39 protein-coding genes and 1 rRNA gene are annotated in these 46,121 nt (G+C 56.4%); 8 read left to right on the plus strand and 32 right to left on the minus strand.

The window, feature by feature from the left end; all coding sequences use genetic code 11:
• The 3 genes from ACTG3T_RS02440 to ilvY all read right to left on the minus strand — a co-directional run.
• Positions 1–978, minus strand: a 16S ribosomal RNA gene (locus ACTG3T_RS02440); the annotation flags it as partial.
• 364 nt (positions 979–1,342) lie between these two features.
• Positions 1,343–2,266 (minus strand): CDP-diacylglycerol--serine O-phosphatidyltransferase, encoded by a 924-nt coding sequence (gene pssA / locus ACTG3T_RS02445; protein ID WP_439100677.1) that lies wholly within the window; start codon positions 2,264–2,266, stop codon positions 1,343–1,345.
• Positions 2,267–2,302: 36 nt separating this feature from the next.
• Positions 2,303–3,205 (minus strand): HTH-type transcriptional activator IlvY, encoded by a 903-nt coding sequence (ilvY, locus tag ACTG3T_RS02450; RefSeq protein ID WP_439100678.1) that lies wholly within the window; start codon positions 3,203–3,205, stop codon positions 2,303–2,305.
• A gap of 100 nt (positions 3,206–3,305) precedes the next feature.
• On the opposite strand from ilvY, the gene ilvC reads away from it, so the two are divergent.
• Entirely contained in the window at positions 3,306–4,778 is a 1,473-nt protein-coding gene (ilvC, locus tag ACTG3T_RS02455) for a ketol-acid reductoisomerase (protein ID WP_439100679.1), read from the plus strand.
• 34 nt (positions 4,779–4,812) lie between these two features.
• On the opposite strand, the gene ilvN is transcribed toward ilvC, so the two are convergent.
• Together ilvN and ACTG3T_RS02465 are read right to left on the minus strand one after the other, a co-directional pair.
• The gene (ilvN, locus tag ACTG3T_RS02460; RefSeq protein WP_439100680.1) at positions 4,813–5,304 is read right to left on the minus strand and encodes an acetolactate synthase small subunit; all 492 of its coding nucleotides are present in this window, start codon (positions 5,302–5,304) and stop codon (positions 4,813–4,815) included.
• 1 nt (position 5,305) lies between these two features.
• Entirely contained in the window at positions 5,306–7,045 is a 1,740-nt protein-coding gene (locus ACTG3T_RS02465) for an acetolactate synthase 3 large subunit (RefSeq protein WP_439100713.1), read from the minus strand.
• Positions 7,046–7,554: 509 nt separating this feature from the next.
• On the opposite strand from ACTG3T_RS02465, the gene ACTG3T_RS02470 reads away from it, so the two are divergent.
• Positions 7,555–8,097 (plus strand): DUF4124 domain-containing protein, encoded by a 543-nt coding sequence (locus ACTG3T_RS02470; protein WP_439100681.1) that lies wholly within the window; start codon positions 7,555–7,557, stop codon positions 8,095–8,097.
• A 65-nt stretch (positions 8,098–8,162) separates the two neighbouring features.
• On the opposite strand, the gene clpB is transcribed toward ACTG3T_RS02470, so the two are convergent.
• From clpB to rluD, 3 genes are all read right to left on the minus strand, one after another.
• A complete protein-coding gene (gene clpB / locus ACTG3T_RS02475; protein ID WP_439100682.1) occupies positions 8,163–10,739 on the minus strand; it encodes an ATP-dependent chaperone ClpB in 2,577 nt (858 codons plus the stop codon).
• Between the two features lie 115 nt (positions 10,740–10,854).
• Positions 10,855–11,604, minus strand: coding sequence for a peptidoglycan editing factor PgeF (gene pgeF, locus ACTG3T_RS02480; protein WP_439100683.1), 750 nt, complete (start codon positions 11,602–11,604; stop codon positions 10,855–10,857).
• Positions 11,601–12,572, minus strand: coding sequence for a 23S rRNA pseudouridine(1911/1915/1917) synthase RluD (gene rluD / locus ACTG3T_RS02485; RefSeq protein WP_439100714.1), 972 nt, complete (start codon positions 12,570–12,572; stop codon positions 11,601–11,603). Before rluD ends, pgeF begins: the two co-directional genes overlap by 4 nt.
• Before the next feature lie 88 nt (positions 12,573–12,660).
• Between rluD and ACTG3T_RS02490 the strand changes: the two genes are divergently transcribed.
• On the plus strand, positions 12,661–13,572 hold the full coding sequence (locus ACTG3T_RS02490; protein WP_439100684.1) for an outer membrane protein assembly factor BamD: 912 nt from the start codon (positions 12,661–12,663) through the stop codon (positions 13,570–13,572).
• Positions 13,573–13,578: 6 nt separating this feature from the next.
• On the opposite strand, the gene ACTG3T_RS02495 is transcribed toward ACTG3T_RS02490, so the two are convergent.
• Positions 13,579–15,201, minus strand: a complete 1,623-nt coding sequence (locus tag ACTG3T_RS02495) for an NAD+ synthase (RefSeq protein WP_439100685.1) — start codon at positions 15,199–15,201, stop codon at positions 13,579–13,581.
• 132 nt (positions 15,202–15,333) lie between these two features.
• Here ACTG3T_RS02495 and ACTG3T_RS02500 point away from each other — a divergent pair, with 132 nt between their 5' ends.
• From ACTG3T_RS02500 to ACTG3T_RS02510, 3 genes are all read left to right on the plus strand, one after another.
• Positions 15,334–16,953, plus strand: a complete 1,620-nt coding sequence (locus ACTG3T_RS02500; protein WP_439100686.1) for a sensor histidine kinase — start codon at positions 15,334–15,336, stop codon at positions 16,951–16,953.
• Between the two features lie 6 nt (positions 16,954–16,959).
• Positions 16,960–18,333 (plus strand): sigma-54-dependent transcriptional regulator, encoded by a 1,374-nt coding sequence (locus ACTG3T_RS02505; protein ID WP_439100687.1) that lies wholly within the window; start codon positions 16,960–16,962, stop codon positions 18,331–18,333.
• Between the two features lie 79 nt (positions 18,334–18,412).
• Positions 18,413–19,009, plus strand: a complete 597-nt coding sequence (locus tag ACTG3T_RS02510) for a GspH/FimT family pseudopilin (protein WP_439100715.1) — start codon at positions 18,413–18,415, stop codon at positions 19,007–19,009.
• Between the two features lie 43 nt (positions 19,010–19,052).
• Here the strand turns inward: ACTG3T_RS02510 and ACTG3T_RS02515 are convergent, their stop codons facing one another.
• From ACTG3T_RS02515 to ACTG3T_RS02605, 19 genes are all read right to left on the minus strand, one after another.
• Positions 19,053–19,373: a hypothetical protein gene (locus tag ACTG3T_RS02515; RefSeq protein WP_439100688.1), complete on the minus strand. Its 321-nt coding sequence runs from the start codon at positions 19,371–19,373 to the stop codon at positions 19,053–19,055.
• Positions 19,374–19,413: 40 nt separating this feature from the next.
• The gene (locus ACTG3T_RS02520) at positions 19,414–19,881 is read right to left on the minus strand and encodes a type IV pilin protein (RefSeq protein ID WP_439100689.1); all 468 of its coding nucleotides are present in this window, start codon (positions 19,879–19,881) and stop codon (positions 19,414–19,416) included.
• A complete protein-coding gene (locus tag ACTG3T_RS02525) occupies positions 19,881–24,656 on the minus strand; it encodes a PilC/PilY family type IV pilus protein (protein ID WP_439100690.1) in 4,776 nt (1,591 codons plus the stop codon). The genes ACTG3T_RS02520 and ACTG3T_RS02525 overlap by 1 nt, the downstream gene beginning before the upstream one ends.
• 24 nt (positions 24,657–24,680) lie before the next feature.
• A complete protein-coding gene (locus ACTG3T_RS02530) occupies positions 24,681–25,169 on the minus strand; it encodes a PilX N-terminal domain-containing pilus assembly protein (RefSeq protein ID WP_439100691.1) in 489 nt (162 codons plus the stop codon).
• A 4-nt stretch (positions 25,170–25,173) separates the two neighbouring features.
• Positions 25,174–26,385: a PilW family protein gene (locus ACTG3T_RS02535; RefSeq protein ID WP_439100692.1), complete on the minus strand. Its 1,212-nt coding sequence runs from the start codon at positions 26,383–26,385 to the stop codon at positions 25,174–25,176.
• A complete protein-coding gene (gene pilV, locus ACTG3T_RS02540; protein WP_439100693.1) occupies positions 26,382–26,960 on the minus strand; it encodes a type IV pilus modification protein PilV in 579 nt (192 codons plus the stop codon). The genes ACTG3T_RS02535 and pilV overlap by 4 nt, the downstream gene beginning before the upstream one ends.
• Positions 26,957–27,631 (minus strand): GspH/FimT family pseudopilin, encoded by a 675-nt coding sequence (locus ACTG3T_RS02545; protein WP_439100694.1) that lies wholly within the window; start codon positions 27,629–27,631, stop codon positions 26,957–26,959. Before ACTG3T_RS02545 ends, pilV begins: the two co-directional genes overlap by 4 nt.
• Before the next feature lie 115 nt (positions 27,632–27,746).
• Positions 27,747–28,694: a 4-hydroxy-3-methylbut-2-enyl diphosphate reductase gene (gene ispH, locus ACTG3T_RS02550; protein ID WP_439100695.1), complete on the minus strand. Its 948-nt coding sequence runs from the start codon at positions 28,692–28,694 to the stop codon at positions 27,747–27,749.
• Positions 28,694–29,164, minus strand: coding sequence for an FKBP-type peptidyl-prolyl cis-trans isomerase (locus ACTG3T_RS02555; protein ID WP_439100696.1), 471 nt, complete (start codon positions 29,162–29,164; stop codon positions 28,694–28,696). Before ACTG3T_RS02555 ends, ispH begins: the two co-directional genes overlap by 1 nt.
• Positions 29,165–29,677, minus strand: coding sequence for a signal peptidase II (gene lspA, locus ACTG3T_RS02560; RefSeq protein ID WP_439100697.1), 513 nt, complete (start codon positions 29,675–29,677; stop codon positions 29,165–29,167).
• Positions 29,670–32,474 (minus strand): isoleucine--tRNA ligase, encoded by a 2,805-nt coding sequence (gene ileS / locus ACTG3T_RS02565; protein WP_439100698.1) that lies wholly within the window; start codon positions 32,472–32,474, stop codon positions 29,670–29,672. The genes lspA and ileS overlap by 8 nt, the downstream gene beginning before the upstream one ends.
• Entirely contained in the window at positions 32,471–33,424 is a 954-nt protein-coding gene (gene ribF / locus ACTG3T_RS02570) for a bifunctional riboflavin kinase/FAD synthetase (RefSeq protein WP_439100699.1), read from the minus strand. The genes ileS and ribF overlap by 4 nt, the downstream gene beginning before the upstream one ends.
• A gap of 58 nt (positions 33,425–33,482) precedes the next feature.
• Positions 33,483–35,093: a murein biosynthesis integral membrane protein MurJ gene (murJ, locus tag ACTG3T_RS02575; protein ID WP_439100700.1), complete on the minus strand. Its 1,611-nt coding sequence runs from the start codon at positions 35,091–35,093 to the stop codon at positions 33,483–33,485.
• Positions 35,090–35,740, minus strand: a complete 651-nt coding sequence (locus ACTG3T_RS02580; protein WP_439100701.1) for an NUDIX domain-containing protein — start codon at positions 35,738–35,740, stop codon at positions 35,090–35,092. The genes murJ and ACTG3T_RS02580 overlap by 4 nt, the downstream gene beginning before the upstream one ends.
• Complete coding sequence (locus ACTG3T_RS02585) at positions 35,737–36,753, minus strand: aspartate carbamoyltransferase (protein WP_439100702.1); 1,017 nt, start codon at positions 36,751–36,753, stop codon at positions 35,737–35,739. Before ACTG3T_RS02585 ends, ACTG3T_RS02580 begins: the two co-directional genes overlap by 4 nt.
• A gap of 64 nt (positions 36,754–36,817) precedes the next feature.
• On the minus strand, positions 36,818–38,266 hold the full coding sequence (gene sbcB, locus ACTG3T_RS02590; RefSeq protein ID WP_439100703.1) for an exodeoxyribonuclease I: 1,449 nt from the start codon (positions 38,264–38,266) through the stop codon (positions 36,818–36,820).
• On the minus strand, positions 38,253–39,776 hold the full coding sequence (locus tag ACTG3T_RS02595; protein WP_439100704.1) for a fumarate hydratase: 1,524 nt from the start codon (positions 39,774–39,776) through the stop codon (positions 38,253–38,255). The genes sbcB and ACTG3T_RS02595 overlap by 14 nt, the downstream gene beginning before the upstream one ends.
• 29 nt (positions 39,777–39,805) lie before the next feature.
• Positions 39,806–40,567: a hypothetical protein gene (locus ACTG3T_RS02600; RefSeq protein WP_439100705.1), complete on the minus strand. Its 762-nt coding sequence runs from the start codon at positions 40,565–40,567 to the stop codon at positions 39,806–39,808.
• A gap of 110 nt (positions 40,568–40,677) precedes the next feature.
• Complete coding sequence (locus ACTG3T_RS02605; RefSeq protein ID WP_439100706.1) at positions 40,678–41,301, minus strand: urate hydroxylase PuuD; 624 nt, start codon at positions 41,299–41,301, stop codon at positions 40,678–40,680.
• Between the two features lie 199 nt (positions 41,302–41,500).
• On the opposite strand from ACTG3T_RS02605, the gene sodB reads away from it, so the two are divergent.
• Entirely contained in the window at positions 41,501–42,079 is a 579-nt protein-coding gene (sodB, locus tag ACTG3T_RS02610; RefSeq protein WP_439100707.1) for a superoxide dismutase [Fe], read from the plus strand.
• A gap of 338 nt (positions 42,080–42,417) precedes the next feature.
• Here sodB and groL read toward each other — a convergent pair whose 3' ends face one another.
• The 3 genes from groL to ACTG3T_RS02625 all read right to left on the minus strand — a co-directional run bounded on the left by groL (position 42,418) and on the right by ACTG3T_RS02625 (position 45,062).
• Entirely contained in the window at positions 42,418–44,067 is a 1,650-nt protein-coding gene (groL, locus tag ACTG3T_RS02615) for a chaperonin GroEL (protein WP_439100708.1), read from the minus strand.
• Between the two features lie 67 nt (positions 44,068–44,134).
• Positions 44,135–44,425 carry a co-chaperone GroES gene (locus ACTG3T_RS02620; protein ID WP_439100709.1) on the minus strand — a complete coding sequence of 97 codons (291 nt, stop codon included), beginning with the start codon at positions 44,423–44,425 and terminating at the stop codon, positions 44,135–44,137.
• A 220-nt stretch (positions 44,426–44,645) separates the two neighbouring features.
• Positions 44,646–45,062 (minus strand): FxsA family protein, encoded by a 417-nt coding sequence (locus tag ACTG3T_RS02625; protein ID WP_439100710.1) that lies wholly within the window; start codon positions 45,060–45,062, stop codon positions 44,646–44,648.
• A gap of 44 nt (positions 45,063–45,106) precedes the next feature.
• Here ACTG3T_RS02625 and ACTG3T_RS02630 point away from each other — a divergent pair, with 44 nt between their 5' ends.
• Complete coding sequence (locus ACTG3T_RS02630; RefSeq protein WP_439100711.1) at positions 45,107–45,451, plus strand: MGMT family protein; 345 nt, start codon at positions 45,107–45,109, stop codon at positions 45,449–45,451.
• Here ACTG3T_RS02630 and ACTG3T_RS02635 read toward each other — a convergent pair.
• Positions 45,439–46,121, minus strand: a 683-nt coding sequence (locus ACTG3T_RS02635; protein ID WP_439100712.1) for an MFS transporter, incomplete at its 5' end; no start/stop codon positions are given. The genes ACTG3T_RS02630 and ACTG3T_RS02635 overlap by 13 nt on opposite strands.

The following is a 46,121-nucleotide window of genomic DNA, read 5'->3' on the forward strand; positions in this document are numbered from 1 at the left end:
CTGGTAAGGTTCTTCGCGTTGCATCGAATTAAACCACATGCTCCACCGCTTGTGCGGGCCCCCGTCAATTCATTTGAGTTTTAACCTTGCGGCCGTACTCCCCAGGCGGTCTACTTAGTGCGTTAGCTGCGCCACTAAGGACTCAAGTTCCCCAACGGCTAGTAGACATCGTTTACGGCGTGGACTACCAGGGTATCTAATCCTGTTCGCTCCCCACGCTTTCGCACCTCAGCGTCAGTATTGGGCCAGGCAGTCGCCTTCGCCACGGGTGTTCCTCCACATATCTACGCATTTCACCGCTACACGTGGAATTCTACCTCCCTCTCTCGCACTCTAGTCGACCAGTATCGGATGCAGTTCCCAGGTTGAGCCCGGGGCTTTCACATCCGACTTAACAAACCGCCTACGCGCGCTTTACGCCCAGTAATTCCGATTAACGCTCGCACCCTCCGTATTACCGCGGCTGCTGGCACGGAGTTAGCCGGTGCTTCTTCTAAAGGTAATGTCACAGCTAAGCAGTATTAGTACTTAACCTTTCTTCCCAATTGAAAGTGCTTTACAACCCGAAGGCCTTCTTCACACACGCGGCATGGCTGCGTCAGGCTGTCGCCCATTGCGCAATATTCCCCACTGCTGCCTCCCGTAGGAGTCCGGGCCGTGTCTCAGTCCCGGTGTGGCTGATCATCCTCTCAGACCAGCTATGGATCGTCGCCTTGGTGGGCCTTTACCCCACCAACTAGCTAATCCAACGCAGGCTCCTCCAATAGCGCGAGGTCCGAAGATCCCCCGCTTTCTCCCTTAGGACGTATGCGGTATTAGCTCGAGTTTCCCCGAGTTGTCCCCCACTACTGGATAGATTCCTACGCGTTACTCACCCGTCCGCCGCTCTACTCATACCGAAGTACTTTCGCGCTCGACTTGCATGTGTTAGGCCTGCCGCCAGCGTTCAATCTGAGCCATGATCAAACTCTTCAGTTTAATCTTTTACCTCCATCTCTCGATAGGAGGGTTGGTTTTCACAGTTACCCGCGCTCACCAACAAATCTCGGCTCAGACACAATTCGAAATCAAAAATTACTGCGCCACTAAATCTCCAAAGAGATCCAATGACTTTGAATTGATGAGTCACTTGTTGTGTCTGAATAGTCGTTAAACAACTATCCCAACAAGTGCCCACACTTCTGTCTTCATCTACTTGTTAAATACCCACTAAATCGCTTGGAGTTAGTGTTTTCCGACAACCCTCAGGCTGGCGGAGGCGCGCATTATACGCATGCAAGGAGGTCGCACAAGCCTTTTTATTAAAAAAGTTTTAAGCGCGCCGGGAGGCGCTGAAAAACCGCTATTTTTGCCAGCGGCGAAGCTGCTCAACAGGCCCGGATAGCGCGTAGGTGAGTGATGCCAGAAGTAGAATCTTCGCAGGGTCCACAGTGACCAGTCCAAACACGAGGACTACAGCCAGAATAGCCACGAAAGGCACCCGCCCATGGAGGTCAAACCCCTTGAAGCTGTGGTAAGGCACGTTGACCACCATCAATATCGCTACCGTAGTGGTTAATACAGCGACCAGCACTGCCAGCTCCCCAGGCAGCGCGCCACCCACCCAACCCTGGTCCTGGGAGACCCAGACTGTGCAGGCCATGATGCAGGCCGCCGCTGGACTCGCCAGCCCCATAAAGAAATTAGGGTCGCCCACGCCTACCTGGGTATTGAAACGCGCCAAACGCAAAGCAGCGCAGGCCACATAAACAAAGGCAGCACTCCAACCGACTTTACCTAAATCTCCTAAAGCCCAGCTAAACATCACTAACGCAGGCGCAACACCGAAGGACACCATGTCTGCGAGACTGTCGTACTCGGCGCCGAACTTGCTGCTGGTGTTAGTCAGGCGGGCAACGCGGCCGTCCAGCCCATCGAACACCAGCGCAAACAAAATAGCGATAGGCGCAGTCTCGTAATCCCCTCGCATGGCCGCAACCACAGCGTAAAAACCGCAGAACAGCGCACCAGTGGTGAAAAGATTGGGTAAGAGATACACGCCCCGACGCTTGACGGTACGTCCGTTTTCGGAGACTTCTTCCTCGTGATCTTCAATGAGATTTTCGATGGAACTGGCGGCCTCACCGAGACTCTCCGGCAACAGGCTCGCGGGACCCGCAGCCCCTTTACCGTTATAGACCTCCTCCCCGGACACTGGCTCACCTTGACCGGCCTCATTCGAGGCAGGGACATCGGCAATCTTATTTTTTGAATCTTGATCAGCCACAAGCTCATCCCGTTGTTGTCTTACGATTCTATCAGATTAGTCCTCCAGCCCCTGAGCGACTTTCCACAGCCCTTGTATCACTGGGTCCATCAGGCGCGGTTGCCGGGCGCACAAACCGATCTCAAACTCCGGCAGCTCGTGGCCCAGGTCCATAACGTGCAGATTTTCTTCCAGGCCGCTTGCATCCACCACCAGGCGAGGCAGTACAGCAACGCCCAGCCCCAGGGAGACCATAGCGACAATTGCTTCGTGGCCTGCCACCCGGGCATAGACCGCTGGCTGCCCTGAAAAACGCCCTCGCAGCCATTGGTCAATAAGTTCCTTGCTTACGCCCCTTGCAGGTAACACCCAGGGCACATCTCGAAGGAGGTTCCAAAGTGCTTTCCCCCTTTGCCCGTGCAGGGAGTCGCGCAACGCGCAATCCACGAGAGGCATGCAAAGACACATTGGCGTGCTTGCGAGAGGAGCGAAGGCAAAGTTCTCACTGAGACCTTCCGGTCGGGCGACCACTGCAACATCAGAGCTGCCCCGTCGCACCCGTTCAAATCCGTCGGCCTGATCACCGGTTTGCAACAAGATCTGTACGCGCGGGAACGCCTCCCGATAAGCCGCCAGTAACGGTGATAGGAGCCGATGCGTTGCTGTCACCGAGCAGAAAATCCGCAGCTCGCCTTGCAAACTCCCGTCATCGCCCAGGAACTCTTGCAAGGAACGCCAATCAGAGAGCATACGCTCAGCCACCACCTGCAGCCGCCGGGCGGCGCTGGTTGCCGTCATGCCGCGGCGGTTTCGGTCAAACAGACCTTCGCCAAGCTCCTCCTCCAAACGCTGAATACACCGGCTCACCGCTGACACGCTAAGGTGCTGCTCGGATGCCGTCCGGGTAAAACTGAGGCTGCTGTTGACCGACAGGAATATTTGCAGGGATTTTAGATCCATAAGTAGCGTTTATCGCAAAACAGTTTTCATTATATAGCGTTTTACGCAATTTGCTTATTCCCTTAGACTTGCGCGCTTTCTATCACCAAGGATCCTCATCATGGGACAAAACTACTTCAACACCCTTCCTTTACGCCTCCAACTGGAGCAGCTGGGCAAATGCCGCTTTATGGACGCCAGTGAGTTCGCGGATGGGGTCGAAAAACTGAAGGGCAAGAAACTGGTCATCGTCGGCTGCGGCGCTCAGGGGCTCAATCAGGGACTCAATCTCCGCGATAGCGGACTGGATGTAAGCTACGCGCTACGGGAATCGGCGATTAATGAAAAACGCCCTTCCTGGCAAAACGCCACGGATAACGGTTTCACCGTGGGCACCTATGAAAACCTCATACCCACAGCAGACGTCGTGCTCAACCTAACCCCCGACAAGCAGCACAGCTCCGTGGTCTCAGCGGTCATGCCCATGATGAAGCAAGGCGCCTGCCTTTCTTACTCTCACGGTTTCAACATCGTTGAAGAAGGCATGCAGATCCGGGATGACCTGACGGTGATTATGGTGGCACCCAAGTGCCCGGGCACCGAAGTTCGCGAAGAATACAAGCGCGGCTTTGGCGTTCCCACATTGATTGCAGTGCACACCGAGAATGATCCGAACGGTGACGGCATGGAAATCGCAAAAGCTTATGCCGTGGGTACCGGCGGTCACCGCGCGGGGGTTTTGCAAAGCTCATTTATTGCTGAGGTGAAGTCAGACCTCATGGGAGAGCAAACCATCCTCTGCGGCATGCTCCAGACCGGCTCCATACTATGCTTCGATAAAATGGTGGAGAAAGGCCTCGATGCCAGCTATGCCTCCAAGCTCATCCAATACGGCTGGGAGACGGTGACCGAAGGCCTCAAACACGGCGGCATCACCAATATGATGGACCGCTTGAGCAATCCCGCGAAACTACGCGCCTTTTATTTGGCTGAGGAGCTCAAGAAGATTATGCGCTCGCTTTACGAGAAGCATCAGGACGACATCATGACGGGCGAGTTCTCTCGCACCATGATGGAAGACTGGGCCAACGACGATGCGAACCTTCTCAAATGGCGCGCGGCGACGGCCGAAACCGCTTTTGAAAAATCCGAGGGCACCAGTCAGGAGATCGGCGAGCAGGAGTTCTACGACCACGGCATCCTTATGGTCGCCATGGTCAAGGCGGGTGTTGAGCTAGCCTTTGAAACCATGGTGGCAGCGGGGATCATCGACGAATCGGCGTATTACGAGTCTCTTCACGAGACCCCGCTCATTGCAAACACCATTGCTCGCAAAAAGCTCTACGAGATGAACGTGGTTATCTCAGACACCGCCGAGTACGGCTGCTATCTGTTTGACCATGCCTGCCGGCCACTGCTGGCGGACTTTATGAAGGACATTGAAACCGACGTCATCGGCAACGGTCTCGGTGACGACAACACCGTGGACAACCAGGAACTCATCCGCGTCAACGAAGCAATCCGCTCCCACCCTGTAGAAACCGTTGGCACGATGCTTCGCGGCCACATGACCGCGATGAAGAGCATCCTGTAAAGATGCTTAGAAAAGCTGACAAAGTGCTGCGACCCTAGGGTCGCAGCACTTTCTCCCCCCGGGAAATACCCGCAACCCCCGAACGCACAACCTCCAGAATATCGGCCTCCGGAATCGCAGAGACAAAGGAATCAAGCTTGTCGGTGGTGCCTGCCAGTTGGATCGTATAAACCCGCGGCCCTACATCCACGATCTGACCCCGGAAAATGTCCGTAGTTCGCTTGATCTCCTCGCGCTGCGTGGAGTCCGCCCGCACTTTGATCAGCATCAAATCCCGCTCCACGTGAGCACCCTCGGTAAGGTCCACCAGCTTCACCACATCCACAAGACGATTGAGGTGCTTGGTGATCTGCTCGATGTGACGGTCGTCGCCAAAGGTTGTGAGTGTCAAGCGCGACAGCGTCGCATCTTCGGTCGCGGCCACATTCAGTGTTTCGATGTTGTAACCCCGCTGAGAAAAAAGCCCCACCACCCGCGACAATGCCCCGGGTTCGTTTTCCATCAATATAGAAATAATGCGACGCATGTCAGCTCCTCTCGTTCTTGCTAAGCCACATGTCCTTCATGGAGCCATTGGGCGCCACATGCATCGGATACACGTGTTCCATGGGATCCACATACACATCCAGGAATACGAGACGATCCTTAAGCGCAAAGGCTTCCGCCATCTTCTCGTCCAGCTCGTCCTTATCGCGCACGGTTATTCCCACATGACCGTAGGACTCCGTTAACTTCATGAAATCGGGCAGGGAATCCTCGTAGGTACTCATGGCATAGCGCCCTTCGTACTGCATGTCCTGCCACTGCTTGACCATGCCCAGGTAGTTGTTGCGCAAATTGATAATCTTCACCGGCGTGTTGTACTGCAGACAGGTGGAGAGTTCCTGGATGTTCATCTGAATGCTGCCTTCGCCGGTGACACAGGCCACGTCGTCTTCGGGAAACGCCAGCTTCACACCCATGGCCGAGGGCAACCCAAAGCCCATGGTTCCCAGTCCTCCCGAATTTATCCAGCGCCTAGGCTTGTTAAAGCGGTAATACTGCGCCGCAAACATCTGATGCTGCCCCACATCTGAGGTCACAAAAGCATCGCCCTCCGTTATGCGGTACAGACTCTGGATAACCTCCTGGGGTTTGATGTAGTCGCTTTCACCAAAACGCCTGCCGGTCCACAAACCATGGCTGGCACGCCATTCTTCGATCTGCGACCACCAGGAGTCCAGGGATACAGGCTCAAGCTGCGAGTCCTCGTTGTTCTGCGTACTGCGAATCGCCTCGATCAAATCTGTGAGTACCGCGCGCACAGGCCCTACGATGGGAATGTCTGCGGTCACAGTCTTGGAGATAGCGGCGGGATCCACATCGATATGGATAATCTTGGCACCGGGACAGAACTTGCTCACCGTGTTGGTCACCCGGTCATCGAAGCGCGCGCCTACCGCCAAAATCACGTCCGCGTGATGCATTGCCATATTGGCTTCATACAGTCCGTGCATACCCAACATACCCAGGAACTGGCGATCAGAGCCCGGATAGGCACCTAATCCCATGAGGGTGTTAGTCACCGGGAAATTCAGATGCTGCGCCAGCTCCGTGAGCAGATCACTGCCCTCACCGAGGATAACGCCGCCACCGGAGTAGATAACCGGGCGCTTTGCCGACAATAGGAGCTTTGCCGCCTTACGTATTTGTCCGCTGTGTCCGCGCACGGCGGGAGAATAGGAACGCAGCTTGACGCTCTCGGGATACTCGTAGGGAAAGCGTTCGTCGGGACGGGTAATGTCCTTGGGAATATCAATGACCACCGGACCGGGGCGTCCACTACCCGCAATATGGAATGCCTTCTTGATGACGCCCGGCAGCTGGCTCGCGTGACGTACCTGAAAGCTGTGCTTCACGATAGGCCGGGAAATGCCCAGCATATCGGTTTCCTGGAAAGCATCCTCGCCAATGAGATGACTTTGCACCTGACCCGACAGCACCACCATGGGTATAGAATCCATGTAAGCGGTCGCGATACCGGTCACCGCATTGGTTGCGCCCGGACCTGAGGTCACCAGCACCACGCCCGGCTTGCCCGTGGCTCGCGCATAGCCATCAGCGGCATGGGTAGCCGCCTGCTCATGACGGACCAGCACGTGAGGTACGCTCGCTGCTTTAAACAGGGCATCGTAAATGTGAAGCACTGCTCCACCCGGATACCCGAAAATAAACTCGACGCCCTCATCTTCCAGCGCCCGTGCAATCATCTCGCCACCGGAGAGCATCTCAACACTCTCCTGGGGGCTGGTGGGTACTTCTAACTCTGCGTTCACAATTGTGACTCCCGCTCGCGCCTGCGCTTACCCTCGCCGACGACAAACAGTTTTTCGCACCCCTCAAAGAGTGGGCACGCCTATGCCGCCGACACATCCGGTCAACCGCACAAAAACAGAGGGAGAACAAGCACGAAGAAACCCCGTGTCGCTGTCGCCCTGCGCGGTAACGCAGTGTGGACTGCCGAACTTCACGCAATAGGTCGCAAAGCACAGCCGACGGGACATAATCACAGCCGATTCGGATAATCGCACCGAAAAGGGGGCCAGGGGCGGAGGGTACTCCGCGTTGCCGTTACCATAATTACGACGGCGCAAGTTTGGTGAGGGTAGGGACCGATGTCAACGGTAGCAATTACAACTTTTTGTACTATCACAGCGTGCACTATTGATCCCACGAGTGAATTGCACCCGGGGACCTGCTTGGGTATGGTTCCCATGACAACAAAGCGGAGTGTCCCGTGAACAATCCAGAACCATACATAGCCGTCTCTTCGGACTGTTCGGACAATGCCACCTTGTTTAGGGGGCTCATGGCTGCATCTAGGGGGCTGATGGCTGCGCTCATCTGCGCTCTTTCCATGACACTCATCGTGCCCGAAGCTTCGTCAGCCGACACCTACTATCGCTGGAAAGATGAGCAGGGAAAACTCGTGGTCAGTGACCGCCCCCCTGCCTCGGAACAAATTGAATACGAAGTCGTTTCTCAACGCTCCTCGCTAATACGCCGTGTTAAGCCTGGCGAGGGGGCTGTACCTAAAGAGGTTACCCCCAGACCTGGCAATGAGTTCACCCAGGTCGACCCCAGGCAGGAAGAGATTGAGGTTGTGACCAAAAACCCCGAGAGCTGCGCCCGCGCCAAAGCCAATCTCGAAACCCTGAACACAGCCGCAAGAATCCGTATCCGGGATAAAGCAACTGGCGAACTGCGATTTATCTCCGAAGAAGAGAAAGAAACTCAGCGGCAGAAGGCGCGGGACACTATCAGAGTGCACTGCGCCTAAAGCTTCTCAGGCACGCAACGGTTCCCAAACGCCGCTTAAGGCGCTGACTGAGCCAAGGCGCCCCCCTACGCTGTACTGAACCTCGGTCCCGCGTCATCCCAATCGGCGGTGATCCGCTGTCCCGGGGAAAAATCACCGGCAAGAAGTTTCTGGGCCAACGGGTTCTCCAGCTGTTGCTGGATAGCCCGCTTAAGGGGCCGCGCCCCGTATACCGGATCGAAACCACCTTCTACCAACTGATCCATAAAGGCGTCCGTGATGTCGAGCTCCATCTCTCGCTCGGCAAGCCGCGCTCGCAGGCCCGCCAACTGGATCGTGGCAATACCTCGAATCTGCTCCTGCAGCAGCGGATGGAAAACCACGGTTTCGTCCACGCGGTTGATGAACTCCGGACGAAAGTGCTGCGATACAACACCCATCACCGCAGACTTCATCGCATCGTAGTTTTCATCGCCGGCAAGCTCCTGAATCAAATCTGAACCCAGGTTTGATGTCATCACAATCACTGTATTGCGAAAGTCCACCGTCCTGCCCTGACCATCCGTAAGACGCCCGTCATCGAGCACCTGAAGAAGGATGTTAAAAACATCAGGGTGAGCCTTCTCAACCTCATCCAGCAGTAGCAGCGAATAAGGCCGGCGGCGCACTGCCTCGGTGAGATACCCCCCTTCTTCGTAGCCCACATATCCCGGAGGCGCGCCAATGAGCCTGGCGACGGAGTGTTTCTCCATGAACTCAGACATGTCGATGCGCACCATCGCCTGCTCACTGTCAAAGAGAAAATCCGCCAAGGCCTTGCACAGCTCGGTCTTACCCACCCCAGTGGGCCCTAAAAACAGGAAAGACCCATTGGGACGATTGGGATCTGAAAGCCCCGCACGCGAGCGTCTCACCGCATTGGCAACGGCCACTACGGCCTCATCCTGCCCCACAACGCGGTCATGAAGTGCGTCTTCCATACGCAGGAGCTTGTCACGATCGCCCTCAAGCATTTTGGAGATCGGGATCCCGGTCCACCGGGAAACCACTTCGGCCACTTCTTCGTCGGTCACCTTATTGCGCAGCAGCGTTCGCTCCACGTTCTCCGCCGCCTGCGCCTGGGCAAGCTGTTTCTCCAGCTCGGGCAATTTGCCGTATTGCAGTTCTGACATACGGGTGAGATCCCCCGCACGTCGGGCGGTCTCGAGATCAAGCTTTAACTGCTCAATATCGCTTTTTACCGAGGCGGCTCCCTGCAAGGAGGCTTTCTCTGCCTTCCAGATCTCCTCAAGATCCGCGAACTCTTTCTCAATTGCCGTGATCTGCTCATCGAGGAGCGCCAGCTGCTTGGTCGCTGACTCATCTTCATCTTTACGAACCGCTTCGCGCTCGATCTTCAGCTGAATCAACCGTCGTTCCAGACGATCGAGAGCCTCGGGCTTGGAGTCGATTTCCATACGGATACGGCTTGCCGCCTCATCAACAAGGTCAATGGCCTTGTCGGGGAGCTGTCGATCAGTGATGTAGCGCTGAGAGAGCTGAGCAGCGGCAATGATCGCCGAATCGGTAATATCTACGCCGTGGTGCACCTCGTAGCGCTCTTTCAGGCCCCGCAGAATCGCAATAGTGTCCTCTTCGCTGGGCTCATCCACCAACACCTTCTGAAAACGACGCTCTAGCGCCGCATCTTTCTCCACATATTGGCGATACTCATTGAGGGTTGTGGCTCCCACACAGTGAAGCTCTCCTCTGGCCAACGCAGGCTTAAGCATGTTGCCCGCGTCCATGGAGCCCTCGGCCTTACCGGCACCGACCATGGTATGAATTTCATCGATAAAGAGGATCACCCGGCCTTCTTCCTTGGACAGCTCGTTGAGCAATGCCTTCAAACGCTCCTCAAACTCGCCGCGGAATTTCGTCCCGGCCAGCAATGCGCCGAGATCCAGAGAGAGAATACGCTTGTCCCGCAGGCCCTCGGGCACCTCGCCGTTAATGACGCGCTGAGCAAGCCCCTCGATAATCGCGGTTTTACCGACACCCGGCTCACCGATAAGCACCGGATTATTCTTGGTACGACGCTGAAGCACTTGCACGGTACGCCGAATCTCATCGTCTCTGCCAATCACCGGATCAAGCTTGCCGTCCCGGGCGCGCTCGGTAAGATCAATGGTGTATTTTTCGAGCGCCTGACGTGTCTCTTCGGCATCCGCACTGTCCACCGATGCGCCGCCGCGGACCGCTTCCACCGCAGCATCGAGACCGTCTTTAGTGACGCCACTGTCGGTGAGTACCTTTGCTAAAGCTCCCCCGGCCTCGAGCAGAGCCTGAAGCACCAGTTCACTGGAGATAAAGCTATCGCCACCCTGTTGAGCCTTTTTATCGCTAAGGTTCAGTACCTTGCTCAAATTTGGCGATACGTGAACCTCGCCCGTGGAGTTTTTCACCACGGGCATCCCGTCGATAAGCGATCGAAGCGCCTGCTGCAGCGCATCAATGTTTGCGCCCGCGCGTTGCAACAACGGTCTCGCTGAACCATCCTGTTGATTGATCAATGTCTGCAACAGGTGCGCCGAGTCAATCTGGTTGTGATCCCGACCCACCGCCAGGGACTGGGCATCCGCCAGGGCGTTTTGCAGGGAATTCGTTAATTTATCCATTCTCATAACTGTTTACCTCCACAGCAATTCAAGGATCACCGTGGGCCAACACAGCGTTCACCGTGATCTCCTATACCCCCATAGATATTGGGGTTTAAGGGCTGATTTCAAGGGCTAGCAATCAGTACTCGCGAAGGATAAGACAGGCCATGCGACCGGTTATGTCATCTCTACGGTAGGAAAAAAATCGGCCGGCATCGCCTGCAGTACAGAGGCCAATGCCCTCCACCTTGCGCAGACCCAGGCCATCCAGCCGCAAGGTCGCGAGGGCGCTCAAGTCGGCGAGATAGTGACCGGCGCGCGTCGGGGAAGCACGAAAACAGGCAGCGCAGCCATCGCTGTCGTCCTGCCTTAGAAAGGTCGATCGCACTTCTGCACCCACTTCAAAAGCCTCCCGGCCAATTGCGGGGCCCAGCCAGGCACAGAGTTCCCGGGGAGCGACATTAAGGGCCGACACTGCTGACTCAAGAACTCCCGCAGCCAGTCCCCGCCATCCGGCATGCACCGCGGCGACGACGGTGCCAGAGAGATTACTCAGGAGCACAGGCAGGCAATCGGCCACCATGACGGCGCAGGCAACGCGGGCATCGCCGGTCCAGGAGGCATCGGCACGAGCGGGCGTCTGCAGACTGTCACAGGCCTGTACCACCTGAGTGCCGTGTACCTGCTCCAACCAGGCAATTTCTGTCGCTGCCGGTAGCTGCGCCAAAAGGTCCGCACGATTTTTCTTCACCGCCCCCAAGTCATCCCCGACGTGCAACCCCAGATTAAATCCGTGAAAAGGTGCCTCGCTATGCCCCCCGGTGCGCGTGGTGTAGAAGATGCGAACATTGCCAGGCCAGCCCCGGGGGCTGACTTTCACGACACTCATGGCAACCCCGGAGCCTGACTACCCTGCCCCGGGTTCTCTTCCGCCAGCACCTTAAGTAACTCCTGAAGATCGTCAGCGAGGGGCGATTCAAAACTGCAGTGGTCGCCGGAGCCGGGATGCACAAAACTCAAGCGTTGCGCATGCAGTGCCTGACGGCGAAAGCCACGCAGGGCCGCCGTCAGCCTCTCGCTGGCACCCCGTGGTAGCTGCAAACGCCCACCGTAAACAGGGTCTCCCAATAGGGGATAGCCGCGGTGGGCCATATGCACCCGTATCTGATGGGTCCGCCCGGTCTCGAGCTGCACCTCCAGCGCGGTGTACTGGGCAAAACGCTGAGCAATACGGTAGTGGGTTACGGCGGGCTTACCCCCGTTCGCGACCACCGCCATGCGAGTTCGCTGTCGGGGGTGGCGGCCAATAGCTGCTTCTACGCGGCCTCCTCCGCTGGGCACACCGCGAACAATAGCGAAGTACTCCCGCTGCACATCCTTCTTTTGCAACTGGGCGACGAGGCTGCGATGGGCATTTAAAGTTCCAGCGACCACCAACAGACCACTGGTTTCCTTATCCAGGCGATGCACGATGCCCCCCCGGGGAATAGCCTCAAGATCCGGACGGTGATTCAACAGGGCATTGACCAGCGTGCCGTGGTGATTACCTGCCCCCGGATGCACCACGAGGCCCGCTGGTTTGTCGATAACCAGAAGCTCCTCATCCTCGTAGACAATCTCCAGCGGCAGCGCTTCCGCCGTCCAGGACACCTCGCTCTCCAGCTCGGCGTTTAGGCTGAGCACCTCGCCGCCACGGATGGCGTCGCGCGGACGCCCCCTACTGCCATCCAGAAGAAGCTCACCGCTGCGAATCCAGCTCTGCAGCCGGGCGCGGGAAAATTCGGGAAACAACTGCGCCGCAGCCTGATCCAGGCGTACTCCTACCAGGTCCTCTCCGGCAATTGCACTCCGCGTAATCTGACGCGCTTCTATGGACGGTTCTATGGTTTATGGACTCCCCTGGCTGTGCTTAAATAGCGCCCCTCTTCATTTCATCGATTTTAGCATGAGCCTTATTAGCAACCGCGACTCTCGGGCCCGACAATGGCCCATCCTTGCCAGCTTCCTTTCCGCGCTTTTATTGCTCGGGGGTTGCGCGAGCAACGACGACGAGGAATTCTCCGCCGACAGCGGAGAACAGCAGATATATGATGAAGCCCAGCGCTATCTGAACGCACGGAATTTTGATCTCTCCATTCGAGCCCTACAGGCTCTGGAGTCCCGCTATCCCTTTGGAAAATATGCGGAGCAGGCACAGTTGGAGCTCATTTACGCGCACTACGGAGCCTATTCACCGGAAGCAGCCATTGAGGCAGCCGATCGCTTTATCCGCCTCCACCCCCAGCATCCGAATGTCGACTATGCCTACTATATGAAGGGCCTGGCGACCGCTACTGCCAGCCAGGATTTTCTATCTCGCTTTACACCGACGGACCAAACCCTCCGCGACACCAGCTTTGCCAAAGAGGCTTTTGCGGAGTTTTCCCAACTTGTCACCCGGTTCCCCAACAGTCCCTATGCTGCAGATGCGAAGTCGCGGATGGTTTACCTGCGGAACCTGCTGGCGCGCAACGAAATACATGTGGCAAATTATTACTTCCGTCGAGGCGCCTACATGGCGGCGGCAAATCGCGGTCGCTATGTTGTGGAGAATTTCCAACGCACCCCGGCCGTGGGCGACGGTCTCGCCGTAATGGCCCAGGGCTACCTACTGCTTGGTATGGACGATCTTGCTCAAAATGCCATTGACACCTTGGTCTTGAATTTTCCGGACCACCCCGCGTTAAACAAAGATGGCGAGTTCGATACGGTCTACACTCAAGATGGTCTGCAGCGCTCACTGATTAACAAGATGAGCTTTGGTCTGTTTGACCCGCCAAAGCCGCCTCAGTTCGACAGCCGCAAAGGCATCAGCTAAACAACTTCACTCCCCCATACGCCAGGCAGAGGTAATGGGGTAACGGCGATCCCGCCCGAATCCTCTCTGGGTAATGCGCACGCCGACAGGCGCCTGACGGCGTTTGTACTCATTCAGATCCACCAGCCTGACGGCACGCTCTACGTCCGCCCGGGCAATACCCTCCGCGATAATCGCCTCCGCACTGAAATCCTGCTCAACGTATAGCTCCAGGATCCTGTCCAGCACATCGTAGGGAGGCAGACTGTCTTCATCTTTCTGGTCGGGAGCAAGTTCTGCCGAGGGTGGTCGCTCGATAACCCGCTCGGGAATGCACGGGCCCAGGCTATTCCTGTAGCGACAGAGGGCGTAAACCAGCGTCTTGGGCACATCCTTCAAAACATCAAAGCCCCCTGCCATATCGCCATAGAGCGTGGAGTAACCGACAGCCAACTCACTTTTGTTGCCCGTGGTCAGCACCAGAGAACGCTTTTTATTGGAAATGGACATGAGGAGGACTCCACGGCAGCGGGCCTGCAGGTTCTCCTCGGTGGTGTCAGCGTCCAGGCCCGCAAACTCATCCTTAAGGGCAGCCAGAAAGCTTTCGTAAATCGGCTCTATGGATATCACGCTATGACGCACACCCAGGGTCGCACTCTGCTCCGCCGCGTCGCTAATGCTGATATCCGAGGTATAGCGAAAAGGCATCATTACTGCCTCAACCCGCTCCGCGCCCAGAGCATCCACAGCCACCGCCAGGGTGAGGGCCGAATCAACGCCCCCGGAGAGCCCGAGCACTACGCCGGGGAAACCATTTTTATTGACGTAATCGCGCATACCCAGGACCAGCGCCTGCCAAACCGCAGCCAGCTCGTCGAGAGGCCTGGTAATCACTCCCTCTCGAAAACTCGGGCTTGACGCATCTGCTGTGAATTCGCACCAGTTCAAGGCTGTTTCAAAGCGAGAGCTCTGCGCCGCGAGCTTACCTTGGCTAGTCATGGCGAAAGACCCCCCATCAAAGACCAGTTCGTCCTGCCCTCCGACCTGATTCACATACACGGCAGCCAATCCATTATCCCGACAGCGCGTAGCGAGGAGGTCGAGCCTCTGCTGCTGCTTGCCCTTGTGAAAGGGAGACGCATTCAGATTGATGAGCAGTTCCGCTCCGGCGGACGCCGCTGCCGCACTGGGTCCCGGCACCCAGATGTCCTCACAGATACTCAGGCCGACCTGGGTTCCCTGAATCTCAAGAACGCAGGGCTCGCTGCCCGCGGTGAAATAGCGTTTCTCGTCAAACACCTGGTAATTGGGCAGCTCATTCTTCCAATACTCAGTCTTGAGCTCTCCGCCGTTAAAAACCCCTGCGCAGTTGTAAAGCAGGCCTGCACGGCGAACGGGATATCCCAAAATCACCCACGCCTCGGCAGGCAACTCGCGGCAGAGGCGTTCAATGGCATAATTTACCCGCTTGCAAAGAGCCGGCCTGAGCAAAAGATCTTCCGGTGGATAGCCCGACAGCGTTAGCTCGGGAAACACTATCACCGGCGACGCCTGTTGCGTGCAGGCTTGCTGGGCGACCTCAACAACCTTATCGGTATTGCCCGTAAAGTCACCCACCTGGGTGTTTATCTGGGCCATCAATATATGCATAGAAACTTTCCAACTTTCCGATGGTGCTATTGTCAGCGATCGCAGACGAGCTGACCAGACGGCACGACAGAGTGCGTTGCGCTGCTAGAATGCAGGTTCGCAGCCATTCAGTGGAACTTTGAGTAAAAGACCGTGAGCAATCCCGCTATTTTAGTGCCTCCGGGGACCGTAGGGACTGAGCAGAATCAGCTGTTGTTCCGCATCTACCTGATTTATCGCACGGTGCTGTCGGTGGTTTTCCTGGTTCTCATTACTCTGCCCGCCACGCGGCAGCTGGTGGGCGCACACAATCCCGCGTTATATACGGCTGTGAGCAGCATTTTTCTGTTCAGCAACGTTGCACTGCTCGGTGTGGTGGCCGCTCGCTGGCAGAGCTCCAACGCCCGACTGGTGCTGCTGTTCTGCGTGGACATTGTTTGTATCACCTTACTGAGCGATGCCTCGGGAGGTATGAGCAGCGGCCTGCCCCTGCTGCTGGCCATCACCGTCGCCTCCAGCGCCGTACTCATCAGCAACCGCACAGTCGCGACACTGGTCGCCGCGCTGACCGTGCTGGCGGTGCTTGGAGACACCTTGCGACTCATGTCGACCACCAACACGGGGATCAAGGCTCTTTTCCCCGCAGGACTTCTTGGACTCCTATTTTTTATCGTATCGGGCATCGTGCAACTCGTCGCGCTGCGCCTTGGCCGGGTAGAGGCACTGGCCAGAGAGCGCGCCAGTGACATCTATCGGCTTCAGCGACTCAACGAACAAATCGTGCAGAATATGCAGACGGGCATCCTTCTGGTGGACTCCCTGAACCGCGCCCGAGTCCTCAATGCCGCAGCGGGCAGGCTGTTAGACCCCAGCAGACCCATCGCTTTGGAGCAGGGACGGGCTCTGACCGACTACAGTGGCGCTCTCTCTGAGCGCATTGAAAAATTCCGTCGCAGTGGCGAGCAGATTGGGTCGCCCTTTGCGGCCCAGGGTGACGGCGCCGAGATTGTCGCGCGATTCCACAGCCTCGAAGGGGGAGAGGAACATCAGATTCTCGTCTTTCTTGAGGACTATCGACCCGTTGCGGCCTATGCGCAGTCACTGAAGCTATCGTCCCTGGGGCGCCTCGCCGCCAGCATAGCCCACGAGATTCGCAATCCATTGGGTGCCATCAGCCATGCCTCACAGCTCTTGGATGAGTCCCCTGGTCTGGCTGACGATGACCGACGCATGGTGGATATGGTGCTCACCAACAGTCAACGGGTGAATGATATTGTTGAAAGTGTCATGCAGATCTCCCGTCGAGAACCGCCCAAGCTAGAGATGCTAAAGCTTGTAGATTGGCTGGAGTGGTACGACGAACGCTATCGCAGCGCCAGGGATAACCCTGGGAGTCTCAACATAGAATACGTGGACCCCAGTGCCCGTGTGCTAATAGATCCGGAACATCTCGAACGGGTGCTGGACAACCTAGTGAACAACGCCATGCGCCACAGTGAATTGGCCACTAAAAACTGCTCCGCCGAGTTGAGAGTGCGCGTTGATCGAAGTAAACGAGAATGCGTGATTGACGTGTACGATGATGGGCAGGGAGTCGCTGAAGCCGATGTGCCCCGACTCTTTGAACCCTTTTTTACCCGCAGTCCGGGTGGGAGCGGGCTTGGGCTTTACCTCTGCCGTGAGCTTTGCGAGCTGAATCAAGCGAGAATCGCTTATTTGCCGACCAGCGACGGACGGAGTCGTTTTCAAATCACCATTGAGCATCAGGAGTAAACGCGTGTGAGCAGTCATGAAGCCGTCCGGGTACTCATCGTTGATGATGAGCCGGATATCCGTGAGCTACTGGAGATAACCTTGGGTCGTATGGGACTGGATACCGTCAGCGCCGCGACATTGGACGAGGCCTACACACTGCTGGATGATGCTGCCCCCCTGCAATTGTGCCTCACGGACATGCGCTTGCCGGATGGCAACGGAATCGATTTGGTAGAACACATACAAGCCACTCAGCCTTCCCTACCCGTCGCAATGATCACGGCACACGGCAATGTAGACAGCGCTATCAGGGCACTCAAGGCTGGGGCATTTGATTTCATCAGCAAACCCGTAGCCTTGGAAAAACTTCGCGCCCTGATTAGCGCTGCGCTAGAGCTGGACCCCATCGGTGGAAGCGTTCGCGTTGGCAATAGCGACGAACTCATCGGGGACACCCCCGCCATGGATAAGCTACGCCAGCAAATCGAGAAACTCGCGCGAAGTCAGGCCCCCGTGCATGTTAGAGGCGAGTCCGGAAGCGGAAAAGAAGTCGTTGCACGAAACATTCACGGCCGGGGACCGCGAGCCGCGGGGCCCTTTGTTGCCGTGAACTGTGGAGCGATACCCGCAGAGCTCATAGAAAGCGAACTGTTTGGCCACCTTAAGGGAAGCTTTACCGGAGCGAGTCGCGACAAGCTAGGACTTTTCCAGGCAGCCGAAGGCGGCACACTGTTTCTTGATGAAGTCGCCGACTTACCGCTTGTGATGCAAGTGAAACTACTGCGCGCGATTCAGGAAAAACGGGTCCGCCCTGTGGGTGCAAACGAGGAGATAGAGACCGATGTTCGGCTGTTGTCAGCAACACACAAGAGCCTGGCAACAGAGGTAGCCGCTGGTCGCTTCCGGGAGGATCTGTTCTTTCGGGTGAACGTGATTGAATTGGAAGTTCCTAGCCTTCGGGAACGTAAAGACGACATCGCGATGCTTGCACAGGCTCTTATTGAGCGTATTGCAGATGCTCATCAGAGCGGCATCCCAAGAATCAGCGACGCAGCCCTTTTAGTAATGAAGGACTACAGGTTCCCCGGTAACGTGCGCGAACTCGAAAACATGCTCGAGCGCGCATTTGCATTGTGTGAAAACGGCGTCATCGATGTGGAGGACCTTCAGATTAGAAGCATCGCAACGCCTGTTGCTGCTCAGGAACCCATTACCCATAACAGTCAACTGAGCGCCGTAGCTGGAGATCTGAACGCCTATTTGGCAGATATTGAGCGCGAGGTGCTTAGCGAAGCACTGGACAAGCACCGCTGGAATCGAACAGAAACGGCCAAAGCTCTTGGACTGAGCTTTAGAAGCTTGCGGTATCGAATGAAGAAGCTAGCTCTAGAAGATTGAATTAAACCACTGCTGATCTGGGCAATAACGCTTACTCAGGGTGACAATCAAGGCCTCTTACCTAGTCCAAGGGTTCATGATGAGAGGCAATACTCAAAACAGGACACGGCTCTGTCACCGCCCGCACTATGGTTTTACGTTGATCGAACTGCTCATAATCACAACAATACTGTCCATAACTCTGGGACTAACTGCTGCACCCTTAGCAAAGCGGATCGACGAACTGCGCAGCGCCTCAGCTATGCGGCACTTGGCGTCACTGTTCTCCCTGGCTCGCCAAGAAGCGTTGCTAAGACAGGAGGCTATTACGGTATGTGCTTTAAATACGGCTAAACGCTGCCATCGGCAATGGACAGACAGTCACTCAATCGCGGTGTTTATCGACAGCAACAATAATCGTCGATTAGATGTGAACGATCAGCTTATTCGAGCGATTCAGTGGCCGCTGACTGGCGCAGAGCTGTCTTGGCGCGCCTCCCTAGCGAGAAACCACCTTAGGTTTGAACCGAACGGTGGCACCTGGCAAAACGGAACACTGTACTACTGCCCCAAAAGTCGCGACGCCCGTCAAGCAAGAGCCTTGGTGATCAGCCACAGCGGGCGCAACTACCTGCCCTCAGACAGCAATGGCGACGGTATTCGAGAGGATCGACAAGGGCGCAACCTCCGGTGTTAACACTGAATAGGGTCGTGTTTAACTGCCTGCGCCACAAACAGCGCTAATCGTCTTGATTGTCTTTTTGGGTACGCAGCCACTTACCATCTTCACGCACATACACATACCACAGCTGGCGATAAAGCCTCCCAGACACACGGTAAACCCGAAAATCATCTTGCAGGTAGCTGACAGCACTATTGAAGAATACATCTGGCCCCTGCGCTTGGGCTGCGGCCAATACCAGCGCGGGTATACCAGCGAGACTGTGTGTCCGTTGCTCGTCCTGGGATGCCTCTGAATCGTCAACTTGTGCATGAACGGGCCCGATTAGCAGCACGCAAACAGTAAAAGAAAGCAAAACCAATTTATAAGCTGTTTTCATGTAAACCTCTACCTCGACAATACCTGTCGCATCGTCAACATCACTGATCCCACGTAAATTCACTAGTCGCTATCGCACCATTGTTGTTCTTATCCCACGCGCGCCTGCCCAGAGAATCGAGCTGCAACAAACCGTCACCATCCTGCCTAGCCCCTGCTATTGGGACAGCTTGGATAGTGAATCTGGCGTCATCTGCAAAATCAATCCTTAGATTGTAGGCGGGATTATTACCATCAATAGGCGATTGGCTGGGAAACACCGATGGATCCGGCGACCCTGTGTCACCACCACCTGCCGCCGCGGCCTCATAACTATAATTCTGCGTGAATCTACGCTCCATTGCCTGCGCAAAGCCTAAGAGCGCAGCCTGAGCGTCTGCACGATTAGAGCGAACAATGGAGCGCTGATAGCTGGGTAGCGCAACAGTTACCAAGATACCCAGAATCACAACTACGATCATCAACTCAATCAGCGTAAAACCCGACTGACGGTTGGACGGCAACTTCATCATTGCTCCTTCAGCCAATAGGTTGTGACCGAATCGTTGCACCAATCATCAATAGGGCCATCCTCCGCGTTAAGCTTGATGACAACGCTATTACCATTCGGGCAAACACTTTCATCGGGCTGATTGGGGTCATCGGGGTCGTTGGAATCCTCCGGATCGTTGGGGTCTGGCACATACGGCGGCGGAACAATAATCGTTGCCTGATCAACAATACTTGGTGTGAGAAGTGGGCGCGGCTCTGTGCGAACAGCATCTTCGAGCCTCACTGAATAAGCCCGGGAGGTGCCTGCTGCGGGACGGCACCAGACGTTGGAGTTCCCCGGCGTATAAGTAGTAAAAATCACTCTCCCGTTAGCAATCAAGGGGGATGACAAAGCTTTTTCCCCAGGAAGCGAAAAGTCAAAGAACCAACCCTGAGACTCGTTCAGCAACTTTTGCTGAGTTTCCAGAGTAGTCCCCGTGGCCGTCGATAGTAAGTTCGCAGTTGCGTCATAGAGATCTGTAGTCACCAACGCAGTGTATACAGACGGCGCAGAAAACACCGCTCGCTGGCGAACTAAATACATACGGTTCGTCGCCAAGGTAGACAAGGGCGAAGGCCTAAATCCCGAACCTATAGCAACAACCAGCTCAGGACCATCAGGACCACGCACAATAGCAACACTGGGTGATGAGAAAAAACGACGGTTGCTTGCTATATCGTTACCTCCCCCGGCCACCCCTAAGTCAGCAATAACCCCACCGGTCACAAGATTCGCAAGCGTTTGACCGTTGGCGATATCGAAACGCCAGAGTTGACCGCCGGTATCCGCGCCAAACCACATATCCGCAAGACCATCTTGATTAATATCGACCACCGACATGGTACTGGGAAAGGAATAATTCATGGCTGAATAGGACTCGGTCCAAGGCTGCGCGCCGGTCTTGCCACCCGACCAAAGTAAGCGACCCGTCAGCGCGTCCACCATATACATGCCACGACCCACGTTATCGGCGGTTCGAATTTGCGTTTCATCTTGCGCCTCGTCATACCCGGCACTGAACAGCAATACGTCGCGAGGCTCACTATCCCCATCAAGCTTAACCTGCGTCTTAATAGGGCGGGACCAAGTTTGCCCTAACTCACTGAAATCATCGCCATTGGACTGCACGCCGCCACCGAGAATCTGCCACATCAACTCCGGAGCTTCCCGATCGGTTACATCCAGGGCATAGTAATTTCGGCCGCCTCGACGCATGCCTGTGTATATCCTCGCAAAGTCTTGGGCATCGTTAGCATCAATACCGTTGCGACCGTTGTCATTAACCCAGGGCGTGGGCGTACCGTCAATACCGTAGGGATGGGCTGTGCTGGAACGATTGAGGCGTAGATCGTTTTGCATTGGCAGCAACGCCTCTGGAATAAAGGCAAATGTCTCCTGTCCAGTGCTCGCATCCACCGACTGAAGACCGCCTGAGTTGGTGCCAAAGAGGATTTCTACATCAGGGTTTGTTTCAGTGCCGCCGTAGGTGATTGCGACTGGTCGCGAGTGCAATGGATCCCCGAATATGTAGCGATTTTCATTCACCGCACCGTCACCATCCTCATCATCAGAATCTTTACCTCGGATCCAGGCAATATGCTCTGCAAACTCAGCGTCGGACATCGAATCTACGCCAAACATTGCCTTGGTGAGCATCGTATTAGCGGGCCGCAAAGCATTCACGCCGTTGGCAAGGTTGTTGCTGCTAGATCCAGAAACAAAGGTGTAGACGTTCCGATCTCCATAGGCCGGGAGGTTCTCCGCTGCTCCCCCGATGTCCACGGCCGCACCATCCACCTGCGAACTCCAAAAACTTTGAGCGTTTCCGATAAAAAAGCCGGTAACCGGGTCTATCGCAAGATTCCCATTAACATCGACAATATCGACGTCTTCTTCACTCAACGCATACTTTTTGATATTTCCTCGCCATCGAGGGAACTCGTCGGGGCGAAAAACCGCAAAGTAAACCTGACGCAGATGGCTTAGCTGACTAAACTCGTTCACCGCCGCTACGGGAGCCACAAACGTGGAGTCGGTTTTCAGCACTTCTCCAATAATATCCTTGATCTCTGCAACCAGTTCGGTGGCATTGTTTGCAGTTTTATAGACACCGCCGCCAGCGGCGGCCACATCTTCAAGCCACTTACTAGAGAAGTTAAACCCAATCGTGTGAGTGGTAATCCGTTGATTCCCCGCTAGGGTCGAGCTCATATCCGTCTCGTTCATATACCTTGCTAGGTCCTTCACGCACCGCTCACCGCTCTCAAGTGCCGTTGTACTTCCATCGGCATTGAGTGTCGGTTCATTCTCGCAAGCTTCGCCTCCCATAAATTGCGGAATCAGTTCACTTGAATGTGGACGGTTTGCCTCACCGTCTGTGAGCATGATGATGTGACTTTGCTCTTGGCAAAAATCGTTAATGGGGCTTTTATATAGGGCCGCGGATCCCACAGCAGTGATGTTCTCATCGCGACAGTCACTGCTATCAAGGTTCGATTCAGAGCAATCACGGGGCCGATTCAATGAAAAAGTGCCGGGAACCATCGCCTCGCTGGCTGAAACACGAGCATAACTAAAGGGCCCACCATCAATTCCAGAAAAACCTCGGGTAGCTCCCCACTTTACCGCTGACCCGGTGTAATACAGAGCAGCCTCATAGAGGGTATCTTGCACGGGCGTCCAACCGTTGTGGTTAAGCTGTGAAACCAGATCTTTCATTACCGAGCGTGTTCTTTGCGAGGTGAAGCTTGACCCATCATCTTGATACTCGATAAATAGTCGAGGCGCGTCCGCGCGGTCGCCATCAACACTCACAGCCCTACGATTTCTTCTGGTGCTCGTGTCTATACGAAACGCCATAGCATTGCCGGCTTTCCAACCTGCTCGATTAGTAATGTTGTTTTGTATTAGATTGGCCAGAGACGGCGTTCTATTGACATCGTCTTCCTCCCATTCAGAAGATACCGACCATGGCACTGTGGTTGAGGCATAAGCGCGATCTTCTATCGTCCCGTTTGCGCTCGTATAGCCGCTGGGGTTATCGGCAGCCTCCGCAAAGATCGTCATATTGGTGGTACCAGAGTCATCCTCATCAGACACTAGTTCTATATATGCATTCAAGATAGTGGCATTACGGGGAACAGCCACGTCGCTGAATCGCAAGCCCACCACAGATCCCCGTTCTAAATCCAGATCATCGCTGCTAGTTCTAGCGCGACTTCCGGTTTCCTCGGCATCATCATTGGAGGAACCTATTGTGCGGCTTAAAGTTCGGAGAAAGCATGACGACCCCGGCGTAATAGAGTCGTACTCGTACTTAACCACGAGCCGGGGCGCCAGAGACGCGCTTCCTTCAAAAGCCCACACCGGCAGCTGCCCCGAATCACCATTAACCACCAATGACAGGGCATTACCTCCGCACCAATCATTGCGGCCTGCGACCTGCTCCACCAGTGAAGAAATATCCGGACTTTGGAAAGTATCTCCGGAACTATGGGTCATGCTGCCCTCCCAACTTACGCGCTCCGTAGACAGATCACGGTTGGTAATATTGCCCGGCGCAGCGGTGAACGTTGAGGTATCACCGCTAAGCTCCACGCCGATCTCAAGATCGTACTGCGAAGTGAAATCTCGCTCCGCGGTAAATAGTAGGTAAGCCTCGCTAATCGTGGCCCCCCTTGGCACATCAAGGCCGTCAAACCGCAGCCCCGTTGTCGTAGGTTCGACGCTTCCAGTAGAGCCCGTGGTGTACTCCACGAAGAGTTTGGCAGCCCTACTGGAGCTTCTTTCTTCTGAGTAAAATTCGACTTCGGCGTCGCCCCTAGCAGAAACTGTTTCGAAGATCAGTACGATGTCATCCTCACCGCCACCGGCAGGATCCCATCGCGAAGTGGAAACAATTTCCTGAATCAGGTCAGACAAATCAGGCGTATCAATAGTTTCGTTACGTGCAGGCGGCCGATTGATTCTCCAGCCAACTTGAGCATTGGTGTCAGACCGTCGAGTGATTCTTTCGTCATCATCAAAATCGCCTGAATCAATCCTCTGCCCCGAGATACGCAAGTCGAGTCGACCCGATTCACCATCTCTACCGGTGAAACGCACATAGGCGTTGGTAATCGTCGCTCCTCTCGGGATATCGAGGCCTGTAAATCGCACGCCAATGTTTTCATCTTCTTCTAATTTTAATTCTCGGTCGTTAACGTCAATATCGTAATCGCCGTCATCCACCTCCTCTTCTGCATCGTCATCCCCGTTAACCACCTGGCTCTCGGACGTCCCTGTGCCAGAATCTCCAACGGCAAGATTGAGAATATCAAGCTTTTCCGCATCCAAAATCATCACAGAGGTACCGTCAACCTCTTGCGCGTCATCGGTTGCAGCTGCGATGGGCGTATCAACAGAAACGATTTCACCCCCGCCGACCACCTCATCGATATAGCTGACCGGGTATAAAACCGGGCCACCGGGATTGGTAAAGCGCATCAACCCCACGTTGACGTTATCTAATTCGTCCAGCAGCTGGTACATCGCATCTTTTACATTATCAAGGCGATCTTTACCGGTTCCCGACACGCTTGCGCTCATAGAGCCCGAAGTATCAATGATAAAAAGCACATTTGGACGAGCACTGGCGCTCTCAACCTCTCCAAAAAAAATCTCCGTATCATCACCCCAGACAGGTGCGGTACACCACAATGTCGCCAGGCATGCAGCCGAGATTTTCTTAACCATGCGATTCACACCGTTCATTTTTCGTCACTCCCGACCCGAAGCCTATATAGGCTTGGGTGCAAAACGTTTTAGACCTTGAATATGTCGACTGTTGAAGCGGTCGTCTGTGCGACCCGCCTCTGCGCGAATTTCAAAATGGAGACTGCGAAGCCCCGGGTTACCAATTACTAAATCATTGCCAAGCGCTGAAACTTCATTTACGTAGCGCACCTCTACACTTCCCGCCAGATCAGCATCATCAAGGAAGCTAAAAGCCGTGCTCGTCGGCCAAGCCGAGTTACTTAAGCGGGCAGCAAACGCCTGTACCAACAGATTCTCATCACCTTTGGACTGATCTATGATCGACTCTGCAGCTTGAAAGCTAACTTCTTTGCCCTGACGCGCCGCGGCCATACGAGATTCCAGCGAACTCGTCTCCATCACCTGGTAACCAACAATAGTCGTCAGCAATAAAAGCATCAGAACCACAAGCAACACGACCCCATCCTGGTGGCCACGCACTAAGCTTTGTTTTCTCTTAAGTTGATACATCGGCCTAAAACTCTGGTGCATTGCGTAAAGTAACGGTGGTGGTAAAAACGTCACGCTGCACCGCGCCAGAGGAATGAAGGCCTCCCTGCCCCAGAGCAGAGGCACCCACGCCCGACACCTGCTCATCGATCAATACATACACTCGACTGTCATCGCCATCACGAATAAGATCAAAACCTTGCATAAGCAGTGCAACTCGCACCGATATAGCCCCCTCGTAATTGTTTCCCGTGTTCAACGTCGCGTCACTGGGGTTAACATAACGAATAGAATTGCTGAGGCTCACACGCTGACCGATCTTGACCTGCATGTGCTCCACACCTTCGATCATTTCTTCGGTCGCACCGTTCACCTCTCGGTACAGTGCCCACACATCGAACCCATTGCGATCACGCCCGGTATCTGCCACGTACCATGTCGCTTCTTCATAGAGCAGCACCTGAGAATCAATGTCATAAAAATTTTCGATGGACGTTGAATAGTTACCGCTATTGTCAAATTCGAGGGTCGTGGCGTTGGGTGGCGCACCAGCATTACAGGTCTGCGAATTGGTCACCGCGAACAAATGAGCTGTCAAATTGCATCCGGTCACTAAGACGCGACTACCTTGCTCAACCGCGCAACCTGGGTTGTCATCAAGTGCTACATTCGTGCTCGCAGGTGAAACGTCCGAAATCAGCAGCGGATCATTGGGGTCGTCTTCATTTAATAACTCGTTCATCCGCAGGCTCAACACATCGCTACCATTACGTGCGCCACCACCAGTTTCAGCTGCCAGAATATTCGCGGACAAATTGGTCGACGGTGGGTTCGCCGCCCACGCTCCCGTTCCGTTGCGCTCATAGGCACGAATGCCGTCAAGCGTTGTGGAAAAGCCCGCAGAGTTAGGATCTTCAATCATATTAACGACGAATACATCCCCAGTATTACAGCCAAGGTACTGCGTCCGATGCAGATCTTCGCGCAGAAGATCCAGCGCAAAGCGGCCATTTTCCTGGAGGCGTGCAAGCGAGTTTTCTAGTCGGGCAGAGTCTTTGTTTGCTAGAAATACTGTCACCACTCCAAGCACTAAAAAAGCACCAATCGACAGAGCAACCATAAGCTCGATCAAGGAAAGTCCGGATTGCGGCCCGCGCATCTTGTTCCGCTGGGCCGTGAGTTCGACGCTGCGCCCAACAATACAGAGACGGTTACTGTCATTTAAAAAAGTAATCATGGTGTAAACGTTGCTGTCAAACTGACCACCTGCCACACTCTAGAACGAGTATTTGAGCCATCCGTGCTGTTGAGATTGTCGAACTGGCGCTCGGTCCAGTTGACCTGGACTGTGTATTCATCTCCATCAGCGGAAATGAGTGCACGGCCACCGGGAATGCTCGGCCGAAAATTGCCTGCGCCTACGTTAAAAACATCGAAGAAATGCACATTCCACTCTCGGAGATCCTGCAACGCGGCCTGCTGTGGTGTACAACCGTCAGCGTCCTGGCAGGCCTGATCCCCAGGAACAGTGGCTCCGTCATCCGGATAAACCCCGACGTAAGACGCCACAGCTGTTGGATTTGCTCGCATCGCATCAAGAATCTCGGCGCCGATATACACCGCCTGAGAGCGAAAGTACGCCCCCTGGTTGGCCTGCAGGCTCAGCATCTGCATTCCCACAACACCCAAGAGGCCCACCAGCAGAATCAACACACTCACCATCACCTCAATGAGTGTAAAACCGCCTTGCTGCCGCGTTTGACGGCTCTCCACGCCTTGCCTCTTTGAAGCATTCAGATGTTGTTTAATCATGGACACACCACCGATGTCACTGTGTTGTCTTCCACCACCCCGTTGTTGTCTGTATCCAATGCGCGGCGGGCCTGACCAGAAACTTCCACAACCAACGCCCGCGCGTCATTCACGCCACGTGCATCGCAGATTGTTAGGGTGCCGCTGGTGTTCTGCAAAACCCGACCGGAATCCTGAAACACAATATTAGCCGTGGAGGGGAAGTTCACGGTGCGAATCGTCACCTCCGCAGGCGCTGGCTCGCCAATGCGCAGGAGTTCCTCAGCGCCATTGAGCGTGCCATCAGACGCCGCACCGCCACTACCGGCGCCGTTGTCAACAAATATCAACCACCCTGTCTCCCAATTGCTTCCGGAACAGGACGCTGTGTCTACGGTGGGACAAATCGAAACAGGCTCTGAACGGATGACCGCCTCGGCACGGGCAAAACTCAGTGCTGTGGCAACAGAGTTAACCGTCGTCTGAAGGCGATTGCGTTGCAAACTACTCTGAAAGGATGGACCACCTATCCCCAGCAGAATACCGATAAGCACCAACACCATCATCAATTCTATGAGGGTGAATCCCGCCTCTCGGGATCGGCGAGCCCTTGTAGGGTCCTGATCCGGCGCAGCCCATTTTCGCGTAGGGCCCCCGCGGTGCGGATGGCAAAGTGTTGGCAAGCCTTTCATGTAAACAGCATAGGCAAGACAGAACAGCCGCGCAGCCAACGCCCGACAAACGGTCAAATTTGCCGATAACCGGCAAACTCAAGGACTTAGCCCAGAATATGGGCTTACATAACCGTCAATCCACAGGGTGGAGACGCAGTTCCCTGGGCATGCTGAAGGTGACATTCTCAGGCCGTCCATCCACTTCATGGACAGTATCGGCGCCCATGTCCCGGAGCCGATCAATGACCTCCTGCACCAGGACCTCCGGCGCAGAGGCCCCCGCAGTCACACCGACCCTTTTTTTGCCTTCAAGCCAGCCCGCGTCAATTTCATCAGCCCGATCCAACAGATAGGCCTGCGCGCCCATGCGCTCTGCGAGCTCTCGCAGCCGATTGGAGTTGGAGCTGTTGGGCGACCCCACAACAATCATAAGATCACAATCGGCTGCCAGCTGTTTCACCGCGTCCTGACGATTCTGTGTGGCATAGCAGATATCGTCTTTACGCGGCCCGGTAATCGCCGGGAATCGCTCTCGCAGCGCCTCGATCACCCGCGCCGTATCGTCCATGGACAGGGTAGTCTGGGTGACATAAGACAGCTTTTCCGGATCGCGGACGCTAAGATTCGCAGCCTGCGCCTCGTCCTCAACCAGGTAAATATCGCCCCCCTTGCTGTGGTCGTACTGGCCCATGGTCCCTTCAACCTCCGGGTGCCCAGCATGGCCGATGAGCACACATTCTCGACCTTCCGCGCTGTAGCGTGTGACCTCGATATGCACCTTGGTTACCAACGGGCAGGTGGCATCAAATACTTTGAGCCCCCGCGACCCCGCCTGCTTACGCACCGCCTGGGAGACGCCATGAGCACTGAAGATGACAATGCAGTCATCGGGAACCTCGTCCAGTTCCTCGACAAACACCGCCCCGCGAGACCGCAGATCATCAACGACGAAGCGGTTGTGAACAACTTCATGACGCACATAGATGGGTGCACCAAACACCTCCAGCGCGCGATTGACGATATCAATGGCCCTGTCGACGCCGGCACAGAAGCCCCGGGGATTTGCCAGCTGAATATCCATCAGTGCAAGTCTACCGCTTCAAGACGATGGATCTGTACGTCAAACAAAATGGTCTGGCCGGCCAGGGGATGGTTAAAGTCCACGGTGACCTCCGAATCATCGAAACCCACGATCATACCGGGCAGCTCACCGCCGGATGCGTCTGCAAAGGAACAGACCAGCCCCAGCTCAAGCTCCATTTCCTCGTCAAAACCCTCTCTGGGCACACGCTGTACGTTGTTTTCGTTGGGCTGCCCGAAGGCGTCTTCGGGTGGAACCTGAAACAATTTTCGCTCCCCGGCCTGCATGCCGATGATGTGGCGCTCAAAGCCCGGCAAAAGACTCCCATCGCCAATAGCGAAGCTCACGGCCTCGCCCCCGAAATTGGAATCCACCTCAGCACCGTCCTCCAGCGCCAGCGAAAAATTCAAAAACACCCGGGTGCCCTCACCCACGTTTCCGTCCATAGAATCACTCACTGCGTCTGCCATTTAACTGCCCTGCTCCTCCTTGGAGACCCTGTCGGTCGCAGAGTTCACAACACTATCAAGAATAATGAGAAAAGCACCTACCGAAATAGCGGCGTCTGCGACGTTAAAGGTCGGAAAATACCAGTCACGGTAATGGACACTGATAAAATCGACAACGTAGCCAAGATGGATGCGATCCACAAGATTACCGAGAGCACCGCCCAGAACCAGGGCCAGCGCCAGCGAGAGTTGCCATTGTCGGGACTTCAGATCCTTTAGCCAGTAAACAATCATGGCACTCACGCCTAACGCCAGCGCAGCAAAGAGCCAACGCTGCCAACCACCGGCGCCCGCCAGAAAGCTGAAAGCGGCCCCCTGATTGTGATGGAGAGTCAGATTAAACCAGCTGAATATCTTTACCGGCATGGCGTAACTCAACTCTGAAGAGGCAAGCCACTTGCTCGCCTGATCCAAAACCACAATCAGCGCTGCGAGGGCGTACCAGCGCGCGGCGCCTTTGAGGGTCTCAGGCAAATTCCCGCACCTCGCCAGGGCCATCTACATTACTGACGCAGCGCCCACAGAGAGTGGGATGCGCCTCGTGTTCACCGATATCTGCGCAGCGATGCCAGCAGCGCTCACATTTCTCGGCATCGGAGACTGTAACTGACAGACGCAAACCCTCGACCTCCGTCTCGGCGGCATCAGCGCCGGCTGACGCCAGGGGCGCCACCTCCGCAGCGGAGGTGATCAGCACAAAGCGCAGCTCATTGCCCAAACCCGCAAGGCGCTCCGCAAGCTGCCCGTCGCAATACAGCGTGACTGCGGCATCCAGGGATCCCCGCAGCTCGCCCGCGGCGCGCAGAGTCTCCAACTGCTTATTCACGGCGGTACGCACTGCGATCAAGGCATCCCAGTACTGTGCATCCAGCTTGTCCTTGCGGGACAAACGCAGCAGCGGCGCGCCCCAGCTGGCGAGGAGTACGGAATCCTCACGCTCACCCGGGAGATTCTCCCAAAGCTCTTCGGCAGTAAAGGACAGGATCGGCGCCATCCACCGCGCCATGGCATCAGCGATACGGTAGAGCGCTGTCTGCGCAGACCGCCGGGCAAGACTGTCCGCCCGAGTGGTGTATTGCCGATCTTTGATGATGTCGAGGTAAAAGCCCCCCATCTCCCCTGAACAATAGTTGTGGAGACGATGACAGACCTGATGGAACTGGTAGGCATCATAGGCCTGCCTCAAATCTTCTTGCAGCCGCGCGGCAGAGTCCACCGCCCAGCGATCCAGCGGCAGAAGTTCCTCATCGGCGAGCAGATGCTCTGCGGGATCAAAGCCTGAGAGGTTGGCCAGCATGAACCTGGCGGTATTGCGGATGCGACGGTAACTGTCCCCGGTGCGTTTGATGATCTCATCAGACACGGCGACCTCATTGCGGTAGTCCGTTGAGGCCAGCCATAGCCGCAAAATATCGGCGCCGTTATCATTCATGGCCTTGCGGGCAGGAATAATGTTGCCGATGGACTTCGACATCTTCCGACCATCGCCATCTACAGTGAAACCGTGGGTCAGTACCGCCTTGAAAGGCGCTTCGCCGTAGGCGCCAATACCCGTGAGCAGTGAAGACTGGAACCAGCCGCGATGCTGATCAGAGCCCTCGAGATACAGATCTGCGGGGGAGCTAAGCTCCTCCCTGCGCCGCAGTACGCAGGCATGGGTTACCCCGGAATCAAACCAGACATCCAGGGTATCGGTGACCTTGGCATAGTGCTCAGCGTCCTCGCCAAGCAGCTCCCTCGCTTCCAGACTGAACCACGCTTCAATGCCCGTCTTCTGAATGCGAGTCGCCACCTGCTCCATAAGCGCGGGGGTGTCGGGGTGGAGCTCCGCAGTCTCCTTGTGAACGAACAGCGTAATAGGCACGCCCCAGGTCCGTTGACGGGAGATACACCAGTCCGGACGCTCACTGAGCATGGATTCGATACGGGCGCGGCCCCACTCCGGGACCCACTGCACACCGTCGACGGCTTTCTGGGCTGCATCAAGCAGGCCGTTCTCGTGCATACGCACAAACCACTGGGGAGTAGCCCGGAAAATCAAGGGTGTCTTGTGCCGCCAACAGTGGGGATAGGAGTGCTGATAATCCTGGTGATGGAGAAGCACGCCGCGCTCTTCAAGCGCCGCTACGATGTTGCTATTGGCTTTGAAGACATGCTGCCCGCCAAACAGCGCGGTGTCCTCGCGGAACACGCCGTTGGGTCCCACGGGATTGTCGACCGACAGGTCGTAGCGCATACCGACGATGTAGTCATCCTGACCATGGGCCGGCGCGGTGTGCACCAGGCCGGTGCCCGCCTCGACGGTGACGTGCTCTCCAAGGATCACGGGCACCTGGCGATCAAGGAAGGGATGCTGAAGCAACTGATGCTCAATATCTCGCCCCTTGCAGCGGCCGAGAATGTCCGGCTCACCCAAGCCATAGCGGCTGGCGCAGCTCTCTGCCAGCGCCTCCGCCACCAGCAAACGCTGGTCATTGCCGGCGATCAGCACATAGTCGAGATCCGGATGCACGCTGACAGCGCGGTTGGCCGGCAGCGTCCAGGGCGTCGTGGTCCAGATGGGAACGGTTACCCCTGCGTCATCATCGAGACCACAGGCATGATTGATCGCCGAGGCATCCACCGCGGCAAAAGCCACATCGATGGCGGAAGATTGCTTATCGGCATACTCCACTTCGGCCTCTGCAAGAGCGGAGCCGCAATCCAGGCACCAGTGCACCGGCTTGAAACCCTTGTGCACGTGGCCCCGCTCCACCAGGCGACCCAGAGTTCGGACAATGTCCGCCTCGAAATCAAAGTTCATGGTGAGATAGGGGTTTTCCCAGTCGCCGATAATCCCCATGCGGACAAAGTCTTCCCGCTGGTTATCAATTTGGCGCTGCGCATAGGCGCGGCACTTCTCGCGAAATTCCGCTGCGCTGAGTTTGACACCGGGCTTACCGACTTTTTTCTCGACATTGAGCTCAATGGGAAGCCCATGACAGTCCCAGCCCGGCACATAGGGCGAATCAAAGCCATCGAGGGTTTTGTACTTGACGATGATGTCCTTGAGTACCTTGTTCACCGCGTGACCCACGTGGAGATCCCCATTCGCATAGGGGGGGCCGTCGTGGAGAATAAACTTGGGCCGACCTGCTCGCGCCTCGCGAATGCGGTGATATAGCCCCATCTCCTGCCATTGCTTGATTCTTGCCGGCTCACGCTGGGCAAGGTTTGCCTTCATGGGAAATCCCGTAGTCGGCAGGTTGAGGGTGTCCTTGTAGTCACTCATGAGATTTTTCTGTCCTCTGTGCCCAATGCGAACCAGGCACGAGCTCCTTCTATGTCTTCATGGATTTTCGCTTTGAGTATTTCCAAAGACTCATAGCGTTCTTCGTCTCGAAACTTGTGCAGGAAGCGCACGTTTATCCGCTGACCGTAAAGCCCGTGGTCGCCATCCAGAATATGCACCTCCAGATTGGGTTTGAGGCCCTCCTCCACGGTGGGCCGTACGCCAACATTGGCAATGGCGGGTACATTACTGAGACCTGCTCCCTCAACCGTCACTGCGAACACACCACTTAAGGGGACACTTCCCCGCCGGAGGGCAATATTGGCCGTAGGTGAGCCTATCTGCCGGCCCAGTTGCCGGCCGTAAACGACCCTGCCTGATATCTCGTAGTCCCGTCCCAGACAGGCCCGGGCTGTGGAAAAATCCCCGTCTGCCAGAGCCTTGCGGAGACGGGTGCTGCTCACGCGTGCACCGTCGACTTCAATGGTTTCTGTCGCGAGGGTGTCGAAGCCTTCCCGCTCGCCAATGGACTCCATCAGTGAAAAACCACCCTCACGGTCATGCCCAAAGCGAAAATCGTCCCCCAGAACCAGTGCTCGAACACCCAGTCCTTTTGCAAAGATGCCCTCTGCGAACTCTTCAGCAGACATCTGGCGCAGAGTCTCGTTAAAACGAAGACACAGTAAACGGTTGACGCCCAATGCCGCCAGGGACTCAAACCGCTCCCGGAAACTCTGCAATCGCGCGGGGGCGGAATCCGCCGCCAGATACTCTCGCGGCAGCGGCTCGAAGGTCACCACCGTGGTGGGCAGATCAAATTTGCGGCCCTGTTCAGCCAACTGCGATATCACAGTTTGGTGCCCCAGATGTACGCCATCGAAGGCACCGATGGTCGCTACGCTGGGACGAATTTTGGCGCGCAGGCTACTAAGACCGCGAAGGAGCTCCATGGCGTCACTAAGGCTTGAAAAAAAGGCAGGGCAGTATATCGAAGAACAGCCGGACAGCCTATGCAGAGCTGCCGCCTTCAGCGGCTGGTTTGCTGGTGGTAAACGACGGTGCCCGCAGATCCGCTGGCCGCATGCCCGCAAGCCAGAGCACCAGCAGGTAGCTTACAGCACCAGTAAAGCACACAGCGACGATGCGCAGCGCGCGCTGGCCCCAGGACCAGTCCAGCCACAAGCCCTCAGACGGCGTTGTAAGCAGCAGCACCACAGCCATGCAGGTACAGGCCAGCAGAAGTCGCACAAGGTATTTGCGCCAGACAGGGTCAAAGCGATAAACACCCTCCCGCCGCAGGCCGCGCCACAGAAGAGCGGCATTGAGGAAAGCACTGAGACTGGTGGCCAATGCGAGCCCCACATGACCGACACCGTAGTAAAACGTCAGAGGGACGACGAAGACGATATTCATCGCCATATTGGCGACCATTGCTCTAATACCAATGCGCACCGGCGTCACCATGTCCTGACGGGCATAAAACCCGGGCGCAAGAACCTTGATCAGCATAAACGCGCACAGTCCCAAACTGTAGGCGCGGAGACTCAGGGCCGACATGGCGATATCGCGCTCACTGAGAGCCCCATAGTGGAACAGGCTGATGAGGATCGGCTCTGCCAAAATGAGCAGCGCCAGGGATGCGGGAACGCCCACCAGCAGTACCGAACGCACCGCCCAATCCAGGGTTCTGGCGTAATCATCCTCCCTCGCCGCGGATTTTTGCGCCGAGAGTGCTGGCATGATGACCGTTGCTATCGCGATGGCAAAGACGCCGAGGGGCAGCTCCGTCAGCCGGTCCGAGTAGTAAAGCCACGATACACTGCCAGTGGGTAAAAATGAGGCAAGCACCGTATCAAACAGCAGGTTCAGCTGACTCACGGACACTCCGAACAGCGCCGGGATCATGAGCGTCATTACCTGCCGAACGCCAGGATGGCGGGGCTCCCAGCGGGGCCTGGGCACCAGATCCAGTCGGTAGAGAAAGGGCAGCTGAAAGAGCAGCTGAATGAGCCCGGCAAACAAGACGCCCCAGGCCAGGGCCAAAACCGGTTCGGAAAAATGGGGGGCCGCCAGCAAAGCCGCCCCGATAAGCGAGAGATTCAGCAGCACCGGCGTAAAGGCAGGGACCGCAAACCGGCCATAGCTGTTGAGAATCGCTCCGCACATTCCCGTAAGAGAGATCAGCATGAGATAAGGGAAGGTGATGCGAATCAAATCCGCGGTGAGGGCGAATTTTTGCGGTTGCGCAATGTAACCGGGCGCAAAAACCCCGGCTACCATCGGCGCCGCAAGGAGGGTGAGGGTCGTCAGCACAATGAGCACACCGCCAAGAACGCCTGCTACTCTGTCTACCAGAGCAGCTACCGCCGCCTGACCACCGTTCTCGCGACACTCCGCAAGCACCGGCACAAACGCCTGGGCAAAAGCGCCCTCAGCAAACAGACGCCGGAGAAAATTGGGAATTTTAAAGGCAATAAAGAACGCATCGGCATTCGCACTGGCACCAATAACGGCTGCAAGAATTACATCCCTGGCAAGCCCTAACACCCTCGACAACATGGTCATCATGCCCACCACCGCGCTGGAGCGCAGCAAACCGGGAGAGCTCTTGGGTGTCACTTCGGGTACCCTGGAGTGTTCGCGGAGTCGCTGCTCCAGGCTTGCTTCAGGCGCTCCCCGTGGAGGGCAAACCACTGCAGCGCCACGAGCGTGTGTCCGTTGTTAATCCGATCCTCGGCGAGTAATTCCAGGGCCTCGCACCGGGAAATCCGATGCACCAGAATATCTTCGCCTTCTACTGCTAAGCCACACACCTGACCCACTGCGGCATCAATTACCCGTCCGCAGAACAGCCGCACATGCTCACTACAGGCACCGGCACTTGGGTAATAGGAAGCGATGGGAACCAATGCGCCAAACTCGCAACCGGCTTCCTCCCTGCCCTCACGACGGGCGACGGCCTCATCGCTTTCGCCGGGATCCACAATGCCGGCGATGAGCTCCAGCATCCAGGGGCTTTGCGTATCACGGAGACTTCCGGCGCGAAACTGCTCGATAAGGATCAGAGAGTCTGTCTCCGGTTCATAGGGCAGCACGCCGACAGCATCCCCGCGCTCAAACACTTCCCGCGTGACCGGAGCACACCACCCCCCGTTAAAGCTGCGGTACTCAACGGTAACTTTCTGCACAGCAAAATAACCGTCGAATACCCGTCGATCTTCCAGCGTTCGCACATCAGCGCGATCAAAGCGGAGGGAAAAACTCACGTGAAACGGCCACCGGTATACCAGCTGACGTCCCGGGCGTGCTCATCAACCTGCCCGACCACATCCAGAACCATCGCAAATAGCGCCATGCGCACGAGCACGCCGTTATCGGTCTGCCTGAAAATGGCGAGGTTGGGATTTTCGTTAAGGTCGTCATCAAGCTCCCGGGCTGCTTCCCGCGAGTCCCGGGGCAGCGGATGCATAATCACCGTGTTGGGATCGCAGTGCCGGGTATAAATCTGCTGGTTCAGCCGAAAGCGTCCCCGATAGAGGTTTGCCTCCTCGGGCGACGCAAATCGCTCTTCCTGAAGGCGCGTGCTGTACACAATGTCCACGCTTGAAATCCCCTCTTCCATGGCATCGCTCTCGAGGACCGAGTGTCCAGCGTTACGAAGCGCCTCCACGATTTCCCCCGGCATCTTCAGCTCCTCGGGAGACACCAGTGTCACGCTCACGCCATCAAAGAGGCAGAGCAGCTTGCACAGGCTGTGCACCGTGCGGCCAAAACGCAGGTCACCCACCATGGCGATACGCAGGGAATCAATAGCCCGTCCCTGGGTGGATAGCTCGCTGCGAATGGTGTAAAGATCGAGTAAAGCCTGCGTGGGATGCTCGTTGCTGCCGTCTCCGCCATTGATCACGGGCACCCGACTGGCCGCAGCAAACTCTGCCACGGACCCCACCTCGGGATGCCGCATGGCAACCACATCGGAGTAGCCCGAGAGGACCCGCGCCGTATCGTAAAGGGACTCTCCCTTGGCGATGGCGGAGTTCTCAATGCCCGTGGTCTCTCGAACCTCTCCGCCAAGAAGATTGAAGGCGCTACCAAAGCTCACCCGTGTCCGGGTGCTTGGCTCGAAAAACATGGAACCGAGGATGGCACCCTCAAGGACCCGGGTCACTTTTCGTCGCCGGGCGTAGGGCTGCATGGCATCGGCGACCTCGAACACGGACTCCACGTCGGACCGCTCGAACTGTCCTACGGAAAGGATATGACTGCCCGCAAATTGCATAGGAATCCGCCCCAAAGAAATACTGTGGACGCCCATTATACGGGTCCGGGGACGGAGGCGCCGCTCAGGCCAGCAGGCTGTCGCCCCAACGCTGTAACTCCTGGAGGATATGCCTGTCGCGCTCTGTGATCTGAGCCGCGCTCAGACGCTCATCGATAAGCTTATTGAGGACCTCAAGGGTCAGGCTGCGGCTGTCGCCCTCACTGATGCGAGCGAAGCGGAAATCCTCCCAGCGGAGCCGCTCCTCGTCGCCGAGGGTCTCGGGATAGTTGCGGGCCCGATAGCGAAAGAGCATTTCTTCGAGTCGCGAATCTTCAAAGGCGACAGTAGTGGCTGCAAGATCTTCCGGGGTCAGATCAAGAACCCGGTCCAAAGTCCGCCGATCCTCTCGGGGGATGAAGCCACCGCTGTACAGCATGCGGTCCGGGTCAGACTCGGGCGCCCTGACTGACAGCTCCGACACGGCTCGCAGCTTGTCACGAAGGGCGCCCGGCATGCGCTCCTCGTATGCCCGCAAACGCCTCAGGTTTTCGTGACAGGTGGCAAGATCGAGCCCCGCACGTTCTGTCACCGCGGCGTCCGCCATTTTTTCTGGCAGCAGTACGGGGCAGCGATTGATGTGTACGGACTTGAGTCCGGGTCGCTTTTCGTCATCGCCTAAATCAGCGTTCGCGGTATACAGCAAACGATGCAACTCAGCTGCCGGCAATTCGATGAGCAGTCGCGCTTCAACGCTAAGATCCGCGCAAAGCACTTCATTACGGTTCTGGTGGTGCACCGCCAAAGGAAAGATCAATCCCAGATTAGCCCGATGGGCTCCAAACATACCGGATACGTGCAGTGCCGGTTTGGACATGGGCTCCAACAGCGGCTTTACCGCCTGCTTAAAACGCTGGCGGTACAACCAGTCAAACAAGCGTGGCTGCTTTTCCTTGATAGCGCGGGCCAGTGCAATAGTGGCCTTTACATCAACCAGAGCATCGTGAGCCTGCCCCTGCTCGAGTCCGTTGGCCTTGCAGAGATCCTCGAGGCGAAAACTCGGCAGGCCATCTTCTCTCTTGGGCCAGTTCAGACCCTCGGGGCGCAATGCGTAAGCGGTACGCACCACATCGATAAGGTCCCAGCGTGATCGACCATCACCATACTCCCGAGCGTAGGGATCACGGAGATTCCTATAAAGAGTAGAACGCGTAACCGTGTCATCAAAACGCAGAGAGTTGTAGCCCGCGGCGCAGGTGCCGGGCTGCATAAACTCGGTGAGTATTTTTTCCATGAACTTTGCCTCGACCAGTCCCTGCGCGAGGGCAGTTTGAGGCGTGATACCCGTTATGAGACAGGCATCGGGATGAGGCACGTAGTCCCGGGTCGGCCGCGCGTAAAGCACCAGCGGCTCACCGACAGGGTTCAGATCAAGGTCTGTGCGTAGACCGGCGAATTGCGAAGGTCGATCGTAGCCGGGATCTACGCCAAAGGTTTCGTAGTCATGCCAGTAAAACGTCTCAGATGAGCTCAAGAGCCTGCTCTTCGATAACGCCGCGCCAGTGAGCCGGCCCGGACATATGCACCGAGGTGCCCCGGGTATCTACCGCAACACTGACAGGCATATCCTTCACCTCAAACTCATAGATCGCTTCCATGCCCAGCTCCGGGAATGCGACCACCCTCGAGGAGGTAATCGCTCGGGACACCAGGTACGCCGCGCCACCAACGGCCATGAGATACACGGCCTCATGCTTGCGGATGGCGTCGATGCCGGTAGGCCCCCGCTCGGCCTTACCGATCATCCCCAACAAGCCGGTCTCTTCAAGAATGAAGTCGGTGAACTTGTCCATACGTGTGGACGTGGTGGGTCCTGCCGGTCCTACCACCTCATCCCGCACGGGGTCGACGGGCCCAACGTAGTAGATGAAGCGATCCTTGAGGTCTACGCCGTCGGGCAATCCCTCACCGCTCTTGATCAGTTCCTGCATCTTCTTATGCGCGGCGTCGCGACCGGTGAGCATCTTTCCCGAGAGCAACAGCGTGTCTCCGGGTTGCCAGCTCGCCACTTCGTCGCGAGTGACCGTATCAAGGTTGACGCGGCGAACGTCGTCTCCCGCCTCCCAGCTGATATCCGGCCAGTCATTCAGATCCGGCGGTGTTTGTAATGCAGGTCCGCTGCCATCCAGCGTGAAATGGGCATGGCGAGTAGCAGCACAATTGGGAATCATGGCCACAGGTAGTGATGCGGCGTGCGTGGGAAAATCCTTGATTTTCACATCCACAACCGTTGTCAGGCCGCCCAGCCCCTGAGCCCCAATCCCCAGACGGTTTACCGCATCCATGATCTCCAGACGCAGTTCCTCCACGCGATTCGAGGGGCCCCGTTCACGGAGGTCAAAAATATCGATAGGATCCATAAGAGACTCTTTGGCCAGCACCGCCGCTTTTTCCGCGGTGCCGCCGATACCAATACCCAGCATACCCGGGGGGCACCAGCCCGCGCCCATGGTCGGCACGGTTTTTACCACCCAGTCCACTATCGAGTCCGACGGATTGAGCATGGCGAGCTTGGCCTTGTTTTCGGAGCCCCCGCCCTTAGCTGCCACCCTCACATCGACGGTATCTCCCGGCACCAACTCCATGTGCACCACCGCCGGCGTATTGTCGCCGGTATTTTTTCGCGCACCGGCGGGATCACTGAGAATCGAGGCACGCAGGACATTATCAGGGTGTGTGTAAGCGCGACGTACACCCTCGTTGACCATATCGGCGACGGACAGCGTGGCATCCCAGCGCACATCCATGCCCACCTGCAAAAACACCGTAACGATGCCCGTATCCTGGCAAATGGGGCGGTGACCCTGAGCACACATACGGGAATTGATCAGGATCTGCGCCATGGCGTCTTTCGCTGCGGGGTTTTGCTCCATCTCCCAGGCTTTGTGCACGGCCTGCACAAAGTCCACCGGGTGGTAATAGGAGATAAACTGCAGGGCATCGGCAACGCTGTCGATGAAGTCATCCTGTCGAATCACGGTCATAGGTGGTTCCTTGTCATCAAGCGCTGGCGTTAACCGCCGGCCCCCGGTATCTGCATAGCGCGCAACTGGGATTGCAGTTGAGAAATACTGGCGTTAGTGGATTGACGGAAGGCATTGATGGACTTGATCCATTCCTCATTGCCCCCTACCCGCTTGCCCAGTTTCGCGAGCTCCAGGTCTATTGCATTCAGGGAGTCGGCAACGCGCTCCACTTCCGCCTGACTTGAGCGCGCACTGGCTGCCATTCTCTCCAGGTCTCCGGAGACTTTCTGCAGGCGGGCAATGTCCTGAAGGGCTTTGCCCAGATCAGCCTGAGTGGCTTTTACGGACTGCGTGTTCGCAGCGACGGCTCCATCAGCCCGTTTTGCACCGGCCTCGAGCTTGCCAAGGCGCTCTTTGGTGCTCTTCCAGACGTTGTCCCAGAGCTTGCGCACCTCACTATCCAATTCGCGAATTTTCGCTGCCTGCACCGCCGCGTTCTGATTCATTCCTTCATCAGTGTCAGAAAGCCGGTCCTCGAGATCGCCAATGCGTTTCTCGTAGCGCTCCAGCACATGTCCCGTCTGTGTCAGTCTCTCCTGCAGTTGCCAGGACCAGGTGCAGGCCGCCAGTGCTACCAACAGCGCAATGACCAGCACGATCCCCGAGATCAGGCCAGGTTTGCCTCCACTCTCGGGTTTTGACGTTGACCGCGAACCGCCTCGAGGTCTCGGCACAGCGGCCGAGGGCGCCCCACCCTCGCGGCTCGCACTGATCGAAGGTATCGGTGAAATATCGTCGTCTTTGGACATGGGACTCGGTTTCTGATGCCTGTTTCTAATGAAAGCGGGCGCGATTATATCGCGCCCGCCACTGGAAAGTTACACCCGGCGTAAACCGCCGGACGATGGTCCCGGAACGTTTACAGGTAGGCCATGAGAGCCCAGATCACACCGGTGAGCGCGATGCTCAAATGCACAACACCGACCACACTGGCCATGGGACCCATGCGACCGAACAAGGCATTAAGCTGCAGCAGCACGATGAGACCACAGGCTGCGGCGAAGCCGGTAGTACTCACGGGAATAATCTGTGAAAGATGCTGAGAGCCGAGCATGCCGAACAGCATCGGTCCGGAAAAGAGGGTGTTAGTCCGGGATGCCAAGCCAGCTTTTGCCGCCGCAGCGGGTCCGTCTCCTTCCTTCATACCCAGCACAATCTGCTGCTTGGGCCAGATGACCAACCACACGTTGAGAAACATGAAGGTGCCTGCCAGGGCCCCCATGAGGATCAACGCGCTTACGCCGGTGTTGGCAAAGGCATTCACGAAATGCAGGAGTCCCAGCCCCGTGAGAAAAGTCACCAACGCGCCGTAGCGGAACCATTTCAGGGCTCTGGGAGCGAGTTTCTTCATGGCGTCCGCTTTGGCCGTGGCCTCCGCTTCCTTGAAATACTCCGTTTGCACGAAGTTGAAGTAATACAACATGCCAATCCAGACTAGGCCGGCCAGCACGTGAAACCAACGGATAATGAATTCTACAACCATGTGATTTTGCCCTTTTAAGTTTATGCCGCTCTATAATACACGGGCCGGTGAACACACACATCGGACCCGCGTCGTTTTCCGTATAATCTCTACAACCGTGGCGCCCACCGAAAGGCGAAGGCGGGAACGAGGCTTTCGCTCCTGTCCGTCAGTGCGCGCTACCGTAAATACACCCTCAATGGAGCTTGGAGACTTTTCTATGGCTTTTGAACTACCCGCTCTTCCCTACGAGCAGAATGCCCTTGAACCCCACATCTCGGCAGAGACGCTGGAGTATCACTATGGCAAGCACCACAAGACCTACCTAGACAAGCTCAATGGCATGGTGGCTGGCACCGCAATGGAGTCAGCAAGTCTGGAAGACGTTATTCGTCAGTCCGAGGGCGGCATGTTCAATAACGCAGCCCAGGTCTGGAACCACACTTTTTACTGGAATTGCCTCTCTCCCAATGGTGGCGGTGAGCCCACAGGCAAGCTTGCCGAGGCGATCAACGCCGCCTTTGGATCCCTTGATGAATTTAAAGAGCAATTCTCTGCCGCAGCGGCCGGTAACTTCGGCTCCGGTTGGACCTGGCTCGTGCAGAACGCCGATGGATCTGTAGCCATCAGTAACACCAGCAATGCCGGCTGCCCGATCACTGAAGACGTTACACCGCTACTCACCGTGGACGTCTGGGAGCATGCCTACTACATCGACTACCGCAACGCGCGTCCCAAGTACCTGGAAGCCTACTGGAATCTGGTGAACTGGGACTTTGCAGCCAGCAACATGGCGTAATCGCAAGCTAACCTTAAGCCGCCTCAGCGACAGCTCAGGCGGTTTTTTTGTGCCCACAACTTTATGCCGTCAACAAGGGCACTTTGGAAATCGCCTGCACAAGCGCAGTCCTTACTCCGCGTCGCGCAGGGCGCTCCTGATTGCTGCGTAAGAACTACCCTTGCGCAGGCTGGTACCGTGCGCAGAACCAGAAGCGAGCAAGCGCGGTGTTGTCGATCGAAGCGTAGAAGCGCAAGCAGCGAGAGCGGCAATACCGTGCTTGCTCGCGGACCCTCACGCACAAAAAAGCCCGGGCTGCTAACAGACCGGGCTTTGATAAGACGCTTGGGTAAGCGGGTTTACATCATGCCGCCCATTCCACCCATGCCACCCATATCAGGCATACCACCGCCACCGGCAGGAGCATCATCCTGAGGCGCATCGGCGATCATCACTTCGGTAGTGATCATGAGTCCGGCCACGGAACCTGCAGCCTGCAATGCAGCGCGGGTTACCTTCGCGGGATCGAGAATACCCATCTCGATCATATCGCCGTACTCGCCGCTTGCAGCGTTGTAACCGTAGTTACCTTCACCCTGACGAACCTTGTCGAGAACCACTGATGCTTCATCACCGGCGTTGCCGACGATCTGACGCAAAGGACCTTCCATGGCACGAAGCGCAGCTGCAATACCGTGATTCTGATCTTCGTTGTCGCCCTTGAGCTCCGCAACGGCTGTAATCGCACGAATCAGCGCAACACCACCACCGGACACCACGCCTTCTTCAACAGCAGCACGGGTTGCGTGCAGCGCATCTTCAACGCGGGCCTTCTTCTCTTTCATTTCGATCTCGGTGGCAGCGCCAACCTTGATTACCGCAACACCGCCAGCCAGCTTGGCCACACGCTCCTGTAGCTTCTCACGATCGTAATCAGAAGAAGTATTTTCAATCTGGACACGGATTTCCTTAACACGCGCTTCGATAGCAGCGGCTTCGCCGGCGCCGTCGATGATGGTGCTGTTGTCCTTGTCCATAGTGAAGCGCTTGGCGTTACCCAGATGCTCCAGGGTAGCTGACTCAAGCTCCAGTCCCACTTCTTCCGAAATCACAGTCGCACCCGTCAGGATAGCGATGTCCTGCAACATGGCCTTACGACGATCACCAAAGCCTGGCGCCTTACAGGCAGCGACTTTCACGATGCCGCGCATGTTGTTGACTACCAGAGTAGCCAGCGCTTCGCCTTCAACGTCCTCTGCAACAATCACCAGAGGCTTGGACGCCTTGGCAACCTGCTCCAGCAGGGGCAGCAGTTCGCGGATATTGGAGATTTTCTTGTCCACCAGCAGGATGAATGGGCTGTCGGTGTCGACGCTCATGCTGTCCTGATTGGTGATGAAGTAGGGAGACAGGTAGCCGCGATCAAACTGCATACCTTCAACCACGTCCAGCTCGTTCTCAAGACCCGAGCCTTCCTCAACGGTGATCACGCCTTCTTTACCTACTTTGTCCATCGCGTCGGCGATAATTTCGCCCACAGCAGCGTCAGAGTTGGCAGAGATGGTACCGACCTGTGCGATCGCCTTGTTATCTTCGCAGGGAATGGACGCGGCCTGAATCTGCTCTACCGCTGCGGCAACAGCCTTATCGATGCCGCGCTTGAGGTCCATGGGGTTCATGCCCGCAGCAACGGACTTGAGCCCTTCGTTGACGATGGACTGAGCCAGTACCGTCGCGGTGGTGGTTCCGTCGCCGGCTACGTCAGAAGCCTGGGAAGCGACTTCCTTGACCATCTGCGCGCCCATGTTTTCAAAGCGATCCTTCAGCTCGATTTCCTTGGCCACGGAAACGCCGTCCTTGGTCACTGTCGGCGCACCGAAGGACTTCTCCAGAATAACGTTACGGCCTTTGGGTCCCAGAGTCGCCTTGACGGCGTCCGCGAGGACATTTACACCTGCCAACATGCGCTGGCGTGCGTCGTCAGCAAACAATACGTCTTTAGCTGCCATGATTTGTTCCTTTAAGTCTTTCTAAAATTGAATGTCGTGGGATGGTTTGGCGATGTGCTTACCCGGCTTACTCTACGACCGCGTAAATCTCGCTCTCGCCCATGATGATCAGTTCTTCACCATCAACCTCAATGGTGTTGCTGCCGGCGTACTGACCGAAAACGACGGTGTCTCCGACTTTTACTGCCAGCGCACGGATCTCGCCATTGTCCAGCACCTTGCCGTCGCCAACGGCGACAACCTCTCCCTGGTTGGGCTTTTCTTTTGCGGAACCGGGCAGAACGATGCCTCCGGCTGTGGTTTGTTCTTCTTCGTTGCGACGAATGACCACACGGTCATACAGCGGACGGATCTTCATTGCTTCAAATCTCCAATCAATCGACTTTAGGGGACCCCGAAGCGGGGGACTGACTGGTTTATGGGGTGTTAAAAAAGGATTTCAAGAGGTTTTTGGCAGTCTTTTAGCCAGAGTGCTAAATATTTTTCACAGGCTGGCATCGCTGACCTTGGCGGCCCGCGCAAAAAACCATAAAAACCAATAATTACAGCGACTTACAAAAAACCACGAAAACCTGCGATCAATCGTCATCCAGGCGACGAAATTCGCCCTCGATAGGGTCGCCGGGGCGGGCTTGGAAGGCGGGGCCCGGTTCTTTGCTGCCGCCTAGCGCCGAGAAGAGCTTCCGACGCAGGGGTCCGAACAGCACCAGGGCAGCGATCACGTCGGTAATAAGACCAGGCACAATCAACAGCAGCCCTGCCAGGCCCATGGCGAGCTCATCGGCGAGGAGTCGCTGGGGTAACATCGCCGCGCCACTGCTCTGAGCAGCCCGCAGCTTGTTAACAATCTCCATGCCCTGGACCCTGAGTATCGTCAGTCCCAGCAGAAAGGTGGCCAGTACGTAGAGCATTGCCTGAAAGGCACCGATGCGGCCGCCCAATTGAATCAGCGTAAAAAGCTCCAGCCAGGGAAGCAGTATAAAAATCCATCTCATTATCAAAGTATGGGGGCTCGCTGCGCGTTTGCAAGCCGTGAGCCATGATCACGTACAATCCCCACATGACTGACAAACACGCCATGGACAGCGATCTGGATCAGCGCATCTGGCTGACGGTGTGTGCAATCCCCCCAGGGAAATTATCAACCTATGGCGACGTGGCAGAGCGCGCCGGACTTCCCGGCGCGGCGCGACGCGTCGGTGCGGCTCTTCGCAAACTGCCCGAAGGCAGCAAGGTGCCCTGGTACCGGGTGGTTAACGCCAGCGGAAAGAGCTCTTTACCACAGGGCTCTCAGGGAGCAGACCGCCAACGCGCACATCTCGCCGAAGAGGGCGTGCTCCTCGGCGCGGGCGGCGCTGCGATACTCAGGCGCTATCGCTGGTAGCTCTCTGATCGCTTGTGGCGATCAACGTACATTAAGACACCCACGAGCAAAATAGCGGGGATGCCCAGTCCCGCGGCGATCACAAAGAACGGTCCATAGCCTGAACTGTCCACCACCCATCCGGAAAACCCCGACAGGAACTTGCCGGGCAAAGTCATGAGCGAACTGAACAAGGCATATTGGGTCGCGGTATAACTACGATGTGTCAGGCTTGAGAGATAAGCAAGAAACGCGGTGCTCGCAATGCCGCCGCTGAGATTATCCGCGCTGATCACCAGCGCCAGCCACAGCAGTGCCGGCGCGCCGTCGCCCTCCAGCCCCGCTAGCACGGCAAAAAGCAGATTCGTGCTCGCGACCATAATCGCACCCAGCATCAGCGGCCTGAGCAAACCGAAACGCATGACCAGAACCCCGCAGAGCGCGGACCCTGCAATGGTCATGAAAAATCCAAACAGCTTTGCAACGCTGGCAATCTCCGACTTGCTATACCCCAGATCGAGATAAAACGGGTTGGCCATGACGCCCATTGCGATATCGCTCAGACGGAACACCGCGATAAACAACAGGAGGACAAACGCGAAGGGGCCAAAGCGCTGGAGGAACTCCAGAAACGGACAGATAACCGCGCCTAACAGCTGACGCTGCCACAGGGAACGCTGCTCGAGATGCA

It is taken from the genome of Congregibacter sp., assembly GCF_965660375.1.
GTDB lineage: Bacteria > Pseudomonadota > Gammaproteobacteria > Pseudomonadales > Halieaceae > Congregibacter.

Bases quoted from the DNA above. Each gene is read 5' to 3' on its own strand.
- ilvY (WP_439100678.1), bottom strand. From the start codon at position 3,205: ATGGATCTAAAATCCCTGCAAATATTCCTGTCGGTCAACAGCAGCCTC.
- ilvC (WP_439100679.1), top strand. From the start codon at position 3,306: ATGGGACAAAACTACTTCAACACCCTTCCTTTACGCCTCCAACTGGAG.
- ilvN (WP_439100680.1), bottom strand. From the start codon at position 5,304: ATGCGTCGCATTATTTCTATATTGATGGAAAACGAACCCGGGGCATTG.
- ACTG3T_RS02465 (WP_439100713.1), bottom strand. From the start codon at position 7,045: ATGCTCTCCGGTGGCGAGATGATTGCACGGGCGCTGGAAGATGAGGGC.
- clpB (WP_439100682.1), bottom strand. From the start codon at position 10,739: ATGAGAATGGATAAATTAACGAATTCCCTGCAAAACGCCCTGGCGGAT.
- pgeF (WP_439100683.1), bottom strand. From the start codon at position 11,604: ATGAGTGTCGTGAAAGTCAGCCCCCGGGGCTGGCCTGGCAATGTTCGC.
- ACTG3T_RS02490 (WP_439100684.1), top strand. From the start codon at position 12,661: ATGAGCCTTATTAGCAACCGCGACTCTCGGGCCCGACAATGGCCCATC.
- ACTG3T_RS02495 (WP_439100685.1), bottom strand. From the start codon at position 15,201: ATGCATATATTGATGGCCCAGATAAACACCCAGGTGGGTGACTTTACG.
- ACTG3T_RS02510 (WP_439100715.1), top strand. From the start codon at position 18,413: ATGAGAGGCAATACTCAAAACAGGACACGGCTCTGTCACCGCCCGCAC.
- ACTG3T_RS02515 (WP_439100688.1), bottom strand. From the start codon at position 19,373: ATGAAAACAGCTTATAAATTGGTTTTGCTTTCTTTTACTGTTTGCGTG.
- ACTG3T_RS02520 (WP_439100689.1), bottom strand. From the start codon at position 19,881: ATGAAGTTGCCGTCCAACCGTCAGTCGGGTTTTACGCTGATTGAGTTG.
- ACTG3T_RS02525 (WP_439100690.1), bottom strand. From the start codon at position 24,656: ATGAACGGTGTGAATCGCATGGTTAAGAAAATCTCGGCTGCATGCCTG.
- ACTG3T_RS02530 (WP_439100691.1), bottom strand. From the start codon at position 25,169: ATGTATCAACTTAAGAGAAAACAAAGCTTAGTGCGTGGCCACCAGGAT.
- ACTG3T_RS02535 (WP_439100692.1), bottom strand. From the start codon at position 26,385: ATGATTACTTTTTTAAATGACAGTAACCGTCTCTGTATTGTTGGGCGC.
- pilV (WP_439100693.1), bottom strand. From the start codon at position 26,960: ATGATTAAACAACATCTGAATGCTTCAAAGAGGCAAGGCGTGGAGAGC.
- ACTG3T_RS02545 (WP_439100694.1), bottom strand. From the start codon at position 27,631: ATGAAAGGCTTGCCAACACTTTGCCATCCGCACCGCGGGGGCCCTACG.
- ispH (WP_439100695.1), bottom strand. From the start codon at position 28,694: ATGGATATTCAGCTGGCAAATCCCCGGGGCTTCTGTGCCGGCGTCGAC.
- ACTG3T_RS02555 (WP_439100696.1), bottom strand. From the start codon at position 29,164: ATGGCAGACGCAGTGAGTGATTCTATGGACGGAAACGTGGGTGAGGGC.
- ileS (WP_439100698.1), bottom strand. From the start codon at position 32,474: ATGAGTGACTACAAGGACACCCTCAACCTGCCGACTACGGGATTTCCC.
- ribF (WP_439100699.1), bottom strand. From the start codon at position 33,424: ATGGAGCTCCTTCGCGGTCTTAGTAGCCTGCGCGCCAAAATTCGTCCC.
- ACTG3T_RS02585 (WP_439100702.1), bottom strand. From the start codon at position 36,753: ATGCAATTTGCGGGCAGTCATATCCTTTCCGTAGGACAGTTCGAGCGG.
- ACTG3T_RS02595 (WP_439100704.1), bottom strand. From the start codon at position 39,776: ATGACCGTGATTCGACAGGATGACTTCATCGACAGCGTTGCCGATGCC.
- ACTG3T_RS02600 (WP_439100705.1), bottom strand. From the start codon at position 40,567: ATGTCCAAAGACGACGATATTTCACCGATACCTTCGATCAGTGCGAGC.
- ACTG3T_RS02605 (WP_439100706.1), bottom strand. From the start codon at position 41,301: ATGGTTGTAGAATTCATTATCCGTTGGTTTCACGTGCTGGCCGGCCTA.
- sodB (WP_439100707.1), top strand. From the start codon at position 41,501: ATGGCTTTTGAACTACCCGCTCTTCCCTACGAGCAGAATGCCCTTGAA.
- groL (WP_439100708.1), bottom strand. From the start codon at position 44,067: ATGGCAGCTAAAGACGTATTGTTTGCTGACGACGCACGCCAGCGCATG.
- ACTG3T_RS02620 (WP_439100709.1), bottom strand. From the start codon at position 44,425: ATGAAGATCCGTCCGCTGTATGACCGTGTGGTCATTCGTCGCAACGAA.
- ACTG3T_RS02625 (WP_439100710.1), bottom strand. From the start codon at position 45,062: ATGAGATGGATTTTTATACTGCTTCCCTGGCTGGAGCTTTTTACGCTG.
- ACTG3T_RS02630 (WP_439100711.1), top strand. From the start codon at position 45,107: ATGATCACGTACAATCCCCACATGACTGACAAACACGCCATGGACAGC.